General features: G+C 57.9%; 56 protein-coding genes (1 of these 56 running past the window's edge). 40 read left to right on the top strand and 16 right to left on the bottom strand.

The features are described from left to right. The first annotated feature begins 29 nt into the window (after nt 1-29). From KDX39_RS18340 to pdeM, 6 genes are all read left to right on the top strand, one after another. Entirely contained in the window at nt 30-758 is a 729-nt protein-coding gene (locus tag KDX39_RS18340; protein ID WP_184320804.1) for an ABC transporter permease, read from the top strand. Then, on the top strand, nt 755-1,465 hold the full coding sequence (locus KDX39_RS18335; RefSeq protein ID WP_025996574.1) for an ABC transporter permease: 711 nt from the start codon (nt 755-757) through the stop codon (nt 1,463-1,465). The genes KDX39_RS18340 and KDX39_RS18335 overlap by 4 nt, the downstream gene beginning before the upstream one ends. 14 nt (nt 1,466-1,479) lie before the next feature. Beyond that, nucleotides 1,480-2,598 (top strand): succinylglutamate desuccinylase/aspartoacylase family protein, encoded by a 1,119-nt coding sequence (locus tag KDX39_RS18330; RefSeq protein WP_231661323.1) that lies wholly within the window; start codon nt 1,480-1,482, stop codon nt 2,596-2,598. Nucleotides 2,599-2,607: 9 nt separating this feature from the next. Continuing rightward, nucleotides 2,608-3,372: an ABC transporter ATP-binding protein gene (locus tag KDX39_RS18325; protein WP_073170151.1), complete on the top strand. Its 765-nt coding sequence runs from the start codon at nt 2,608-2,610 to the stop codon at nt 3,370-3,372. Between the two features lie 226 nt (nt 3,373-3,598). After that, nucleotides 3,599-6,088, top strand: a complete 2,490-nt coding sequence (locus KDX39_RS18320; RefSeq protein WP_231661322.1) for a ligase-associated DNA damage response DEXH box helicase — start codon at nt 3,599-3,601, stop codon at nt 6,086-6,088. After that, entirely contained in the window at nt 6,085-6,741 is a 657-nt protein-coding gene (pdeM, locus tag KDX39_RS18315; protein ID WP_184320813.1) for a ligase-associated DNA damage response endonuclease PdeM, read from the top strand. The genes KDX39_RS18320 and pdeM overlap by 4 nt, the downstream gene beginning before the upstream one ends. Before the next feature lie 64 nt (nt 6,742-6,805). Here pdeM and KDX39_RS18310 read toward each other — a convergent pair whose 3' ends face one another. Then, nucleotides 6,806-7,018 (bottom strand): hypothetical protein, encoded by a 213-nt coding sequence (locus tag KDX39_RS18310; protein ID WP_231661321.1) that lies wholly within the window; start codon nt 7,016-7,018, stop codon nt 6,806-6,808. Nucleotides 7,019-7,130: 112 nt separating this feature from the next. After that, nucleotides 7,131-7,697, bottom strand: coding sequence for a dCTP deaminase (dcd, locus tag KDX39_RS18305; protein ID WP_017126297.1), 567 nt, complete (start codon nt 7,695-7,697; stop codon nt 7,131-7,133). A gap of 319 nt (nt 7,698-8,016) precedes the next feature. On the opposite strand from dcd, the gene KDX39_RS18300 reads away from it, so the two are divergent. Continuing rightward, nucleotides 8,017-8,226, top strand: a complete 210-nt coding sequence (locus tag KDX39_RS18300; protein ID WP_002554837.1) for a cold-shock protein — start codon at nt 8,017-8,019, stop codon at nt 8,224-8,226. Nucleotides 8,227-8,359: 133 nt separating this feature from the next. Here KDX39_RS18300 and apbC read toward each other — a convergent pair whose 3' ends face one another. Continuing rightward, nucleotides 8,360-9,454 carry an iron-sulfur cluster carrier protein ApbC gene (gene apbC, locus KDX39_RS18295; RefSeq protein WP_231661320.1) on the bottom strand — a complete coding sequence of 365 codons (1,095 nt, stop codon included), beginning with the start codon at nt 9,452-9,454 and terminating at the stop codon, nt 8,360-8,362. A 175-nt stretch (nt 9,455-9,629) separates the two neighbouring features. Between apbC and metG the strand changes: the two genes are divergently transcribed. From metG to KDX39_RS18275, 4 genes are all read left to right on the top strand, one after another. Continuing rightward, a complete protein-coding gene (gene metG / locus KDX39_RS18290; protein WP_231661319.1) occupies nt 9,630-11,672 on the top strand; it encodes a methionine--tRNA ligase in 2,043 nt (680 codons plus the stop codon). 114 nt (nt 11,673-11,786) lie between these two features. After that, the gene (rsxB, locus tag KDX39_RS18285; RefSeq protein ID WP_231661318.1) at nt 11,787-12,827 is read left to right on the top strand and encodes an electron transport complex subunit RsxB; all 1,041 of its coding nucleotides are present in this window, start codon (nt 11,787-11,789) and stop codon (nt 12,825-12,827) included. A 105-nt stretch (nt 12,828-12,932) separates the two neighbouring features. Next, nucleotides 12,933-13,571, top strand: coding sequence for an endonuclease III (gene nth / locus KDX39_RS18280; protein ID WP_099226106.1), 639 nt, complete (start codon nt 12,933-12,935; stop codon nt 13,569-13,571). Between the two features lie 105 nt (nt 13,572-13,676). After that, nucleotides 13,677-13,859 (top strand): PA3496 family putative envelope integrity protein, encoded by a 183-nt coding sequence (locus tag KDX39_RS18275; RefSeq protein WP_231661317.1) that lies wholly within the window; start codon nt 13,677-13,679, stop codon nt 13,857-13,859. Nucleotides 13,860-14,007: 148 nt separating this feature from the next. Here KDX39_RS18275 and KDX39_RS18270 read toward each other — a convergent pair whose 3' ends face one another. Then, nucleotides 14,008-14,634 (bottom strand): response regulator transcription factor, encoded by a 627-nt coding sequence (locus KDX39_RS18270; RefSeq protein ID WP_231661316.1) that lies wholly within the window; start codon nt 14,632-14,634, stop codon nt 14,008-14,010. A 1,261-nt stretch (nt 14,635-15,895) separates the two neighbouring features. Between KDX39_RS18270 and KDX39_RS18265 the strand changes: the two genes are divergently transcribed. The 3 genes from KDX39_RS18265 to KDX39_RS18255 all read left to right on the top strand — a co-directional run bounded on the left by KDX39_RS18265 (nt 15,896) and on the right by KDX39_RS18255 (nt 17,488). Next, a complete protein-coding gene (locus KDX39_RS18265) occupies nt 15,896-16,423 on the top strand; it encodes a hypothetical protein (RefSeq protein WP_231661315.1) in 528 nt (175 codons plus the stop codon). 265 nt (nt 16,424-16,688) lie between these two features. Further along, nucleotides 16,689-17,003: a hypothetical protein gene (locus KDX39_RS18260; RefSeq protein WP_231661314.1), complete on the top strand. Its 315-nt coding sequence runs from the start codon at nt 16,689-16,691 to the stop codon at nt 17,001-17,003. 209 nt (nt 17,004-17,212) lie between these two features. Continuing rightward, a complete protein-coding gene (locus KDX39_RS18255) occupies nt 17,213-17,488 on the top strand; it encodes a hypothetical protein (RefSeq protein WP_231661313.1) in 276 nt (91 codons plus the stop codon). Between the two features lie 80 nt (nt 17,489-17,568). Here KDX39_RS18255 and KDX39_RS18250 read toward each other — a convergent pair whose 3' ends face one another. Next, nucleotides 17,569-18,786, bottom strand: coding sequence for an argininosuccinate synthase (locus tag KDX39_RS18250; protein ID WP_004881872.1), 1,218 nt, complete (start codon nt 18,784-18,786; stop codon nt 17,569-17,571). 132 nt (nt 18,787-18,918) lie between these two features. Beyond that, nucleotides 18,919-19,821: an OmpA family protein gene (locus KDX39_RS18245; RefSeq protein WP_029244610.1), complete on the bottom strand. Its 903-nt coding sequence runs from the start codon at nt 19,819-19,821 to the stop codon at nt 18,919-18,921. Between the two features lie 146 nt (nt 19,822-19,967). On the opposite strand from KDX39_RS18245, the gene pyrC reads away from it, so the two are divergent. The 4 genes from pyrC to bfr all read left to right on the top strand — a co-directional run bounded on the left by pyrC (nt 19,968) and on the right by bfr (nt 22,773). After that, nucleotides 19,968-21,011 (top strand): dihydroorotase, encoded by a 1,044-nt coding sequence (pyrC, locus tag KDX39_RS18240; RefSeq protein WP_231661312.1) that lies wholly within the window; start codon nt 19,968-19,970, stop codon nt 21,009-21,011. Continuing rightward, a complete protein-coding gene (gene rnt, locus KDX39_RS18235; protein WP_004881869.1) occupies nt 21,008-21,688 on the top strand; it encodes a ribonuclease T in 681 nt (226 codons plus the stop codon). The genes pyrC and rnt overlap by 4 nt, the downstream gene beginning before the upstream one ends. A 194-nt stretch (nt 21,689-21,882) precedes the next feature. After that, nucleotides 21,883-22,101: a bacterioferritin-associated ferredoxin gene (locus tag KDX39_RS18230; protein WP_004881868.1), complete on the top strand. Its 219-nt coding sequence runs from the start codon at nt 21,883-21,885 to the stop codon at nt 22,099-22,101. A gap of 201 nt (nt 22,102-22,302) precedes the next feature. Then, nucleotides 22,303-22,773: a bacterioferritin gene (bfr, locus tag KDX39_RS18225; protein WP_024686864.1), complete on the top strand. Its 471-nt coding sequence runs from the start codon at nt 22,303-22,305 to the stop codon at nt 22,771-22,773. 115 nt (nt 22,774-22,888) lie between these two features. Here bfr and grxD read toward each other — a convergent pair whose 3' ends face one another. From grxD to KDX39_RS18210, 3 genes are all read right to left on the bottom strand, one after another. Continuing rightward, nucleotides 22,889-23,215, bottom strand: a complete 327-nt coding sequence (gene grxD, locus KDX39_RS18220) for a Grx4 family monothiol glutaredoxin (RefSeq protein WP_004881866.1) — start codon at nt 23,213-23,215, stop codon at nt 22,889-22,891. Nucleotides 23,216-23,303: 88 nt separating this feature from the next. Continuing rightward, complete coding sequence (locus KDX39_RS18215; RefSeq protein WP_231661311.1) at nt 23,304-25,412, bottom strand: molybdopterin oxidoreductase family protein; 2,109 nt, start codon at nt 25,410-25,412, stop codon at nt 23,304-23,306. 133 nt (nt 25,413-25,545) lie between these two features. Beyond that, nucleotides 25,546-25,839, bottom strand: coding sequence for a hypothetical protein (locus KDX39_RS18210; protein ID WP_099226113.1), 294 nt, complete (start codon nt 25,837-25,839; stop codon nt 25,546-25,548). Between the two features lie 439 nt (nt 25,840-26,278). Here KDX39_RS18210 and argF point away from each other — a divergent pair, with 439 nt between their 5' ends. Both argF and KDX39_RS18200 read left to right on the top strand, forming a co-directional pair. After that, entirely contained in the window at nt 26,279-27,199 is a 921-nt protein-coding gene (gene argF, locus KDX39_RS18205) for an ornithine carbamoyltransferase (protein ID WP_231661310.1), read from the top strand. Then, nucleotides 27,196-28,272 carry an ABC transporter ATP-binding protein gene (locus tag KDX39_RS18200; RefSeq protein WP_231661309.1) on the top strand — a complete coding sequence of 359 codons (1,077 nt, stop codon included), beginning with the start codon at nt 27,196-27,198 and terminating at the stop codon, nt 28,270-28,272. The genes argF and KDX39_RS18200 overlap by 4 nt, the downstream gene beginning before the upstream one ends. 8 nt (nt 28,273-28,280) lie before the next feature. Here the strand turns inward: KDX39_RS18200 and ybaK are convergent, their stop codons facing one another. Then, nucleotides 28,281-28,751, bottom strand: coding sequence for a Cys-tRNA(Pro) deacylase (ybaK, locus tag KDX39_RS18195; RefSeq protein ID WP_231661308.1), 471 nt, complete (start codon nt 28,749-28,751; stop codon nt 28,281-28,283). Nucleotides 28,752-29,102: 351 nt separating this feature from the next. Here ybaK and KDX39_RS18190 point away from each other — a divergent pair, with 351 nt between their 5' ends. The 11 genes from KDX39_RS18190 to KDX39_RS18140 all read left to right on the top strand — a co-directional run bounded on the left by KDX39_RS18190 (nt 29,103) and on the right by KDX39_RS18140 (nt 41,706). Next, the gene (locus KDX39_RS18190) at nt 29,103-29,969 is read left to right on the top strand and encodes an MIP/aquaporin family protein (protein ID WP_231661307.1); all 867 of its coding nucleotides are present in this window, start codon (nt 29,103-29,105) and stop codon (nt 29,967-29,969) included. Between the two features lie 30 nt (nt 29,970-29,999). Next, nucleotides 30,000-31,505, top strand: a complete 1,506-nt coding sequence (glpK, locus tag KDX39_RS18185; RefSeq protein WP_231661306.1) for a glycerol kinase GlpK — start codon at nt 30,000-30,002, stop codon at nt 31,503-31,505. Between the two features lie 98 nt (nt 31,506-31,603). Continuing rightward, complete coding sequence (locus tag KDX39_RS18180; protein WP_099226117.1) at nt 31,604-32,359, top strand: DeoR/GlpR family transcriptional regulator; 756 nt, start codon at nt 31,604-31,606, stop codon at nt 32,357-32,359. Between the two features lie 415 nt (nt 32,360-32,774). Further along, nucleotides 32,775-34,316, top strand: a complete 1,542-nt coding sequence (gene glpD / locus KDX39_RS18175) for a glycerol-3-phosphate dehydrogenase (protein WP_231661305.1) — start codon at nt 32,775-32,777, stop codon at nt 34,314-34,316. 501 nt (nt 34,317-34,817) lie between these two features. Beyond that, entirely contained in the window at nt 34,818-35,750 is a 933-nt protein-coding gene (locus KDX39_RS18170; RefSeq protein WP_122421382.1) for a glutamate/aspartate ABC transporter substrate-binding protein, read from the top strand. A gap of 113 nt (nt 35,751-35,863) precedes the next feature. Next, the gene (locus KDX39_RS18165; protein ID WP_004881855.1) at nt 35,864-36,610 is read left to right on the top strand and encodes an amino acid ABC transporter permease; all 747 of its coding nucleotides are present in this window, start codon (nt 35,864-35,866) and stop codon (nt 36,608-36,610) included. Beyond that, nucleotides 36,607-37,275 (top strand): amino acid ABC transporter permease, encoded by a 669-nt coding sequence (locus KDX39_RS18160; protein WP_032632644.1) that lies wholly within the window; start codon nt 36,607-36,609, stop codon nt 37,273-37,275. The genes KDX39_RS18165 and KDX39_RS18160 overlap by 4 nt, the downstream gene beginning before the upstream one ends. Next, complete coding sequence (locus KDX39_RS18155; RefSeq protein ID WP_088234702.1) at nt 37,272-38,006, top strand: amino acid ABC transporter ATP-binding protein; 735 nt, start codon at nt 37,272-37,274, stop codon at nt 38,004-38,006. Before KDX39_RS18160 ends, KDX39_RS18155 begins: the two co-directional genes overlap by 4 nt. A gap of 59 nt (nt 38,007-38,065) precedes the next feature. After that, nucleotides 38,066-39,982, top strand: a complete 1,917-nt coding sequence (locus KDX39_RS18150; protein ID WP_231661304.1) for a sensor histidine kinase — start codon at nt 38,066-38,068, stop codon at nt 39,980-39,982. Nucleotides 39,983-39,992: 10 nt separating this feature from the next. Further along, entirely contained in the window at nt 39,993-41,321 is a 1,329-nt protein-coding gene (locus KDX39_RS18145; protein WP_099226122.1) for a sigma-54-dependent transcriptional regulator, read from the top strand. A 46-nt stretch (nt 41,322-41,367) separates the two neighbouring features. Continuing rightward, the gene (locus tag KDX39_RS18140) at nt 41,368-41,706 is read left to right on the top strand and encodes a GlpM family protein (RefSeq protein ID WP_099226475.1); all 339 of its coding nucleotides are present in this window, start codon (nt 41,368-41,370) and stop codon (nt 41,704-41,706) included. Between the two features lie 16 nt (nt 41,707-41,722). On the opposite strand, the gene KDX39_RS18135 is transcribed toward KDX39_RS18140, so the two are convergent. The 3 genes from KDX39_RS18135 to KDX39_RS18125 all read right to left on the bottom strand — a co-directional run bounded on the left by KDX39_RS18135 (nt 41,723) and on the right by KDX39_RS18125 (nt 44,266). Next, nucleotides 41,723-42,370, bottom strand: a complete 648-nt coding sequence (locus KDX39_RS18135) for a DsbA family oxidoreductase (RefSeq protein WP_231661303.1) — start codon at nt 42,368-42,370, stop codon at nt 41,723-41,725. Nucleotides 42,371-42,440: 70 nt separating this feature from the next. After that, entirely contained in the window at nt 42,441-43,433 is a 993-nt protein-coding gene (locus KDX39_RS18130; protein WP_231661302.1) for an alpha/beta fold hydrolase, read from the bottom strand. A gap of 131 nt (nt 43,434-43,564) precedes the next feature. Then, nucleotides 43,565-44,266 carry a 5-methyltetrahydropteroyltriglutamate--homocysteine methyltransferase gene (locus KDX39_RS18125; RefSeq protein WP_231661301.1) on the bottom strand — a complete coding sequence of 234 codons (702 nt, stop codon included), beginning with the start codon at nt 44,264-44,266 and terminating at the stop codon, nt 43,565-43,567. Between the two features lie 106 nt (nt 44,267-44,372). Between KDX39_RS18125 and metR the strand changes: the two genes are divergently transcribed. Continuing rightward, nucleotides 44,373-45,290 (top strand): transcriptional regulator MetR, encoded by a 918-nt coding sequence (gene metR, locus KDX39_RS18120; RefSeq protein ID WP_099226126.1) that lies wholly within the window; start codon nt 44,373-44,375, stop codon nt 45,288-45,290. 15 nt (nt 45,291-45,305) lie between these two features. Here metR and KDX39_RS18115 read toward each other — a convergent pair whose 3' ends face one another. The 3 genes from KDX39_RS18115 to KDX39_RS18105 all read right to left on the bottom strand — a co-directional run bounded on the left by KDX39_RS18115 (nt 45,306) and on the right by KDX39_RS18105 (nt 47,237). After that, entirely contained in the window at nt 45,306-45,716 is a 411-nt protein-coding gene (locus KDX39_RS18115; RefSeq protein WP_231661300.1) for an NUDIX hydrolase, read from the bottom strand. Beyond that, complete coding sequence (gene ddlA, locus KDX39_RS18110; RefSeq protein WP_231661299.1) at nt 45,713-46,804, bottom strand: D-alanine--D-alanine ligase; 1,092 nt, start codon at nt 46,802-46,804, stop codon at nt 45,713-45,715. The genes KDX39_RS18115 and ddlA overlap by 4 nt, the downstream gene beginning before the upstream one ends. Nucleotides 46,805-46,955: 151 nt before the next feature. Then, nucleotides 46,956-47,237 carry a type B 50S ribosomal protein L31 gene (locus tag KDX39_RS18105; RefSeq protein WP_099226129.1) on the bottom strand — a complete coding sequence of 94 codons (282 nt, stop codon included), beginning with the start codon at nt 47,235-47,237 and terminating at the stop codon, nt 46,956-46,958. A 208-nt stretch (nt 47,238-47,445) separates the two neighbouring features. Here KDX39_RS18105 and KDX39_RS18100 point away from each other — a divergent pair, with 208 nt between their 5' ends. From KDX39_RS18100 to KDX39_RS18065, 8 genes are all read left to right on the top strand, one after another. Then, on the top strand, nt 47,446-47,811 hold the full coding sequence (locus tag KDX39_RS18100) for a hypothetical protein (RefSeq protein WP_210074588.1): 366 nt from the start codon (nt 47,446-47,448) through the stop codon (nt 47,809-47,811). A 220-nt stretch (nt 47,812-48,031) separates the two neighbouring features. Then, nucleotides 48,032-49,648 (top strand): FMN-binding glutamate synthase family protein, encoded by a 1,617-nt coding sequence (locus tag KDX39_RS18095; protein WP_231661298.1) that lies wholly within the window; start codon nt 48,032-48,034, stop codon nt 49,646-49,648. A 152-nt stretch (nt 49,649-49,800) separates the two neighbouring features. Further along, nucleotides 49,801-50,931, top strand: coding sequence for an OpgC domain-containing protein (locus KDX39_RS18090; protein ID WP_231661297.1), 1,131 nt, complete (start codon nt 49,801-49,803; stop codon nt 50,929-50,931). Nucleotides 50,932-51,041: 110 nt separating this feature from the next. Beyond that, nucleotides 51,042-51,776 carry a hypothetical protein gene (locus KDX39_RS18085; protein WP_442964555.1) on the top strand — a complete coding sequence of 245 codons (735 nt, stop codon included), beginning with the start codon at nt 51,042-51,044 and terminating at the stop codon, nt 51,774-51,776. A 121-nt stretch (nt 51,777-51,897) separates the two neighbouring features. Continuing rightward, nucleotides 51,898-52,575, top strand: a complete 678-nt coding sequence (locus tag KDX39_RS18080; protein WP_231661296.1) for a hypothetical protein — start codon at nt 51,898-51,900, stop codon at nt 52,573-52,575. Nucleotides 52,576-53,154: 579 nt separating this feature from the next. Continuing rightward, entirely contained in the window at nt 53,155-56,274 is a 3,120-nt protein-coding gene (locus KDX39_RS18075; protein ID WP_231661295.1) for a transglycosylase domain-containing protein, read from the top strand. Nucleotides 56,275-56,352: 78 nt separating this feature from the next. Continuing rightward, complete coding sequence (locus tag KDX39_RS18070) at nt 56,353-56,943, top strand: PadR family transcriptional regulator (protein ID WP_231661294.1); 591 nt, start codon at nt 56,353-56,355, stop codon at nt 56,941-56,943. After that, nucleotides 56,940-57,091: the start of a siderophore-interacting protein gene (locus tag KDX39_RS18065; RefSeq protein ID WP_231661293.1), read on the top strand. 631 nt of this gene lie beyond the right edge of the window; 152 of the gene's 783 nt are visible here — the first part of the coding sequence; it begins with the start codon at nt 56,940-56,942; its stop codon lies beyond the right edge, outside the window. The genes KDX39_RS18070 and KDX39_RS18065 overlap by 4 nt, the downstream gene beginning before the upstream one ends.

Here is a 57,091-nt window from a genome sequence, read left to right as displayed (position 1 = left end):
TCTGTTCGTGACCGCTCAAGGCTTTATCCATGCTCGACTCACTGATGCACACCCTCGGACTTTCGGCTTTCAGCCTGAAGGGCTTCGGCCCACTGTTGCTGCAAGGCACCTGGATGACCGTCAAACTTTCGGTACTGTCCCTGTTTCTGAGCATCGTGCTCGGTTTGATCGGGGCCAGCGCCAAACTGTCGAGCTCAGCGCTGCTGCGCGTGCCGGCGCAGGTCTATACCACCTTGATTCGCGGCGTACCCGATCTGGTGCTGATGCTGCTGATTTTCTACAGCCTGCAAACCTGGCTCACGGTGCTGACCGATGCCATGGAGTGGGAATACATCGAAATCGATCCGTTCGCGGCCGGCGTCATCACGCTGGGTTTCATTTATGGGGCGTACTTCACCGAGACGTTTCGCGGCGCGATTCTGTCCGTACCCCGGGGTCAGATCGAAGCAGCCACCGCCTACGGCCTCAAACGCGGCCAGCGGTTTCGCTACGTGGTGTTTCCGCAAATGATGCGTTATGCCCTGCCGGGTATCGGCAACAACTGGCAAGTGCTGCTCAAGGCGACCGCGCTGGTGTCGATCATCGGCCTGGCCGATCTGGTCAAGGCCTCGCAGGACGCGGGCAAGAGCACCTATCAACTGTTCTACTTTCTGGTGTTGGCGGCGCTGATCTATCTGGCGATCACCAGCGCATCGAATTTCGCCTTGCGTTGGGCTGAACGGCATTACGCCGCAGGCAGCCGGGAGGCGCAACGATGATCGAGTTGCTTCAGGAATACTGGAAGCCCTTCCTTTATACAGACGGCGTGAACGTGACTGGTCTGGCCATGACCATGTGGCTGCTCAGCGCTTCCATTGCCATCGGCTTCTGCCTGTCGATTCCGCTGTCCATCGCCCGCGTGTCGAAGAACCGCTGGGTACGCTGGCCGGTGCAGTTCTATACCTACCTGTTTCGCGGCACCCCGCTCTATATACAGCTGCTCATCTGCTACACCGGCATCTACAGCATTGCGGCGGTGCGTGAGCAGCCCCTGCTGGATGCGTTCTTTCGCGACGCGATGAACTGCACCATCCTGGCGTTCACCCTGAACACCTGCGCCTATACCACCGAGATTTTTGCCGGTGCGATCCGCAGCATGGCCCACGGCGAGGTCGAAGCGGCCAAGGCGTACGGCCTGAGCGGCTGGAAGCTTTACGCGTACGTGATCATGCCGTCGGTGCTGCGCCGCTCGCTGCCTTATTACAGCAACGAAGTGATTCTGATGCTGCACTCGACCACGGTGGCCTTTACGGCCACTGTGCCGGACATTCTGAAAGTCGCGCGGGACGCCAACTCGGCGACCTTCATGACCTTCCAGTCCTTTGGAATCGCTGCCGTCATGTACCTGACCGTCACCTTCATCCTGGTCGGGTTGTTCCGTCTTGCCGAACGTCGCTGGCTGGCCTTCCTCGGCCCCGCTCATTAATCAGGACAGAACCGATGCAACATCACACCCACCAATTGCTGTCGCCAGTGCCGGGCACAGCGCGCTGCGTTCACAGTTTTCACTATGGGCCGCAGAACGGCGCGGGAAAGGTCTACATTCAGGCCTCGCTGCATGCTGACGAACTGCCCGGGATGCTGGTGGCCTGGCATCTGAAACAGCGTCTGGCCGAACTCGACAACGCCGGTCGCCTGCTGGGTGAAGTCGTCGTGGTGCCAGTGGCCAACCCCATCGGCCTGGAACAGGTGTTGATGGATACGCCGCTGGGCCGCTATGAGCTGGAAAGTGGACAGAACTTCAATCGCGGTTTCGTCGACCTCGGGCAGCATGTGGGCGACGAGATCGAAGCGCAGCTGACTCAGGACGCGAGCCGGAACCGTGCGCTGGTGCGCGACAGCCTGCTCTCGGCCCTCAACGCTCAGACAGCGACGACCCAGTTGCACTCGTTGCGCCTGACACTTCAACGGCTGGCCTGCGATGCCGACATGGTGCTGGACCTGCATTGTGACTTCGAGTCGGTCGAGCACCTCTACACCACACCCGAAGCCTGGCCGAAGGTAGAGCCTCTGTCGCGCTACCTCGGCGCACAGGCGAGTCTGCTGGCCACCGACTCTGGTGGCCAGTCGTTCGACGAATGCTTCACGCTGGTCTGGTGGCAATTGCAGCAGCGTTTCGGTGAACGTTTTCCGATCCCGATGGGGAGCTTCTCGGTGACCCTTGAGCTGCGCGGGCAAGGGGACGTCAACCATTCACTGGCGAGTCGCGACTGTCAGGCAATCATCAATTACCTGATCGACTTCGGCCTGATCGACGGCGAACGGCAAATGCCGCCCGAACTGCTGTACCCCGCCACGCCTCTGGCCGCCGTCGAGCCGGTCGCGACGCCGGTCGGCGGTCTGCTGGTGTTCTGTGCCATGCCGGGCGAGCACGTCGATGCGGGGCAACTGATTGCCGAAATCATCGACCCGATCAGCGACGCCGTGACCAGTGTTCATACGCTCAATGCCGGCCTGCTGTATGCGCGCTCGTTGCGCCGCATGGCCACCGCTGGCATGGTCATCGCCCATGTCGCGGGCAAGCAGGCCTACCGCAGCGGCTACCTACTTTCTCCTTGAGGACCTCTCATGTACAAACTGACCATCGATGGCCTGCACAAGCGCTATGGCGACAACGAGGTGCTCAAAGGCGTATCGCTCAAGGCCAGCAGCGGTGATGTGATCTGCCTGATTGGCGCCAGCGGCTCGGGCAAGAGCACGTTTCTGCGCTGCATCAACTTTCTGGAGCAACCCAACGACGGCGCCATGAGCCTGGACGGCCAGCAAGTGCGCATGGTCAGCGACAAGGATGGCATGCGCGTTGCCGATCCGGACGAACTGCAACGGATCCGCACCCGACTGGCGATGGTGTTTCAGCACTTCAACCTGTGGGCACACATGACCGTGCTGGAAAACATCACCATGGCGCCACGCCGCGTACTGGGCGTTCCCAAGGCCGAAGCCGAGGCCCGCGCGCGCAAATATCTGGACAAGGTCGGCCTGCCCGAGCGCGTGGCCGATCAATACCCGGCGTTCCTGTCCGGCGGCCAGCAGCAGCGCGTCGCGATTGCCCGAGCACTGGCAATGGAGCCGGAGATCATGCTGTTCGATGAGCCGACATCAGCGCTGGACCCGGAACTGGTCGGTGAAGTGCTGAAGGTGATTCAGGGTCTGGCCGATGAAGGCCGCACCATGATCCTTGTGACCCACGAAATGGGCTTCGCCCGCAAGGTCGCAAGCCAGGTGGTGTTTCTGCATCAGGGCCAGATCGAAGAGTCCGGTCACCCGGACGACGTGCTGAACAACCCGAAGAGCGAGCGGCTACAGCAGTTCCTGAGCGGGAACCTGAAGTAACCGCTGGAGATGACGTAGCGCGTGGGCACGATCCAGCCCCCTGTGGCAAGCGGCTTGACGGCGATAAACGACAAGACGCGGTCTGTTTGACGCATCGCGCCGCCTGCATCGCTGGCAAGCCGCTTCCCACGTATCAAACATGAGGGTGTCCCTCGATAACCGTTTAAAACTATTACCCTTTTCCCGCTGTCTCTGAACTATCGCCCTTCAGAGCATTTTCAACCGCATGAGCAGACCCAACGATTTCGCTCAGCGATGGTTTCGGGCCCGAGGCTGGAAGGCGTTCGCGTTTCAAAAAGAAGTCTGGGCAGCCGTGAAACAGGGCGAGTCCGGCCTGCTTCACGCCAGCACCGGTTCGGGCAAAACCTACGCGGTGTGGTTTGCAGCGCTCAATCGCTTCGCCACCACCAAAGCCCCGCCCGAAGACAAACCCCGCAAGAAAAAACCGCCCGCCGCGCCATTGAGCGTCATGTGGATCACGCCCATGCGCGCCCTTGCTGCAGACACTGCACGGGCACTCGAGGCGCCGCTGGCCGAACTGGACATCAACTGGTCTGTAGGCTTGCGTACCGGCGACACCAGCAGCAGCGAGCGTGCCCGGCAAGGACGTCGTCTGCCTTCCGCACTGATCACTACGCCGGAAAGCCTGACGCTGCTACTGACCCGGGCCGACGCACAGCCGACGCTTTCCACGTTGCGCATGGTCGTCGTGGACGAGTGGCACGAACTCATCGGCAACAAGCGCGGCGTTCAATTGCAACTGGCATTGGCCCGCTTGCGCCAATGGAATCCGCAACTGATTGTGTGGGGCATTTCGGCCACGCTGGGTAATCAGCAGCACGCGCAGGAAGTGCTGTTGGGCGAAGGCGGCGTCACGGTTCAAGGCAAGGTCGCCAAAGAGTTGCAGGTCGATACACTCCTGCCCCCCTCCATCGAGCGTTTTCCGTGGGCCGGACACATGGGCCTGCGCATGCTGCCGCAGGTGGTTGCAGAGGTAGAGAAAAGCGCCAGTTGCCTGCTTTTCACCAATACCCGCGCGCAGTCGGAAATCTGGTATCAGGCGCTGCTGGAAGCCCGTCCGGACTGGGCAGGACTGATCGCCCTGCATCACGGTTCACTGGCCCGCGAAGTACGCGACTGGGTAGAGCGGGCATTGAAAGAGGGCTCGCTCAAGGCGGTGGTCTGCACCTCCAGCCTGGACTTGGGCGTGGATTTCCTGCCCGTGGAGCGCGTGCTGCAGATAGGCTCACCCAAAGGCGTCGCACGCCTGATGCAACGTGCCGGCCGTTCTGGCCACGCACCCGGCCGCCCGTCACGCGTCACGCTGGTGCCGACCCACAGCCTTGAGCTGGTAGAGGCCGCCGCCGCCCATGACGCCGTGGCTGCCCGGATGATCGAACCCAGAGAATCACCTCACCAGCCATTGGATGTACTGGTGCAGCATTTGGTCAGCGTCGCGCTGGGCGGGGGATTTTTGCCCGATGAGCTGTTGGCGGAAGTGCGCACCGCCTGGGCATACCGGGACCTGAGCGACGAACAGTGGCAATGGGCACTGGCCTTTGTGCGCAACGGCGGTCACTCGCTCACGGCCTACCCCGATTACCGCCGCGCCGAGCCGGACGAACACGGTATCTGGCGCGTGCCCGATGCGCGACTGGCGCGTCGGCACAGGATGAGCGTTGGCACCATCGTCAGCGACGCCACGATCAACCTTAAATACTGGAAAAAGGGAGGCGGCGGCGGATCGCTTGGCAGCGTCGAGGAAGGCTTTATCGCCCGCCTCAAGCCTGGCGACGGCTTTCTGTTCGCCGGGCGGTTGCTGGAACTGGTCAGAGTCGAGAACATGACCGCCTACGTCAAACGCGCCACCGGCAAGAAAGCCGCCGTGCCGCGCTGGAACGGCGGGCGCATGCCGCTTTCCAGCGAACTGGCGGACGCCGTGGTGGAGAAATTCGACGCTGCCGCGCACGGCCACTTCGAAAGTCCCGAGATGCGGGCGGTCAAACCCTTGCTGGAAGTACAGCGCCAGTGGTCCGGGTTGCCGCAACGTGACACTCTGCTGGCCGAGACTCTCAAATCCCGCGAGGGCTGGCATCTGTTTCTCTATCCGTTCGCCGGTCGGCATGTTCACCTGGGGCTGGCGAGTCTGCTGGCCTGGCGCCTGAGCCGACACCAACCGCTGACGTTTTCGATAGCCGTCAATGATTACGGTCTGGAGTTGCTGAGCGCCAGCGAACTCGACTGGGCACACCTGCTCGATAATGATCTGTTTTCAGCGTCTGATCTGATGGCTGACATCATCGCCAGCCTCAACGCAGGTGAGCTGGCGCTGAGGCGCTTTCGCGAAATCGCTCGCATCTCCGGGCTGGTGTTTTCAGGCTATCCCGGCGCGGCGAAGAGCAACCGTCAATTGCAGGCATCCAGCGGGTTGTTTTTCGAGGTGTTCAAGCAGTACGACGCCGACAACATGCTGTTGACTCAGGCGGAGCAGGAAGTGCTGCGCCAGGAGCTGGATCTGGTCCGGCTGGAGCAGACCCTGCGCCAGATCAACAGCCGCAGGCTTGACCTGCACACGATCAAGCGCGCCACCCCACTTGCGTTTCCTCTTTTGGTAGAACGCTTTCGCGAGAGCCTGAGTTCTGAAAAACTGGCCGACCGCATCGCTCGCATGGTGCGCGATCTGGAAAAAGCCGCCGGGCCGGAGACTGAACGATGAAACCCTGCATGGCCATCACACTGGCAGACGAAGCGTTGTGGTTGCTGGCAGACAAGGCCATTTACTACCCGGCCGAACACGCCCTGCTGATCGCCGACGCTCACTTTGGAAAGGCGGCAGCCTATCGCAAGCTGGGTCAACCGGTGCCGCATGGCACGACTCAGGAGAACCTGCGACGTCTGGATCAATTACTGGATGACTATGGCTGTGAGCATCTGATCTTTCTCGGCGACTTTCTGCACGCTCCCGAATCCCACGCGAAGGGCACACTCGATGCGCTGCACGAGTGGAGAGAACGCAGGTCAGGACTGAAGATCACATTGATCCGGGGCAACCACGATAAACGCGCGGGGGATCCGCCATCCAGTCTGAACATCGAGGTCGTACCGGAACCGCTGCTGCTCGGCCCGTTCGCCTTGCAGCATGAACCAGACCCACACGCGACTCACCACGTTCTTGCCGGACATGTTCACCCGGTCTACAGGCTGTTCGGACGTGGTCGCCAGCGTCTGCGACTGGCCTGTTTTTACCTGGGCGAGCGCATCAGTCTGTTACCAGCGTTCGGGGAATTCACGGGGGGCTTCAATATTCAGCCAGCTGCCGGAACAACGATCTACGTCACTGGAGACGGGGCGATCTGGCGGGTGGCGTAATCCGTCGAGGGCCTTCAAAACGAAAATGCCCGCTGCCTTGTCAGAGGCAGCGGGCATTCTGGAATCAGGCTACCGGCGCAGGAGGCGGCTCATCCGGGAGCGTAGGTTCACCGGGCTCCGTAGGCTGCTGAAATGGGGTGTCAGGACCCGGCTGACCCGGAACACCGCCCCCCACCATGTTCAATTCGGTATGGGCCATCAGAGACCAGGCCAGCATTCCGATCTCGTTGAGTGGAGGAGATGTTTCCTGTTCAGAGGTTTTGAACGTTGTCTTCATAGGTCACTCCTGGTCAAAGGCCTTCGCCTACAACTGTAAACGAATGCATGTGAGGCAATAGAGTGCGAAAACGAACATTAATTCCATTCAAGAACAGGAAACAACGGCAAAATCAGGTGCGTGGCAGTGTGACGCCACGCTGCCCTTGATACTTGCCACCTCGATCCTTGTAGGACACCTCGCACTCTTCGTCTGATTCCAGAAACAACATCTGTGCCACGCCTTCATTGGCGTAGATCTTCGCCGGCAAGGTCGTGGTGTTAGAAAATTCCAGCGTCACGTGGCCTTCCCACTCCGGTTCCAGGGGCGTCACGTTGACGATAATTCCGCAGCGCGCGTAGGTGCTTTTTCCCAGACAGATGGTCAGGACATTACGGGGAATCCGGAAATATTCGACGGTGCGGGCCAGCGCGAAGGAGTTCGGCGGGATGATGCAGACGTCGCTCTTGATGTCGACAAAACTTTTTTCATCGAAGTTTTTCGGATCGACAGTGGCCGAATTGATGTTGGTGAAGACCTTGAATTCGTCGGCGCAACGCACATCGTAGCCGTAGCTGGACACACCAAAGGAGATCAGCCGGTCGGCACCTTCGCCACGCATCTGACGCTCGACGAAGGGCTCGATCATGCCGTGTTCCTGCGCCATGCGGCGAATCCACTTGTCCGATTTGATGCTCATGGCGATGTCCTGATTTGCGAGGTGAAAAAGATGTTGGGCATCTTACCGGGCCTGCGCCACGTGTTCAAAGGCAACATATGTACAGCTGGCGAGACCTGAGCCGCAGTTTTGAAGCGAATGGAAATAATCCTCGATAGACCATTGGCACGTCCGACAAAAAGGGTTAAGGTGGCGTCACTGTGTTGCTTGTGTCACTGAGAATCTCTACACGATGTTGAATTTCGATCCAACCATCTCCATGAATTTTCCAGCTCTTTGCACTCAGTCTCGGCCAGGGCTCTTCCTACGCCGCAGTTAACTTTGTCCAAGGAGATATACTATGTCCAATCGCCAAACTGGTACCGTTAAGTGGTTCAACGATGAAAAAGGCTTCGGCTTCATCACTCCACAATCCGGTGACGACCTGTTCGTGCACTTCAAAGCTATCCAATCCGACGGCTTCAAAAGCCTGAAAGAAGGCCAACAGGTTTCTTTCATCGCTACCCGCGGTCAGAAAGGCATGCAAGCTGAAGAAGTTCAAGTTATCTAACTTGTACTGATTCGCTTAAAAACCCCGCCCTCAAAAGCGGGGTTTTTTATTGTCTGCGATTCAGGCTCAGGCTTCGATATCGACTCGAACGGGGCCGAACAGGCCGACCCACACTCGATAGCTTTCTTATCGGTCAGTCATCACTGACAGAGATCGACGGCATGGCCGGACTGGCCGCCTCCTGCAGAACAATCCGCGCGCCGACATGGCGAGCCAATTCCTGATACACCATTGCAATCTGAGTTTCCGGCTCGGCAATCGCCGTCGGCTTGCCACCATCGGCCTGCTCGCGAATCAGCATCGACAGCGGCAATGAGGCCAGCAACTCGACGTCATACTGCGACGCCAGCTTCTCCCCTCCCCCTTCACCGAACAGATGCTCGGCGTGTCCGCAATTCGAACAGATGTGCACTGCCATATTTTCCACGACACCCAGCACCGGAATATTCACTTTGCGGAACATTTCGACGCCCTTGCGCGCATCCAGCAAGGCGAGATCCTGCGGTGTGGTGACGATGACAGCACCGGCCACCGGCACTTTCTGCGCCAGCGTGAGCTGGATGTCACCCGTACCTGGCGGCATATCGATAATCAGATAATCCAGGTCATTCCAGGCAGTCTGGGTGACCAGTTGCAGCAAGGCACCCGAAACCATCGGACCGCGCCAGACCATCGGCGTATTGTCATCTGTCAGAAACGCCATCGACATCACTTCGATACCGTGCGCCTCGATTGGCACGAACCATTTCTGATCCTTGATCTTCGGCCGCGTACCTTCGGGGATGCCAAACATCACGCCCTGACTCGGCCCATAGATATCTGCGTCGAGAATGCCCACGCGTGCGCCTTCGCGAGACAGCGCCAGTGCCAGGTTGGCTGCCGTGGTGGATTTACCGACGCCGCCCTTGCCTGAGGCAACAGCCACAATATTTTTCACATTGGCCAGACCCGGAATCTGGCTCTGCGCCTTGTGAGCGCTGATCACGGTACTGATCTCCACCTTGGCCAAGGACACGCCGTCGACATTTTCGATAGCCGTCTTCAGCACGTGCGCCCAACCGTTCTTGAACAGGTCGGCGGCGTAGCCCAGTTCAAGCCGCAGAGTGACTTGCGATCCGTCGATGTCGATGGCCCGCACGCAACCGGCGCTGAGCGGGTCCTGATTCAGATAAGGGTCGGTGTACTGGCGAAGAATCGTCTCCACCGCCGCGCGATTGACAGCGCTCATGGGCTCGCTCCGAAAAAAGACTGACTAAAACAGGCGGCTATCCTACCTGTTCTGTCGTGTGCCGACATGGTTTCACTGCACAAGCAGGCGCATTCCCACAACGGCACGAGGTGAAAAAAATTGCTCAGACCTTTATAGTGGCCGACCTCCGTTCCAGTTCAAGTAGCCGAGCCCCATGTCCGAGCCACGCAAGATACTCGTTACCAGCGCCCTGCCCTATGCCAATGGTTCCATCCATCTTGGCCACATGCTCGAGTACATCCAGACCGACATGTGGGTGCGGTTCCAGAAGCACCGCGGCAATCAGTGCATCTATGTCTGCGCAGACGACGCCCACGGCTCGGCAATCATGCTGCGTGCCGAAAAGGAAGGCATCACGCCGGAACAGCTGATTGCCGACGTCAAGGCCGAGCACAGCGGCGACTTCGCCGATTTTCTGGTGAATTTCGACAACTTCCACTCGACGCACTCGGATGAAAATCGCGAGCTGTCGAGCATGATCTACACCCGTCTGCGTGATGCCGGGCATATTGCGACGCGCTCCATCACCCAGTACTTCGACCCTGAAAAGAAGATGTTCCTGGCCGACCGCTTCATCAAGGGCACCTGTCCGAAATGTGGCACGGAAGATCAATACGGCGACAATTGCGAAAAGTGCGGTGCCACCTATGCACCCACCGACCTGAAAGATCCGAAATCGGCGATTTCCGGCGCGACTCCCGTACTCAAGGATTCCAAACACTTCTTCTTCGACCTGCCCGCCTTCGACGCCATGCTCAAGAGCTGGACCCGCAGCGGAACGCTGCAGGACGCCGTCGCCAACAAGATCGCCGAATGGCTGGACAGCGGTCTGCAACAGTGGGACATCTCCCGGGACGCGCCGTACTTCGGTTTCGAGATTCCTGACGAGCCGGGCAAATACTTCTATGTCTGGCTGGATGCGCCGATCGGCTACATGGCCAGTTTCAAGAACCTGTGTGCGCGCCGTCCGGAACTGGACTTCGATGCCTACTGGGCGAAGGATGCAACCACCGAGCTGTATCATTTCATCGGCAAGGACATTGTCAATTTCCACGCGCTGTTCTGGCCGGCCATGCTGGAAGGCGCAGGTCTGCGCAAGCCGACCGCCATCAATGTCCATGGCTACCTGACCGTCAATGGTCAGAAGATGTCCAAATCCCGTGGCACTTTCATCAAGGCACGCACCTACCTTGATCACCTGTCACCTGAATACCTGCGCTACTACTACGCCTCGAAACTGGGCCGTGGCGTGGATGATCTGGACCTCAACCTGGAAGACTTCATCCAGAAGGTCAATTCGGACCTGATCGGCAAAGTCGTGAACATCGCCAGCCGTTGCGCCGGCTTCATTCACAAGGGCAATGCCGGCGTCATGGTGTCTGCCAATGCCGCGCCCGAACTGACCGACGCCTTCCTGGCTGCCGCGCCGAGCATCGCCGACGCTTATGAAGCCCGCGATTTCGCCCGTGCCATGCGCGAAACGATGGCCCTGGCCGATCGCGCCAATGCCTACATCGCCGAAAAGGCCCCCTGGGCCCTGGCCAAGCAGGAAGGTAAGCAGGACGAAGTTCAGGCTGTATGTGCATTGGGCATCAACCTGTTCCGCCAGTTGGTCATCTTCCTCAAACCCGTCCTGCCGAAGCTGGCTGCCGACGCCGAGGCGTTCCTCAACGTCGAACCGTTGACCTGGGATGATCACAAGACGCTACTGGTCAACCATCAGCTCAACCCGTTCTCGGCCCTGATGACGCGCATCGATCCGGTCAAGGTTGACGCCATGACAGCTGCATCGAAAGAAGACCTGGCTGCCAGCACTACTGACACAGCACCGCAGGGCAACGGTGAACTGGTAAAGGATCCTCTTTCGGCGGAAATCGACTTTGATACATTCGCGGCAGTGGACCTTCGCGTTGCGTTGATCCTCAAGGCCGAACACGTGGAGGGCGCAGACAAACTGCTGCGCCTGACTCTCGATATCGGTGACGAGCAGCGCAACGTGTTCTCCGGCATCAAGAGCGCTTACCCGAACCCGAGCGAGCTGGAAGGTCGCCTGACCATGATGATCGCCAACCTCAAGCCCCGCAAAATGCGTTTCGGCATTTCGGAAGGCATGGTGATGGCGGCAGGCCCTGGCGGCGAAGAAATCTACCTGCTCAGCCCGGACAGCGGCGCCAAGCCCGGCCAGCGCATCAAGTAACGCACGAGGAAGCCCGGTATCCGTTGATCGTTTACGGATGCCGGGCTTTTGCATATCCGCAAGAATGATCCCCCTGACGCCTACCGGCCACAGCCTGTTCCTATTGGCAAGCGCATGAACCTGATCCAGCACATTGACTCCCTCCTTCCACAGACGCAGTGCGGCAAGTGCGGGCACCCCGGTTGCAAGCCTTATGCGCAAGGCATCGCCAATGGTGAGGCCATCAACAAATGCCCACCCGGTGGCGACGAGACCATCGCTCAATTGGCCAATCTGCTGGCAGTGCCCGTCTTGCCGCTGGACACCGAGCGTGGATCGGCACCCGCTCAGGTCGCCTTCATTCGCGAAGCCGAGTGCATTGGCTGCACCAAATGTATTCAGGCCTGCCCGGTCGACGCCATCGTCGGTGCCGCCAAACTGATGCACACCGTGATCATCGACGAATGCACCGGGTGCGATTTGTGTGTGGCGCCCTGCCCTGTGGACTGCATTGAAATGCATCCATTGCCTGTAGCGCAGGTAAAACCGTTGGCTGTCATTCCGATCGTGGGCGACGTGGAGCTTGATGCGCGGCAGCAACAGGCTCGTCTGCTCAAGCGTGATCACGCTCGCCAGCGATTCGAGTCGCGCAATGCCCGGTTGCAGCGCGAGCAGGAGCGAAGGCATGCAGAGCGGCTGGCGAGGTCACAGAAGTCTTCGTCAGGATCAGCGGCATCCGTCGCTGCATTGCAAAGGGTGCAGACCAACAAAACAGGCACAGGCGATGAAGCACTCAAAAAGGCACGAGCCGCCGTTGCCATGAGTCGTGCGCAATTGAACAAATCCCTCAAGGCTTTCGGTCATCCGCCTGTCGCCGAACAAGCAGCACGCCTCGTGGTGCTGCAGCAGGAATACGAAGCCGCAGAGCGGGCGCTGCAAAAGCTTTTGTCGACATCGAACGTCACACCCGCCCGGCCGATAGCGAAGCCCGATGCAGGCGCGGTCAAACGTGCCAAAATCCAGCAGGCGATGGCCCATGCCAACCTCAAGAAAGCGCAGGCAGCCAACGCTCAGCCAGAGCAACTGGCAAGCCTGGAAGAAGCGGTCACGCTTGCCGCTCAAACCCTCGAGGCCGCAGAGCAGGCGCTCGCCAACGCTCAGGATTCATCGGCCTGAAACAGAAGGTATGTGCTTGTTTGGCAACTGGAGCACTACAGTGGCACATTACCGTCCCGACATCCGTGCTGACCTTATGACCTGCCCCAAGGAAACGCTTCGCCCATGAATGCCGCAAAACGCCTGGAAATTTTCCGCAGGCTCCACGAGGACAACCCGGACCCCAAAACCGAGCTGGCCTACACCACGCCATTCGAATTGCTGATATCGGTGATTCTTTCTGCACAGGCAACCGACGTGAGCGTCAACAAGGCGACTGCACGGCTGTACCCAGTGGCAAACACACCGCAGGCGATTCACGCGCTGGGCGTCGAAGGGCTGTCCGAATACATCAAGACGATTGGCCTGTATAACAGCAAGGCCAAAAACGTCATTGAAACCTGCCGTCTGCTCATGGAACGGCACAACGGTGAAGTCCCCGAAACCCGCGAAGCGCTTGAAGCGTTACCCGGTGTAGGGCGCAAGACCGCCAACGTTGTACTCAACACCGCATTCCGCCAAATGGCCATGGCCGTCGATACGCATATTTTTCGGGTCAGCAACCGAACCGGCATCGCGCCCGGCAAGAACGTTGTCGAGGTCGAAAAGCAACTGATGAAGTTTGTGCCCAGGCATTACCTGCTGGATGCGCATCATTGGTTGATACTGCATGGCCGCTACGTGTGTCAGGCGCGCAAGCCCCGCTGCGGGAGCTGCCGCATTGAAGACCTTTGCGACTACAAATTCAAAACCTCTGACGATTGACTCAAATAGACTCAGGCAGGTTGATCGATTGAAAAAATCTTTTTTACCCGCCACAGCTTTGTCGATATAAGGTGCGCCAGTGCAGTCGAATCCTGGAGCCACTTCATGAGTTCTGGCAAAGAGCAATTAGATGTCGATGATGATTTTGTCGCGGTCGACCCGGATGAGGTCGAGCAGGTTGCCGCTGAACCGGCGAAGACCAATTTGAGCAAGCGGCGCACTATCGATAATCTTCTGGAAGAACGTCGCTTGCAAAAACAGCTGGCGGATTACGATTTCGATCTGTAGCGCCCGTATCAGGCAGAAGAACCTGCCGGACTCAACCCAATGGCGCGAAAGCCCCTCGCCAGGAGAGGCTTTATTCCGCGAATTCCCGATCGCAGTCAACGCTCTGTTTCTGCTGGCACTATCCTCCAGATTTCCATTCTGCTCCCGCTCATACCAGTCCATTCCGTTGCGCCAGTTCGATCAGATCGACAAGTGAATGCGCATTGAGCTTGAGCAGCAGCCGGGTCTTGTAGGTACTCACGGTCTTGTTGCTCAGAAACATGCCATCGACAATTTCCTTGTTGGTCTTGCCTCTCGCCAACTGCTGCAACACCATCATTTCACGCCCGGAGAGGCGATCAACCATTTCCGACTCACTGGCGTTGCCCATGCTGGATCGAACCGTGTGCAGTGCCTGGTTGGGGAAATAGCTGTAGCCCGATAACACTGCCTTGATGGCACTCAACAACTCGGTAAGGTCCTGCTGCTTGCACACATAGCCAGCGGCACCTGCCTGCATGCAACGCATGGAAAAGTGGCCGGGAGCCTGTGACGTCAGGATCAGGACTTTGAACGGCAGGGTCATGGCCGACAGACGAGCGATGACTTCAAGGCCATCGAGCTTGGGGATGCCTATGTCGAGGATGACAATATCAGGCAAATGCTCACGGGCCAGTTGCAGTGCGTCCACTCCATTGTCTGTCTCCGCAATGACCTCATAGCCATGACGCTCCATCAGCATGCGTACAGCAAGGCGAATGACAGGATGATCATCCACGATCAGCACTTTATTCATGGGCAGTCCAATTTTCGCTATTCGAATTTTCAGAGTCAGCACAATAGCTTAGTCGTTTAGTGCTTTGCATGACGCTCCCCCCCGAGGACCAACACCCAAAGACCGTTCATACATTTACTGAGGAATATTCCTACAAAACTCGAGACGAACGAGCTCTTTCTTGTCTTTTTCACAGAGCCTTCCTTATCGGAATTCGATAACAGTATGACTACCCGGGGCAGTGGATTAGAGCAACTGCATACCGGACAGAATTTGTAGCGAACCCGATCATTAATCGATTCATCACTGACCTGACAGCCACTTCAATTAAAACCAATCCATCCATGCGGATCGCTGTAGAGTGAACGCCCTTGAGCGAGCGCAGTGCCATCACCGATGGTGGCAGACGTACTTCTCCTTAGATTTTTGCCTTCTAAAAAGGTAACGCTTGCAACGTGCAGAGCCTTTAACGGCCGCGGATATCATGCATGACGATAGCAGCTGTTTCCGATACCCGAACCAAAGTGACCTGCGAATGGAAGCAAGGAGGCCGGATGTAACAAGAATATTCAGTCTTTGAGTTCTGATCCGCGACGCTTTCCCTTACCGTCAAACCAACGTCTGGCTTCAATTAAAAATTACACAAAAAAAATAATCCTTTTGTATATATATTTGTTTAAAGAGCAAACCTCCAAAAAAATCAGAAATTTCCTACAAATTTGTATACCCTCTTCCACATTCGTTCTGATCCTGAAACTCACGTATTTTCCTGACGCATGACAGTAAATCACATAACCAGACACTATCGCTATTTCTTACAAAAACTTTAGTGCCTTTTTCGCCTGCCACACCAAAAAACAGCTCATCCGACAGAAAGCTAATACTATATCTGCGCACAAAGCCATAGCAAAATCGTCGAAGAGGAAAAATACTACAAAACTAACAGACGGCATCGAAATACATGTAAGACACCGACCAGACACCTAAGTTGTTTCATGTAAGTCACCGCTTTTTCACTTGCAAATCCTATTACCAGTCGTTACTTTTTTAAGAGCAAACTCATTAACAGGACTGCCGAGCGACTGCACTACTCATGCGCACTTCGAACACCCCATTAATGAGACCAGACTAAATATATGAATTCTGTTTATTAAAAGCTGAAAACAATTGGGCAACATGGACAGGGCCCTTCCACCCCATCGGCTGTTTGACGACATCACCATGAGCCTGACAACTCGCTGGGGCCGCCCTGTGGATAGCCCTGTTCAAAAAAGGATCTACCATGAACAAAAATTTTTCACGCTCCACGTCCAAAGACCCTACCTATATTGATTTGATTTCGGCAGTGGAAGCATTTGTCGCCAACGGCGGCGTGATTGCGGTGATACCTGACGATGAAACAGCAGACGCTGCAGGCGTCGTGAACGCTAACATTGATACCCTCAGGGAGACTGAAGCAGAGGTCATTTCCAAAGTGGAACTGTTGAAAAGTCTGGTCGCCAAAGGCGCTGGATTTTCTGCGCTCCAGTATTCCCTCAGGATGAACAGGAAAGACATACGCAAGTTGGCCATTGATCATGGCGTGAGAATACATTGCAGCCGTCCCGTCGAACACATGGAACGTGAAAGGCGACATGGAGCAATCGATATCGATGACAGGGTCGCCGGTCATGTCATGCACTATTCAAGCCTGGGCTATACCGCGTCCGAGATTGCGCAGGTTCTTGATTTGAGTCTGCGTCAGGTCTGGAACATCGGTAAAGCCTATCGACTCGAATTAAGGCAGGTACGCAACACGGACATACCCTAGATGGCCCCAGCCACGGCACAGGCCCTGCCCGCGCGGCCTTGAAGATGTGTCGTTGTAGAAATACACCCGTCAGTGCGCTGACAAGGGTAATGGCAGACTGAACAATGGCATACACCTCTCACGCACACGGCGAGACGTTTTGAACACACGAAATGTGAAGTGCATTAATTCGAATGGCAAAGACCCAGGCTCGCCCCTGAAAAGAAAATGACGGTCATCCAGCCATTACCCATCTGCATGCACGCCTGTTAAAGGAAAATTACTCATGCCCCTTTTGGTCCGACTCATGAACCCTATCGGCATCATTGCATTATTTGCCGGACTCTCGGAAGCCTCGGCTACCGCTGTACTGCCTTATCTGGATAATGAGGATCGGCAGCGGTATGTCTGGTTTTTGATTATCTTTCCTTCATCACTGGTTGCCCTGTTCTTTTTGACCCTTAACTTTAACCGCGAGGCGCTTTATCCTCCGTTCCGTTCCGCTAATACTAACAAGCGCCCAGATGAATGCATGTTCTGTACGCGCTGTGATAAACCTGCCAGCACACCGCACTACAAGCCCACTGATGATGACGTATGACAGACCGCATAACCCCTTGACGCCGAACAGACACATTGCTTCAAACACGCCTCATTCAGTGGGCGCGATTGTTTACGAATGGGCGACGTCGCGTGCGTCTGAAAACAGGACTACGGTTATTTGACGGCCTGCACAGGGAGATGCGAAACAGACATGTACCACCTGCAGGCACTCGAACGGATTCACACTCAACTGAAATGGAATAGACCATGTCGACATTAAAAGAGTACCGAGCAATCGAAAAGAAACTCAACGAGCAACTGCAAAAATTTGAACTGCTCAGAAATGACCATCGACTGAGAGACGAATTAGAGTTGGAACGTAAGCTTTCCACACTGCTTAATCGTTACAGCCTAAAGAAAAGGGAGCTGATCAATTTTTTGAATTCGCCTCATGTGCTTTCAGAAAGCCACAAGGTCAGACAAAAAACATCCTGTGAAACCAGCAAAGGGAATGCACGACAAACGCAAGAGACAAGGCACTGAGTGCCTGCACGGCCTGATCATTTGAAAAAATATGTGAATGCAGCCCTTGGCAGGGCTGCATTTTCAAGCGAGGAACCGAATCAGAACAGTTTACGGCCCTTGTTTGCAGCGATGCGCATCCGCAGAGCGTTGAGCTTGATGAAGCCTGCAGCGTCAGCCTGATCATACGCGCCAGCGTCATCTTCAAACGTCGCGATGTTCGCGTCGAACAGCGAGTCATCGGACTTGCGGCCGGTGACAATCACGTTGCCCTTGTAAAGCTTCAGGCGCACGACGCCATTCACATGAGCCTGAGACGCGTCGATCATCTGTTGCAGCATCAGACGCTCCGGGCTCCACCAGTAACCGGTGTAGATCAGGCTTGCGTACTTGGCCATCAGCTCATCCTTGAGGTGAGCGACTTCGCGGTCCAGCGTGATCGATTCAATCGCGCGGTGAGCGCGCAGCATGATGGTGCCGCCAGGGGTTTCGTAGCAGCCACGGGACTTCATGCCCACGTAACGGTTTTCCACGATATCCAGACGACCGATACCGTTTTCGCCACCAATGCGGTTCAGCGTCGCGAGTACGGTTGCCGGCGTCATCTCAACGCCGTCCAGCGCGACGATGTCGCCGTTGCGGTAGGTCAGTTCCAGATAGGTCGCGACGTTTGGCGCGTCCTCCGGGGACTTGGTCCAACGCCACATGTCTTCTTCGTGCTCGGTCCAGGTGTCTTCCAGCACACCACCCTCATAGGAGATGTGCAGCAGGTTGGCGTCCATGGAGTACGGGGACTTTTTCTTGCCGTGACGTTCGATCGGAATGCCATGCTTCTCGGCGTAGTCCATCAGCTTCTCGCGCGACAGCAGGTCCCATTCGCGCCATGGGGCGATCACTTTCACGCCTGGCTTCAGTGCGTAGGCACCCAGCTCGAAACGCACCTGATCGTTGCCTTTACCGGTTGCGCCGTGGGAAATGGCGTCGGCGCCGGTTTCGTTGGCAATTTCGATCAGACGCTTGGCGATCAGCGGACGGGCGATGGAAGTACCCAGCAGGTACTCACCTTCATAAACGGTGTTGGCACGGAACATCGGGAATACGAAATCGCGAACGAACTCTTCGCGCAGGTCGTCGATGTAGATTTCCTTGACGCCCATGGCCTGTGCCTTGGCGCGTGCCGGCTCGACTTCCTCGCCCTGACCCAGATCAGCCGTGAAAGTCACCACTTCGCAGTTGTACGTGTCCTGCAGCCACTTGAGGATTACCGAAGTATCCAGACCACCGGAATACGCGAGAACTACCTTGTTTACGTCCGCCATGCCATCACTCCACCGCGTTGTACGGAAAACCGACGATTCTACCGTTCAAAGCAGGAAATTTACAGGGGCGCGACAGCTTGTGACGACGAGGCGACAGGTTTTGTCAGCCTCGCGACAGTCAGCAGCGGTGTATCAGGACGTGTGTGCAGCGCTTGCCGAGGCCACGGGAACCGGCCGCTCTTCAGGTGCAACACGCTCAAGGTGCACGTTCACACGACGGTTGCGGGCGCGGTTGGCATTATTGGTGTTAGGTGCAAGCGGATAACGCTCGCCGTGAAAACGCAGGGTTATCTGTTGCTCCGGAATACCCTGGGCTTTCAGGTAGTCCATGACTGCCAGTGCGCGTCGACGTGACAGGTCACGGTTGGTCAGACGATTGCCGCTGTTGTCCGAATGACCATCCAACTCGACGTGATTGACCGTCGGGTCTGCCTTCAAATAGGCGACCATGTTGTCCAGCCTCGCTTTCGCGGCAGCATCCAGTTCAATGCCGCCGCCAGGAAAGCCGACTTCGGCCTGTTTGACCTGATCGAAATTCATGGGCAACAGCTTGGCAGTACAGGCCTGATATTCAGTGAATGCCTTGCTGAACTTGACCGGCAGCAGACGCACCTCCATCTGCCCGCCGTCACGGGAATAATGACGGATCAGCGGCGTGCGCCCTTCCATCAGGCCGTTGATCAGACGTCCGGCCTGAGCGTGAGAGGTGTTGAACGGTATTTCGCCATTGCTGACTCGCACAGAGCCCAGATTGATATCGCCACGGCCCGGCTGCCAGGGTGCTGCAGCAGCCAGCAGCGTGGCGGAACCGTTACCGAGCATGTTGTAGGAAGCCTTGAGCCGGAACGTCGCCTGCTCACCCGCGCGACGCACGAACTCACCCACGCCGAAATCGGTAATGGGCTGAGTCAGACGGCACTCGAACTGATCGCCCTCGACTTTCCATTCGATGCTTTCCAGACGTGTCTGGAAATTGATCGCCATCGCTGGAAGACTGGCGAACACACTGAGCAGGGCTAGATATCGCTGGCGCACGGGAGGCTCCACTTGAAATGATCGCGAAACGAAACACGGTTTCTATGTCGGGCTATCGGTAACTTCCTACAAAACTTGATAGCGAGTGCCTGAGAGAGTCTTTTCCGGTAGCATTCCCTGCGAGTTTGACCCGCCTGGAATCCCCAATGTCTGACCGCCTGACCCTTCTGCGTCCCGACGACTGGCACATCCATCTCCGTGACGGAGCTGTTTTGCCCCATACCGTCGCTGACGTAGCGCGCACCTTTGGCCGCGCAATCATCATGCCCAACCTCGTGCCGCCTGTTCGCAATGCGCAGCAGGCCGATGCCTATCGCCAGCGCATTCTCGCTGCACGCCCGGCCGGCAGCCGCTTCGAGCCGTTGATGGTGCTTTATCTCACCGACCAGACAACGCCCGAGGACATTCGTACGGCCAAGGCCAGCGGTTTTGTCCATGCCGCCAAGCTGTATCCGGCTGGCGCCACGACAAACTCCGATTCGGGTGTGACCAGCATCGACAGGATCTTGCCTGCCCTTGAAGCCATGGCCGAAGTCGGCATGCTGCTGCTGGTGCACGGTGAGGTCACGCGTGGCGAGATCGACGTGTTTGATCGCGAAAAAGTCTTCATCGACGAGCACCTGCGTCGCGTCGTCGAGCGTTTCCCGACACTGAAAGTGGTCTTCGAACACATCACCACCGGCGACGCCGTGCAGTTCGTTAATGAAGCATCGGCCAACGTCGCGGCGACCATCACTGCGCATCACCTGCTTTATAACCGCAATCACATGCTGGTCGGCGGTATTCGCCCGCACTTCTATTGCCTGCCGATCCTCAAGCGCAACACCCACCAGACATCCCTGCTGGATGCCGCCACCAGTGGCAACGGCAAGTTCTTCCTGGGCACCGATTCCGCGCCGCATACGCAACACGCCAAGGAAGCCGCATGCGGCTGCGCCGGTTGCTACACGGCTTACGCAGCTATCGAGATGTACGCAGAAGCCTTCGAGCAACGTAATGCGCTGGACAAACTGGAGGGCTTCGCCAGCCTTCACGGTCCGGCGTTCTACGGCCTGCCAGCCAACCAGGACACCATCACGCTGGTGCGTGAGGAGTGGACCGCCCCTGCCAGCCTGCCGTTTGGCGAGTTGTCCGTAATTCCGCTGCGTGCAGGTGAAAAACTGCACTGGCGCCTGGAGGAAAACGCGTGAGTGAAGATCATTTCGACGACGAACCGGAAGGCCACGGTGGCGGCGGTGTTGGATCGCGCCATCCGATGGCGGCGCGCTTTCGCGGCTACCTGCCGGTCGTCATCGACGTAGAAACCGGTGGCTTCAATTCGGCTACCGATGCGCTGCTGGAAATTGCGGCAGTCACCATTGGCATGGATGAGAGAGGCTTCGTGTTCCCGGAGCACACCCATTTCTTCCGTGTCGAGCCCTTCGAGGGCGCGAACATCGAAGCGGCTGCGCTGGAGTTCACCGGCATCAAGCTCGATCACCCGCTACGCATGGCGGTCAGCGAAGAAACCGCGCTGAACGATATCTTTCGTGGCGTGCGCAAGGCCCTCAAGGCCAACGGCTGCAAGCGCGCGGTGCTGGTCGGCCATAACGCCAGCTTCGACCTGGGTTTCCTCAACGCAGCCGTCGCTCGCCTGGACATGAAACGCAACCCGTTTCACCCGTTCTCAAGCTTCGACACAGCAACACTTGCAGGCCTTGCCTACGGTCAGACCGTGCTGGCAAAAGCCTGCCAGGCTGCCGGTATCGACTTCGATGGCCGCGAGGCCCACTCGGCCCGCTACGACACGGAAAAGACGGCTGAACTGTTCTGCGGCATCGTCAACCGCTGGAAGGAAATGGGCGGCTGGGAAGACTTCGACGACTGAGTCCACCCTGCTCATGAACAGACCGGCCCAGTGCCGGTTTTTTCATGACCGCCATGCGGAAAACACGGGATTTTCATTGAGGTTTTACCACTCATCGCCCCACCTGAATCGAACCCAAAACAGTTTTGACAAGCATTCTCATTACCATTAAGCTCCGGATCACCCAGCCATAAACCAGCGATGGTCCATAGCTTATGTATGTTTGTCTCTGCCAAGGTGTTACTGACGGTCAAATCCGGGAAGCAATTCTGGAGGGCTGCTGCAGTTATCGCGAAGTTCGCGAGACGCTGGGTGTTGCAAGTAAATGTGGAAAATGTGCCTGCCTGGCAAAGGAAGTGGTGCGTGACACCCTGACCGAGCTTCAAAGCAGCCATGCTGCACTGGCCTATACGACAGAATTTACTGCGGCCTGAATTACCCCATTTCGAAGAACCGGACTTGATGTCCGGTTTTTTTATGCCTGTAATTCAAGCGCTTAGCGTCAAGATGCGGAACTCAAACATTCTTATTCCTATTTAAATTCACTTATTATTCAATAACTTAGGTTTGACAGACATTCGCGTGCAGCTCACACTCGCGGCTTATATATACAAGCCACAGGCAGGACCACGAACATGAAAGGCGACATTACAGTCATCCAGCATCTCAACAAGATCCTCGGAAACGAGCTGGTCGCCATCAACCAGTATTTTCTGCATGCACGCATGTACGAAGACTGGGGTCTGAAAAAGCTCGGCGCGCACGAGTACCATGAGTCCATCGACGAGATGAAGCATGCGGACAAGATCATCAAGCGCATCCTGTTTCTCGAAGGCCTGCCTAACCTGCAGGACCTTGGCAAGATCCTGATCGGTGAACACACCAAGGAAATGCTCGAGTGCGACCTGAAGATTGAGCAGAAAGGTCTGGCTGACCTGAAAGCGGCCATCGCCCATTTCGAGACCGTCGGTGACTTCGGCAGCCGTGAGCTGCTGGAAGATATCCTCGAGTCCGAGGAAGAACACATCGACTGGCTGGAAACGCAGCTGGGTCTGATCGACAAGGTGGGTATCGAAAATTACCTGCAGTCGCAGATGGGCGACTGACACGTCGATCCGCTGATACGAAAAAAGCCCGCCTCCATTGGAGAGCGGGCTTTTTCCTGTCTGCAGAACGGCTTGATGAACCGGCGTCCTGCTACCGATCCATCACATCACCGTCTTACTCGGCCTTGGCGGCCGATGCAGTCTTGACCAGCTCTTGAAGCGAGCCGTCAGCCATCATCTCGGTGATGATGTCGCTGCCGCCAACCAGTTCACCGGCAACCCACAGCTGTGGAAAGGTCGGCCAGTTGGCGTACTTGGGCAGGTTGGCGCGTATTTCGGGGTTCTGCAGGATGTCGACGTAGGCAAACTTTTCGCCGCACGCCATCAATGCCTGGGAAGCCTTGGCCGAAAAGCCGCACTGTGGCGCGTTTGGAGCGCCTTTCATGTAAAGCAGAATGGTATTGTTGGCAATCTGCTCTTTGATCGTTTCGATGATATCCATGAAGCACCTCGGCTGAATTTTCCGACTCAGTTGTCGGCACGGTGGCGCATTGTAACGGAATCCCGACTGAGACGCTCTGTCTTGAACCTCAACACGCAGCGACCTGTACCGGCACGCCGTTCAGCGCCGCGTTACCGGAAAGCGCATCGAGCTGACGTTCGTCAGTCAGGTCATTGGCGCTGACACCGGGCTGGCTCTGCGCAATCTCCATGCGCACGCCGGCACGTGCATGACCCCAGCCGTGAGGCAGGCTGACCACACCGCGCATCATGTCCAGGCTGCCCACGACCTCAACCTCGATCATGCCAACCCGTGAACTGACACGCACCTGCTGCCCGTCGCTCAGACCACGACTGCTCAGATCATCGGGATGCATCAATAACTGATGACGCGGCTTGCCCTTCACCAGCCGATGGTAATTGTGCATCCAGGAGTTGTTGCTGCGTACGTGGCGACGCCCGATAAGCAGCAATTGGTCCGACTGCGGCTCGAGGGCGGCTCTGAAGCGGGCCAGGTCGGCCATGATGACGTCGGGCGCTGCCTGAACATGGCCGTTGACCGTCTTCAGGCGCTCGCTGAGGCTCGGTTGCAGCGCCCCCAGGTCAAGGCCGTGCGGATGATTGTCCAGGGTCGCCAGCGAGAGCTTGTGCGCGGACGCATCGCCGTAACGCCCGTTGCGCAGGCCATGATCGATCATCTGTGCGGGTGACAGGGTCGGTTTCAGGTCTTTCTGCGTTTTGGCGGCAAATGCCTTGGCCAGGCCGACGAAGATTTCCCAGTCATGCAGCGCGCCTTCGGGTTTGTCGAAGATCGCTCGATTGAAGCGGGTGACGTTACGCACTGCCAGGGTATTGAACGTGGTGTCGTAGTGATCGTTTTCCAGCGCCGACGTGGACGGCAGGATCAGGTTGGCATAGCGCGTGGTTTCATTGATGTACAGGTCGATGCTGACCATGAACTCCAGCCCTTCAAGGGCTTTTTCAAGCTGACGTCCATTCGGCGTCGACAGCACAGGGTTACCTGCAACCGTCACCAGCGCACGCACGCGCCCTTCCCCTTCATGAAGCATTTCTTCAGCAAGCGCCGAAACCGGCAATTCACCGGAGTATTCGGGCAAGCCCGACACGCGACTCTGCCAGCGATTGAAATGACCACCAGACGTAGAGCCTACGATATCCACCGCCGGCTGGGTGCAGAGCACGCCGCCGACACGATCAAGGTTGCCGGTTACCAGGTTGATAAGCTGCACCAGCCAGTGACACAACGTACCAAATGCCTGGGTGGAAATTCCCATGCGGCCATAACAGACAGCCTTGTCGGCTGCCGCGAAATCCCTGGCCAACTGGCGGATTTCCTGCGCGGTGATGCCACAACGCGGACTCATGGCTTCAGCGCTGAAATCGGCAATGCCCGCACGCACCTGATCGAGTCCATCGACAGGCAAATGGCTGCCGCGGGCCAGCCCTTCGTCAAACAGCGTATGAAGCAGCCCGAACAGCAGAGCGGCGTCTCCACCGGGGCGTACGAACAGATGCTGATCGGCAATGGCGGCGGTCTCGCTGCGTCGCGGGTCGACAACCACGACCTTTCCGCCACGCTTCTGTATGGCCTTCAGACGTTTTTCAACGTCGGGGACAGTCATGATGCTGCCGTTTGAAGCCAACGGGTTGCCGCCCAGAATCAGCATGAAATCGGTGTGATCGATGTCCGGAATCGGCAGCAACATGCCGTGGCCGTACATCAGAAAGCTGGTCAGGTGATGAGGCAACTGGTCCACAGACGTTGCGGAAAAGCGATTGCGCGTCTTGAGAAGGCCGAGAAAGTAATTGCTGTGGGTCATCAACCCATAATTGTGAACGCTGGGGTTGCCCTGATAGACCGCCTCGGCGTTCTGACCCTCGCGCTGCTGGAGGGCCGCCAATCGCTCGGCCACCAGGTCGAACGCGTCCTGCCAGGCAATCGGCTGCCATTGATCACCTGAACGCAGCATGGGCTGGCGCAGACGATCAGGGTCGGTCTGGATATCTTGCAGCGCCACGGCTTTGGGGCAAATGTGGCCGCGGCTGAAATTGTCGAGCGGATCCCCCTTTATCGAAGTGATTCTGCGCGTCGCGTCAGGTTCAAGCGTGGTTTCGATGGTCAGGCCGCAAATGGCCTCACACAGATGACAGGCACGGTGGTGTTCAGTCCGAGTCATCGCAGCCTCATAGTGGTGTCGTGGCAATCCGATCGATTGCGGAACAATCACTATGGTGCGTGACGAAGACCTTCGCCACCCGGCTTCGCATCATGAATCAAGGCCCATCAGGCCGACGGATGTACGCTGTCAGTCAGCTGCCGATGGGTGTGACCACCTTGCGCTGCAACTGGATTTCGGTCACGGTTTCGATCTGCTCCTGAGCCATGTGCACGCCGGTCAGGTCGCCGATCAGACGCCAGTGCTCATCGAGCCCCGAGCTGATGGTGGCCATGCGATCAATCATGCGTCGTCCGGCAGTGCGCGTGACTTCGTCTTCGCTGCGCAGCAGTTCAAAGGACATGGAGGTCATGGATGCGGTGAGGTGGGTCAAGGTGCGGGCGGTCAGCCCGAGCAATTCCGTTAGTTGACGCTCTTTAGAGTCCATTCCCGATCTCCCGATCAATGATGATATCAACGAGGCTTTATAACCTAAGGCCGTTGTTTAGGAAACGGTCATTGTTTCAAGCGCGTGAAGCACGTCGCATTCGCGACCGGACTGTTGCAGGATTGGTACTAATTGCCAAGCCCGCTTTGGGCAGTGTACAAATGCTGCCTTTGAATAGCACAGTAATGGCTAAAGGCCTGCTTCAGAGTAGTCACTTTTTAGCGCGATGCGAGAATTACTATACGGCCTGAAGACCGGTCACCGGATTCAGACCGCCATTCGAAATCAAGCAAGCTATTGGTAAGACGCGACATTTTTTTATACTATCGCGCCTCCCTTATTCGTCGCCTCGTGCGGCTTTCTCCGCAATGTTCGCCCGTTTTCTCGATAAAACCCGGCTTTGAAACACTGCGGTCTGTTGCAAAAAAGGTAGTTAATCATGAACGCCAGGCACTTTCTCTCGATGATGGATTACACCCCAGACGAACTGCTGGGCTTGATCCGTCGTGGCGTAGAGCTCAAAGACCTGCGAAATCGCGGCGTGCTTTTTGAACCCCTGAAGAACAGGGTGCTGGGGATGATTTTTGAAAAATCCTCGACTCGTACCCGTCTTTCTTTCGAAGCCGGCATGATTCAGCTGGGCGGCCAGGCCATCTTTTTGTCCCATCGCGACACGCAACTGGGGCGTGGTGAGCCGATTGCCGACAGCGCCAAGGTCATGTCGCGCATGCTCGACGCGGTCATGATCCGTACCTATGCCCATAGCAATCTGATCGAATTCGCTGCCAATTCCCGTGTGCCGGTAATCAATGGTTTGTCCGATGACCTGCATCCGTGCCAGTTGCTGGCCGACATGCAGACCTTCCTCGAGCATCGTGGCTCGATCAAGGGCAAGACCGTGGCGTGGATCGGTGACGGCAACAACATGTGCAACAGTTATATAGAAGCGGCGATCCGGTTCGACTTCAATTTGCGCATCGCCTGCCCGCTGGGTTACGAGCCGAATCCCGAGTTCATGGCGCTGGCCGGGGATCGCGTGACGATAGTTCGTGACCCAAAGGCAGCAGTCGAAGGCGCGCACCTGGTGAGTACCGATGTCTGGACCTCCATGGGTCAGGAAGAGGAAACGGCCAAGCGCATTGCCCTGTTCGCACCATTCCAGGTGACGCGCGCGCTGCTCGACCTTGCGGATAAGGACGTGCTGTTCATGCACTGCCTGCCCGCACACCGGGGTGAAGAAATCAGCGTCGATCTGCTGGACGATCCACGCTCGGTCGCGTGGGATCAGGCGGAAAACCGTTTGCACGCACAGAAAGCGCTGCTGGAATTCCTCGTCGCGCCGTCCTGTCAGCCGGCATGAGTCAGGCCCTGCTGCTGAACCTGCGCAATCTGGCGTGCGGCTATGACAACCAGCGTGTGGTGCAGGACCTGAATCTGCACCTCAACGCAGGCGACATCGGCTGCCTGCTGGGCTCCTCAGGCTGCGGCAAGACGACGACACTGCGTGCAATTGCCGGTTTCGAACCGATCCATGCCGGCGAGATCACGCTGGCGGGCGAAGTGATCTCGCGTCCAGGCTGGACGCTGGCACCGGAAAAGCGCCGGATCGGCATGGTGTTTCAGGACTATGCCCTGTTTCCGCACCTGAGCGTCGCTGACAATATCGCGTTCGGCATCCGCAAGCATCCGCGCCGTGAGCAGGTAACGGCTGAGCTGCTGGAGCGGGTCAACCTCGCCGGGCTGGGCAAACGCTATCCGCACGCGTTGTCAGGCGGACAACAGCAGCGGGTTGCGCTCGCCCGGGCACTGGCACCGGAGCCGCAGTTGTTGCTGCTCGATGAGCCGTTTTCCAATCTGGATGGCGAGTTGCGCAGGCGCTTGAGTCACGAGGTGCGCGACATCCTGAAGGCGCGCGGCACCAGTGCAATTCTGGTGACTCACGATCAGGAGGAAGCGTTCGCGGTCAGCGATCAGGTCGGCGTTTTCAAGGAAGGCCGGCTGGAGCAGTGGGACACTCCCTACAACCTGTACCACGAGCCGCAGACGCCATTTGTCGCCAGCTTCATCGGCCAGGGGTATTTCATTCGCGGTCAGATGATCGACCATGAATCGGTACAGACCGAACTGGGTGTGCTGCGCGGCAATCGGGCCTATCCGGGCGTCAGAGGCAGCGCGGTAGACGTGCTGTTGCGCCCCGACGACATTGTTCATGCACCGCAAAGCGCGCTGAAAGCACGGGTCATCGGTCGAATCTTTCAGGGCGCTTCAACCCTGTATCGCCTGCAGTTGCCGACCGGCAGCCAGCTCGAGGCGATCTTTCCCAGCCACGCCGATCACATGACCGGCGAGCAGGTCGGCATTCAGGTCGCCGCCGATCATCTGGTTCTGTTTGCTGCCCCAGGCAGCGTCGCTGCACACGCGGTCAGCGGCTGATTGGCGACTCATTCACGGCCGATAGCGGCGAAGGTCGCGCTGGTGTGAGCCGCCAGCACCTGCGCTGACAACTCCACTTCCAGCCCTCTCCTTCCGGCGCTGACAAAAATGGTCTCGAAGGGCACGGCCGTTTCGTCGATGAACGTACGCAAGCGCTTTTTCTGACCCAAGGGACTGATGCCTCCCAACAGATAACCGGTCGAGCGCTGCGCCGCGGCCGGGTCGGCCATTTCGGTCTTCTTGACGCCGGCAGCCTGAGCCAGAGCTTTCAGATCCAGTGTTCCGACGACCGGCACGACGGCGACCAGCAATTCGCCCTTTTCAGTACTGGCCAGCAGCGTCTTGAACACACGCGCAGGTTCCAGACCGAGCTTTTCTGCCGCCTCCAGACCATACGATGCCGCCTTGGGATCGTGTTCATAACTGTGGATGCGGTGTTCGGCACGAACTTTTTTCAATAAATCCAAGGCGGGGGTCATTCATCACTCCAGACAGATCAGGGTGAGCGCTACTTTAAGCCAAATAATCGGGAAGCGCCTTGATCCATAAAGGCTGCGGCCTTGATGGCTATTTAAAACCATCAAGACTTTTCCTACAAAACATGCAGAAACAAACTAAGACCTGACCGTGATATTTTTCAGTGACCGTTCAGTTCCGACCTTTGACAGGGTTCTTTCTTGTCTATATTTTTTCGTTTGCGAATATTAACGAACGCTGTTTTTCGGTATAACTCGCACCAGTGACCGTATTCCGAAGAATCCTGACACGCCGCAATAACGAGCATCCGTGTCTGTATACGGTGCCGCGACAAAAACAAAAAAGAGGTATTCATGACCATTGCAACCCGACAACCAACGCTTTCCGCACAATGTACTGCTGAATTCCTGGGCACAGCCCTGATGATTTTTTTCGGGACCGGATGCGTTGCAGCGCTCAAGGTCGCGGGTGCTTCTTTCGGACTTTGGGAAATCTGCATCATCTGGGGCATGGCCGTCAGCATGGGCATCTACCTGAGTGCAGGTATTTCCGGCGCACACCTCAACCCGGCTGTCAGCATCGCGCTGAGCATGTTTGCCGGCTTCGAAAAACGAAAACTGCCTTTTTATATCGCTTCCCAGATCGCCGGTGCGTTCTGCGGCGCGGGGCTTGTGTACCTTCTGTACGTGAGCCTCTTTTTCGACTTCGAACATGCGCACCACATCATTCGTGGCACCGAACAGAGCCTTGAACTGGCATCGGTGTTCTCCACCTATCCGAACCCTGCCATTTCGGTTGGCCAGGCCTTTCTGGTCGAGATGGTGATCACCACCATTCTGATGGGCGTGATCATGGCGCTGGGCGACGACAACAACGGCTTGCCGCGCGGCGCGCTGGCTCCTCTGCTGATCGGTCTGCTGGTCGCGGTGATCGGCAGCGCCATGGGTCCGTTGACCGGCTTTGCCATGAATCCTGCACGTGACTTCGGCCCGAAAATGATGACGTTCATTGCCGGCTGGGGTGAGATAGCATTCACCGGCGGTCGTGACATACCTTATTTCCTGGTTCCGATTTTTGCGCCCATTCTGGGTGCCTGCCTCGGCGCCGCCGGCTACCGCATGCTGATTGGGCGCCATCTGCCCGGCGCCGATCCCGTTGTAGACGAAGAAGAAAAGAAAGACACCAGCGCGGTTCGCGGCAAGGCTCAAGCGTCATCTTGAATTCCACCCCAATAACGCAAGGCAATCGACATGACTGACACACAGAACAAGAACTACATCATTGCCCTTGATCAGGGCACCACCAGCTCGCGGGCCATCATCTTCGATCGCGATGCCAATGTAGTGAGCACTGCCCAAAGCGAATTCGTCCAGCATTATCCGCAGGCTGGCTGGGTCGAGCATGACCCCATGGAAATCTTCGCCACCCAGACCGCGTGCATGACCAAGGCGCTTGCCCAGGCCGACCTGCACCACAACCAGATTGCTGCCATCGGCATCACCAACCAGCGCGAAACCACCGTGATCTGGGAGCGTGACACCGGCCGCCCAATCTATAATGCAATTGTCTGGCAATGCCGCCGCAGCACTGAAATCTGCCAGCAGCTCAAGCGAGACGGCCTCGAAGAATACATCAAGGACACCACCGGTCTGGTCATCGACCCGTACTTCTCCGGCTCCAAGGTCAAGTGGATTCTGGACAACGTTGAAGGCAGCCGCGAACGCGCCCGCAAGGGTGAGCTGATGTTCGGCACCATCGATACCTGGCTGATCTGGAAATTCACCGGCGGCAAGGTTCACGTCACCGACTACACCAACGCCTCGCGCACCATGCTGTTCAATATCCATACCCTGGAATGGGATCAGCGCATGCTCGACGTGCTGAACATCCCGCGCGAGATCCTGCCGGAGGTCAAAGCCTCGTCCGAGGTCTACGGTCACAGCAAGAGCGGCATCCCGATTGCGGGTATCGCGGGCGACCAGCAAGCGGCACTGTTCGGTCAGATGTGCGTCGAGCCGGGTCAGGCGAAAAACACCTACGGCACCGGTTGCTTCCTGCTGATGAACACCGGCAAGAAAGCGGTGAAATCGGCTCACGGCATGCTCACCACCATCGGCTGCGGCCCGCGTGGCGAAGTCGCTTATGCCCTGGAAGGTGCCGTGTTCAACGGCGGCTCGACCGTACAGTGGCTGCGTGACGAACTGAAGATCATCAACGACGCGCTGGACACCGAATACTTCGCCAGCAAGGTCAAGGACAGCAACGGCGTGTATCTGGTCCCGGCCTTTACCGGTCTGGGCGCCCCCTACTGGGACCCATACGCCCGTGGCGCGCTGTTCGGCCTGACCCGCGGCGTGAAAGTCGATCACATCATCCGGGCGGCGCTGGAGTCCATCGCCTATCAGACCCGTGACGTACTGGACGCCATGCAGCAGGATTCCGGCGAACGCTTGAAATCCCTGCGCGTGGATGGCGGAGCAGTGGCCAACAACTTCCTCATGCAGTTCCAGGCAGACATCCTTGGCACGCATGTAGAACGTCCGCAGATGCGCGAAACCACGGCACTGGGCGCGGCGTTTCTGGCCGGTCTGGCCATCGGTTTCTGGAGCAGCCTGGACGAGTTGCGCAACAAGGCTGTGATCGAGCGCGTTTTCGAGCCGCTGTGTGAGGAAGCGCATAAAGAGAAACTGTATGCAGGCTGGCAAAAAGCCGTGGCCCGCACCCGTGACTGGGAACCGCACGAAAACGAGGAGTAAGCCTGCCGGTCTGGCGAGGAGCAGGATTTCCGGCTGACAGAGCCCATGTCCCTGCGGCATGATGGGCGCCATTTGCAGTGGGTGCCCAAGGAAAAACAATGAACCTGCCTCCCCGCCAACAACAGATCCTCGAACTGGTCCGTGATCGCGGCTACGTCAGCATCGATGAAATGGCGACGCTGTTCGTCGTGACTCCGCAAACCATCCGTCGAGACATCAACCAGCTTGCGGAAATGAACCTGCTGCGTCGCTACCACGGCGGCGCGGCCTATGACTCCAGCATCGAAAATACCGCCTACGCCATGCGAGCGGATCAGATGCGCGATGAAAAGCAGCGGATCGCTGAAGCCATCGCAGCGCAAATCCCCGACAACGCCTCGCTGTTCATCAATATCGGTACCACCACCGAATCCATCGCTCGCGCCTTGCTCAATCACAGCAACCTGAAAATCATCACCAACAACCTGCATGTTGCGTCAATCCTGAGCGCCAAGGATGACTTCGAGGTGCTGCTGGCGGGCGGTAATGTGCGTCGTGACGGCGGCGTGGTAGGCCAGGCCAGTGTCGACTTCATCTCGCAGTTCAAGGTCGACTTTGCGCTCGTCGGCATCAGCGGCATCGACGAGGACGGCAGCCTGCTGGATTTCGATTATCAGGAAGTCCGGGTGTCGCAGGCGATCATCGCCAATGCGCGCAAAGTGCTGCTGGCAGCTGACTCCAGCAAGTTCGGACGCAACGCGATGGTCAGGCTGGGGCCGATCACCCTGATCGATTGCCTGGTCACTGATGAGCCACCTGTGCCTGCGCTGCAGCAGTTGCTGAACCAGCACAAGATCCGGCTTGAGGTGGTTTGATCACCAAACCTGACCTGAACGTGCCGATGCCCTGTGCTCGTCGTTATCCATAAGTCTGCCTCGACGCAGGTTGTGCCCACCCTGCGTGGGCATGCATCCCGCGATGCCCTGCGCCACATAGGCCGCAGACTTCGGATTCGGTGAGCCGAGCACATGGCTCGAATCGCCTTTCCTCTCCTCGGCTGATTCGCAAGCCCTCTACCCTGCCGCTCGCAGCGACGATCATGGATTCACGCGCCCTCGCTCATCCCGTCCTACAATGTTCATTTTTGTTCTTTTCTAAGCTCATCATCAGTAATTTCAATCAATAGTCGCTGGCGAGGGGATTTTTATTGCGCTATGATTTTCGAAAATGAACATTAATGTTCAGATTCGCCTTTCGAGCACCGCTCAAGCACTCTTCAGGAGGCCAACAATGCCCCAGACCCACGCGACATCCGCCGCCCCTCTTTCAGAGGTCTATGACATCGCCGTGATCGGTGGTGGCATCAATGGTGTCGGCATTGCGGCAGACGCGTCCGGGCGCGGCTTGTCGGTGTTCCTGTGCGAGAAAGACGACCTTGCCAGCCATACCTCTTCTGCCAGCAGCAAGCTGATTCACGGTGGGCTGCGCTATCTGGAACACTACGAATTCCGTCTGGTGCGTGAGGCACTGGCTGAGCGTGAGGTGTTGCTGGCCAAGGCGCCGCATATTGTCAAGCCCATGCGCTTCGTGCTCCCGCACCGTCCGCACCTGCGTCCGGCGTGGATGATTCGTGCCGGCATGTTCCTTTACGATCACTTGGGCAAGCGTGAGAAGCTGCCTGCTTCGCGCACGATTCGTTTCGGCGCAGACAGCCCGCTGAATTCCAGCATCACCCGCGGTTTCGAATACTCCGATTGCTGGGTCGACGACGCCCGTCTGGTCGTACTCAATGCCATGTCAGCCCGTGAAAACGGTGCGCACATCCATACCCAGACACGTTGCGTCAGTGCCCGTCGCGTCAAGGGCCTGTGGCACCTGCACCTGGAACGCAGCGATGGCAGCCTGTTTTCAATTCATGCAAAGGCACTGGTCAATGCCGCCGGTCCATGGGTGGCCAAGTTCATTCGTGAAGACCTGAAGCTTGAGTCGGCCTACGGCATCCGCCTGATTCAAGGCAGCCATCTGATCGTGCCGAAGCTGTACGAAGGCGAACACGCATTCATTCTGCAGAACGAAGACAAGCGTATCGTGTTCACCATCCCGTACATGGATCACTTCACCATTGTCGGCACGACCGACCGTGAGTATCAGGGCGATCCGAACAAGGTGGAAATCACCGACGGCGAGATGGACTACGTATTGAAAGTGGCCAATGATCACTTCAAGAAGCAACTGACCCGCGCCGATGTGCTGCACACCTACTCCGGTGTGCGCCCGCTGTGCAACGACGAATCCGACAACCCGTCTGCAATTACCCGTGACTACACCCTGTCGCTCTCCGGAGGTGCCGACGAGGCACCTATCCTGTCGGTGTTCGGCGGCAAGCTGACCACTTACCGCAAGCTCGCCGAATCGGCCATGGCGCAACTGGCACCGTTCTTCAAGCAGATGAAGCCGAGCTGGACAGCCACGTCTGCGCTGCCGGGTGGCGAAGACATGACGACTCCGGAAGCGCTGGCCAGCGAACTGACTCGTCGTCACACCTGGTTGCCGACTCCGATCGCCAAGCGTTGGGCAATCACCTACGGCAGCCGCAGCTGGCGCTTGCTGGAAGGTGTGCAGAATCTTGAAGACATGGGTCAGCATCTGGGTGGCGGCTTGTATGCGCGTGAGGTTGATTACCTGTGCGATCAGGAATGGGCCACCAGCATTGATGACATCCTGTGGCGTCGTACCAAGCTGGGTCTGTTCACCACACCTGAAGAACAGACAGCCGTGAGCAGCTATCTGGAAACGGTTGCACGCAACAAGGCGGCGATTGAAGCGGCCTGATCAGTCGCGACGTCCGGTTCGCGCGATACCCGGTCAACCGGAGAACCCTGTGTAAGGCGGCTATGGCTTCAGATTAGCCGCCTCCAGGCAAACAACCTGTAACCCACTGAAGACCTGATTTTCTGTGAAAGGTATCAGCAGCTGCATACCGCATATCCGATGCCAGCAGTGCGCCTGCGATTGTACGTAACGCCTTTTCAACCCTCACACACACCTTGCCCCTCTCCCCTCCACTCATTCGGTTTTCCGAACAGCCGCCGCTGCCGGATTCGGCTTCCCGGACGAGCGCCTGCCGTTCAATACGCCGCACTCAGATAAAAACCTTTTAGTTTCAGTGATTTGAAAATCCATAAAGGTTTGGCATGACTCATGCTCTATACCTTGCATCGACTGCTTCGACATTAGCGTGTGTCTACCCAGGACGCCGTTGAAGCCATCGTCAAAGAAGTGGATGTCCCTCAAGGCGTCCTATCAATAAAAAATGAAATCGAGGATTCATCGATGCGCATCGTTCCCCATCTGCTGGGCGCAGCAATCGCTGCCGCTCTCATCAGCACTCCGGTTTTCGCCGCCGAATTGACAGGCACTCTGAAGAAAATCAAAGAGTCCGGCACCATCACGCTCGGCCACCGTGACGCATCCATCCCGTTCTCCTACATTGCTGACGCTTCGGGCGTGCCGATGGGTTACTCCCACGACATTCAGCTGAAAATCGTTGAAGGCATCAAGAAAGAACTGGACATGCCTGACCTGAAGGTCAAGTACAACCTGGTGACCTCCCAGACCCGCATTCCACTGGTCCAGAACGGCACCGTTGACGTGGAATGTGGCTCGACCACCAACAACGTCGAGCGTCAGCAGCAGGTTGATTTCTCGGTCGGCATCTTCGAAGTCGGTACCCGTCTGCTGTCCAAGAAAGATTCCAGCTACAAGGACTTCGACGATCTGAAAGGCAAGAACGTCGTGACCACCGCCGGGACAACGTCCGAGCGCATTCTGAAGGCCATGAACGCCGACAAGCAGATGGGCATGAACGTTATCTCCGCCAAGGACCACGGCGAGTCCTTCCAGATGCTGGAATCGGGCCGCGCCGTCGCGTTCATGATGGACGATGCCCTGCTGGCAGGCGAAATGGCCAAGGCCAAGAAGCCGGATGACTGGGCCGTCACCGGTACCGCACAGTCCTACGAAATCTACGGCTGCATGGTTCGTAAAGGCGATGCACCGTTCAAGAAAGCCGTGGACGACGCCATCGTTGCAACCTACAAGTCGGGCGAGATCAACACGATCTACAACAAATGGTTCCAGTCCCCGGTCCCGCCAAAAGGTCTGAACCTTGAGTTCCCGATGAGCGAAAAAATCAAAGAGCTGATCAAGAATCCGACCGACCAGGCGGCCGAACCCGCCAAAACCCTCGAAGAAAAGAAAGCCTGAGCAATCGGTTCAGCCTCGCTGAACTGACTGCACCCCGAGCGGGCTGAATCTCCCGCTCGGGAACCGACACTGCGTGCATCTCGATAGCAATAGAACAAGAGGGGGAGACCCTGATGAATTACAACTGGGACTGGGGCGTGTTCTTCAAGTCCACCGGCGTCGGCAGCGAGACCTATCTGGACTGGTTCATATCCGGTCTGGGCTGGACTATCGCCATCGCAGTCGTCGCCTGGATCATCGCCTTGATACTGGGTTCGATACTGGGTGTCATGCGCACCGTACCGAGCCGTCTGGTGTCAGGCATTGCCACGACTTACGTGGAAATCTTCCGCAATGTGCCACTGCTGGTGCAACTGTTCATCTGGTACTTCCTGGTACCTGATCTGCTGCCTGCAAACCTGCAGGAGTGGTACAAGCAAGACCTCAACCCGACGACTTCGGCGTTTCTGAGCGTCGTCGTGTGCCTAGGTCTGTTCACCGCAGCACGAGTCTGCGAACAGGTCCGCACCGGTATTCAGGCGCTGCCCAAAGGCCAGGAATCGGCCGCTCGCGCCATGGGCTTCAAGCTGCCACAGATCTACTGGAACGTGCTGCTGCCTCAAGCCTACCGCATCATCATTCCGCCGCTTACCTCCGAATTTCTGAACGTGTTCAAGAACTCTTCGGTGGCCTCGCTGATCGGCCTGATGGAACTGCTCGCGCAGACCAAGCAGACCGCCGAGTTTTCCGCGAACCTGTTCGAAGCCTTCACGCTGGCCACCCTCATCTACTTCACACTGAACATGAGCCTGATGCTGCTGATGCGTGTGATCGAGAAGAAAGTCGCCGTGCCCGGCCTGATTTCCGTGGGAGGTAAATAATGGACTTCACTGGAATCGTTCCCGCCCTCCCCGGCCTGTGGAATGGCATGGTCATGACCCTTAAGCTGATGGCGATGGGTGTGGTCGGCGGTCTGTTGCTCGGCACCGTGCTGGCGTTGATGCGACTGTCTTCGAACAAGCTGCTGGCCAACGTCGCTGGCGCTTACGTGAACTACTTTCGCTCCATCCCGCTGCTGCTGGTGATCACCTGGTTCTATCTGGCCGTGCCGTTCGTGCTGCGCTGGATCACCGGTGAAGACACACCAATCGGTGCGTTCACCTCCTGCGTCGTGGCCTTCATGATGTTCGAAGCGGCCTACTTCTGCGAAATCGTACGTGCCGGTGTGCAGTCGATTTCCAAGGGGCAGATGGGCGCGGCCCAGGCGCTGGGCATGAACTATGGCCAGATGATGCGCCTGATCATCCTGCCTCAGGCGTTTCGCAAGATGACGCCCCTGCTGCTGCAACAGAGCATCATTCTGTTTCAGGACACCTCTCTGGTTTACACCGTCGGCCTTGTGGACTTCCTCAACGCCTCGCGGGCCAGCGGCGACATCATCGGTCGCGCCAACGAGTTCCTGATCATTGCCGGTCTGGTGTATTTCACGATCAGCTTTGCCGCCTCGTTGCTGGTGAAGCGTTTGCAAAAAAGGTTCGCCGTATGATTTCCATCAAAAACGTCAACAAGTGGTATGGGGACTTCCAGGTACTGACCGATTGCAGCACCGAGGTCAGCAAGGGCGAAGTGGTCGTGGTCTGCGGTCCTTCCGGTTCCGGTAAGTCGACCCTGATCAAGTGCGTGAACGCCCTTGAGCCGTTCCAGAAAGGCGACATCGTGGTCGACGGCACGTCGATCTCCGACTCCAAGACCAACCTGCCGAAACTGCGTTCGCGCGTCGGCATGGTGTTCCAGCACTTCGAGCTGTTCCCGCACCTGACCATCGTCGAAAACCTGACCATCGCCCAGATCAAGGTGTTGGGTCGCAGCAAGGCCGAAGCCACCGAAAAAGGTTTGAAACTGCTGGACCGTGTCGGCCTGTCCGAGCATGCCCACAAGCATCCCGGTCAGCTTTCCGGCGGTCAGCAGCAGCGCGTGGCGATTGCCCGTGCGCTGGCGATGGACCCGGTGGTCATGCTGTTCGACGAACCGACCTCGGCGCTCGACCCGGAAATGGTCAACGAAGTGCTCGACGTGATGGTGCAACTGGCTCACGAAGGCATGACCATGATGTGCGTGACCCACGAAATGGGCTTCGCTCGCAAGGTCGCCAACCGTGTGATCTTCATGGACAAGGGACAGATCGTCGAAGACTGCGCCAAGGAAGAGTTCTTCGGTGACGTGTCTGCACGTTCCGAACGCGCCCAGCAATTCCTCGCCAAGATCCTCCAGCACTAGGCATTACGCTGACAGCTGCCCGTTACACACGGGTAGCTGTTCGGCTCAGGACGACTGTGATGAAATGCGACCCCACTCTTTATCGCGCCGCGCCGCCATCACTTGCCGTGAAACCCCGCCTGATTCGCCAACTGTTCCTCCCGCCCCTGATCTTCGTGCTGATGATCGGGCTCGGCTACGCTGCGTATCTGGTCAGCGAAAACAACGGCATCAAGAGCCTGAGCGAAAGCGGCGAACGTCAGTTGGAACTGCATGCTCGCACGGTCGAAAGCGAGATCAGCAAATACACCTACCTGCCCAGCGTTCTGGAGCTGGAATCCAGCGTTTCGCAGTTGCTCAACGAGCCGACTCCCGAACTGCAGCAGGAGGTCAATCGCTACCTTGAAGGTCTGAATCGCCGCAGTCGCAGCCGCGCTATCTATGTGCTCGACACCACCGGCCGCGTTCTGGCCACCAGTAACTGGCGTGACAGCGACAGCTATCAGGGCGAAGACCTGTCTTTCCGTGCCTATTTCCAGGATGCCGTGCGCGGCCTGCCCGGGCGCTTCTACGGAATCGGTACCACCACCGGCGAATCCGGCTATTACCTGGCCCACGGCCTGGAAGAGAAAGGCCGAATCATCGGTGTTGCGGTGATCAAGGTTCGACTCGAAGCCCTTGAAGAACGCTGGCAGCGGGCACGTCTGGAAGCCTTTGTCAGTGACGAGAACGGCATCATCATCCTGTCCAGCGACCCGGCCCGACGACTGAAATCGGTGCGTCCGCTGACGCCGGACATCAAGGAGCGACTGGCGCGCAGCCTGCAATATTACTGGTGGCCGCTGAACGAACTGGTACCGCTGGAACGCGAGTCGCTGTCCGAAAGCGTCGAAAAACTCACCTTCCCCGCCAACGCTACTGTTGACCGCGAGCACACCCAGGTCAGCTATCTGGCGCAGACACGCCCCTTGAGCGACAGCCCCTGGCACCTGACCCTGCTCACCCCGCTGGAAGACTTGCGCCGGGAAGCCGCCAGCCAAGGCATGCTGGTGGCCGTGGCCTGTGCGCTGGTGACGTTTTTGCTGATTGCCTGGAACGAACGTCGCAAGGTAATCGCCACCCGGCTTGCCGCGCGCGAGGCGCTGGAAGCCGCCAACAATGAGCTGGAGCGCAAGATTGCCGAGCGCACCGAGCACCTGCGCGCCAGTAACGAACGCTTGAAGGCGCAGATTCGTGAACGTCGACAGGCCGAGGACACGTTGCGCAAAGCCCAGGATGAACTGGTGCAGGCCGGCAAACTCGCCGCCATCGGCCAGATGTCCACCAGCATCGCCCACGAGTTGAACCAGCCGCTGGCGGCCTTGCGTACACTGTCCGGCAATACGGTGCGTTTCCTGGAGCGCGGCGCTCTGGAAACCGCCAGTACCAACCTGCGCACCATCAATGATCTGGTGGACCGCATGGGTCGCATCACGGCCAGCCTGCGCGCCTTCGCCCGACGCGGCGACGACAAGGGCCAGGCTCAGTTGTGCAAGGCTCTGGACGCGGCGCTGCAGTTGCTTGCCGTACGGATCGAACAGTCCGAGCTGAAGGTGCACCAGGATTTTGCCGATGCCACGCTGGCCATCGACCAGACGCGTCTGGAACAGATCCTCGTCAACCTGATCGGCAACGCGCTCGACGCCATGCACGCACAGCCCAGACCCGAGCTGTGGATCGAAGGAGCGATTGCCGACGGTCGTTACCGTCTGCTGGTGCGCGACAACGGTCACGGAATCGACATGGAAGCGCGCAAACATCTCTTTGAACCTTTCTTTACAACCAAACCCGGCGAACAAGGCCTCGGGCTCGGCCTGACCCTGTCAGCAAGCCTGGCGGCTGCGGCGGGCGGCAGCCTGAGTGCCGAGCATCCGGGAGATGGCGGCACCAGCTTTATCCTCTGCCTGCCATTCATCGAAAACGCTCCAACCGAACCTCGCCAGGGCGAGCCGACATGAGGCAACACCCATGAACATCAACAACGACCTGACCGTCCTGATCGTTGAAGACGATCCGCACGTGCTGCTGGGTTGTCAGCAGGCACTGGCGCTGGAAGATATTGTCAGCGAAGGTGTTTCGAGCGCCGAAGAAGCCTTGCTGCGCATTGGCGACAACTTTGCAGGCATCGTCATCAGCGATATCCGTTTGCCAGGCATCGACGGGCTGGAGTTGCTGACCCGCCTCAAGGCCCGTGACAGCAGCTTGCCCGTGGTGCTGATTACCGGGCATGGCGATATTTCGATGGCCGTCAACGCCATGCGCGACGGTGCTTATGACTTCATGGAGAAGCCCTTCTCGCCCGAGCGTCTGGTGGACGTCACGCGTCGCGCGCTGGAGCAGCGCGGACTGGCGCGGGAAGTCTGGTCGCTGCGCAGGCAACTGGCCGAGCGCGACTCGCTGGAGGGCAAGATCATCGGCCGCTCACCGGCCATGCAGAACCTGCGCGCCCTTATTGCCAATGTCGCTGACACCTCGGCCAACGTGCTGATCGAAGGTGAAACCGGTACCGGCAAGGAACTGGTCGCCCGTTGCCTGCACGATTTCAGCCGGCGCAAGGGCAGCCAGTTCGTGGCCCTCAATTGCGGAGGTCTGGCGGAAAGCCTGTTCGAGTCGGAAATCTTCGGCCATGAGGCCAACGCGTTTACCGGTGCGGGCAAGCGCCGGATTGGCAAGATCGAACACGCTGACAACGGCACGCTGTTTCTCGATGAAGTGGAAAGCATGCCGGTCAACCTGCAGATCAAACTATTGCGAGTACTGCAGGAGCGCACGCTGGAGCGTCTCGGTTCAAACCAGAGCGTGGCGGTGGATTGCCGGGTCATTGCCGCCACCAAGTCCGATCTGAACGCACTGGGCCGGACCAACCAGTTTCGCAGCGATCTGTATTACCGGCTGAACGTCGTGACGCTTGAGCTTCCGCCACTGCGCGAGCGTCGTGAAGACATTCTGCAATTGTTCGAGCACTTCCTGCAGTTGTCCTCGCTGCGCTTCGACCGCGAGCCGCCTGAACTGGACCGCCAGACTGTGTCGAACCTGATGAGCCATGACTGGCCGGGTAATGTGCGGGAGTTGCGCAACGTTGCCGAACGCTTTTCGCTGGGTTTACCCGCCTTCAAACAGACCGGCACGGTGATCGAGAATCAGAGCCTGGGTTTTGCCGAAGCGGTTGAGGCCTTTGAGCGCAACCTGCTCAGCGAGGCCTTGCAACGCAGTGGTGGCAATCTCAGCCAGGCCAGTCAGGAACTGGGCATGGCCAAGACCACGCTGTTCGACAAGGTCAAGAAATACGGGCTCTGAGCCGTCAAGTCACGGCGCGATGACGCCTTTCAAGCAGGAGAATCCATTGGATCTGGTACTCAAGGCCCTGTTGGGCGGCGCGGTGGTGGTGATACTTGCGGCACTGGCCAAGACCCGCAATTACTACATCGCAGGCCTGGTGCCGCTGTTTCCGACCTTCGCGCTGATCGCCCATTACATCGTCGGCAAGGGCCGCTCGCTGGACGATCTGAAAACCACGATCCTGTTCGGCATGTGGTCGATCATCCCCTACTTCGTTTACCTCGCGGCGCTTTACCTGCTGGTCGACCGCCTGCGCCTGGAAGCCTCACTGGCACTGGCAGCCGTCGCCTGGCTGATCGCTGCGACGCTGCTGGTGACGGTGTGGGTCAGGATTCACGGATAACGGCGTCAGTGATTTCTTATTTCGCTTCGCTGACAATCTGCCGAATCGCGCTGACGAACACATCCACCGGCTGACCGCCCGAAACGGCGTACTGGTCGTTGAACACGATGGTCGGCACCGAGCTGACGCCGCGTGAGGTCCAGAGCTGTTCGGCCTCGCGTACTTCGCTCGCGTATTCGTTATTATCCAGAACGGCTTGAGCGCGCACGCGGTCCAGACCCACTTTCTGCGCCACATCTGCCAGTGTCTGGTGATTGGACGGATCTTTAAGATCGCTGAAATACGCTTCGAACAGTGCGTCTTTCAAAGCATGCTGCTTGCCTTCAAGCTCGGCCCAGTGCAGCAGACGATGGGCGTCGAACGTGTTGTAAATACGCCGCTCGCCCTGGGCGAAGATAAAGCCCTGCTCCGCACCGCGCTCGCGGATGGTGTCGTGGATGCCTTCGATCTGTTCGGGTGTCGAACCATACTTTTCGGCGATGTGTTCCTTGATGTCCTGCCCTTCGGCCGGCATGTTCGGGTTCAGCTCGAACGGCTGGAAATGGATCTGTGCCTGTACTTCATCGCCCAGTTCAGCCAGCGCCTTGTCCAGCGCCCGCAGGCCGATGACACACCAGGGGCAGGAAACGTCGGAAACGAAATCGATTTTCAGTGCAGTGCTCATGCAGGCCCTCGCTCAATCGGCAAAAACCACACGATACACTTCTGCCCATCCCTTTCAACCGTGCCGGGTTTTACAACTGCGCCAGGCTGCGACCGTCTTCGTGCTGCGCCTTCAGGTAAGGCAGCACGGCGCCGAGCAGAGGCGCCTTGAACGCCTCTTGAAAACGGTGCGCAAGCCCCGGGATCAATCGCAACTGACTGCCCTGAATATGCGCCGCGACATGCACGCCATGCATTACCGGCAGCAGCGGGTCAGCCGTGCCGTGCACCACAAGCACCGGCAAGCGCAGGCGGTTGAGCAGTTCGACACGACTAGGCTCTGCCAGAATCGCCATGATCTGACGCTTGACGCCCTCAGGGTTGAACGCCCGGTCATAGGACACGGCAGCCTGATGCAGCAGTTGCGCCCGATCATCATTGACCTCCGGACTGCCCAGTGCCGCCAGCAGGTCGGCCTGTTGTTCGATGGCCATCTCGCGGTTCGGCGCACCACGGCGGGCCAGCAACTGCATCAACGCAGCGCTGGGCATCGGCAGACCCTGCGCGCCGGAACTGGTCATGATCAGCGTCATGCTTTCTACCCGCGAAGGCGCAAGATCAGCCAGATGCTGAGCAATCATCCCGCCCATGCTGGCACCGAGCACGTGGAACTGCCGAATCTGCAACGCATCCATCAGGCCCAGCGCATCGTCGGCCATGTCGGTCAGCGAATAAGGCGCGGACACCGGCAGGCCCAGCTTGTAGCGCAGCACTTCATAGGTAAGGTTGGCATCGGCAGGCTGTTGCACCCAGGTCGACAGACCGACATCACGGTTGTCATAACGAATCACGCGATAGCCCTGCTGACAGAGCGCAACCACGACTTCATCAGGCCAGTGAATCAATTGCCCGCCCAGCCCCATGACCAGCAGCAAGGCAGGGTCGGACTCACTGCCGATACTCTGGTAGGCAATCCGGACGTCCTTGAGGTCGGCCATTTGCACAGGAACATCGACACTGCATCGATCGGCCGCAAAAGACGGCAAGCCGCACAAAAGTGCGGCCAGAAAAAGTAAAACCCGCATGAAAAAACACCAAAAAACAGATCCCCAGTAGGCCGCGAGTCTGATGATGTTTTACAAAGCGCGCTGCCACAGTTACGTGACAATTTGATGAAGGGTGCTCAACGGTCGTTTACGGGCCTGAGCAAACCCGATCAGGCACAGGCCAGCAGCAGGTTATCGCCAAACCGGGCACGCGCTTCCTGAACCAGCTCGACCTGATCGCTGGCACTGCCGAGGGAAAGGACTTTGTAGACCGGCAGGCGATCAAACACCGGCGCCAGTTGCTCAGGTACGCTGACGCTGTCGATGTGCAGGCCGGTAACCGGCAACAAGGCGGCTACGCCAAGGTTGTCCTTGAGGTCGCCACGGTAGGTCGCGACCAGTTTCTTCAGTGGCGAGTATTGAAGGATGTGGTACGCGCGCTCGAACGCATTGCGCCATTCCAGCGGCAGGTCCAGGGTCAGGATCGGCTCATCGATCTGCACCCACTCGACACCTCTGGCAGCCAGTCGACCGAAAATCTCGCCGTAGGCAGGCAACAGTCGTTCCAGCAGGTCGAGCTTGTCCAGGCCCTCTTCTGCCCGAGCGAACCAGAGGTACGTCAGCGGACCGATAACAGAAGTTTTGTGACCCTGCGCTTCGGCTTCCTGAGCATCCTTGAGCAGCAGTTCCCAATCCGGCTGGAAACGCTGGTCCTGAACCAGATGAGGAATCAGCGACGAAAACTGATCGGCCAGCCACTGGTCTGGCGTGTTCAAAGAGGACTCATCGCGCTGCCAGCACGCCTGCAGAGCATGTTGCAATTCACGATCAGCGCCGATGCGCAGCGAGTCAGGGGTGTGTGCCAGAGCCATGAGGCGTCCTCCATAAAAGATGTCGCTATTGTCGACAGCCGAAGCATCATGAGACAAACTCATTTTTTTCGTGTTGATCACAAATACTATTCATGGAGCACTGACCGTGCTTGAGATACGCCACCTCAAAACGCTCCACGCCCTGCGTGAAGCCGACAGCCTTGTAGAAGCGGCCGAACGCCTGCACCTGACTCAGTCAGCACTCTCACACCAGTTCAAGGAACTGGAAGAGCGCATGGGCATGCCGCTGTTCGTGCGCAAGACCAAACCGGTTCGATTCACCAGTGCCGGTCTGCGCCTGCTGCAACTGGCAGATTCGCTGCTGCCCCAGCTTCGCGGTGCCGAACGGGACATCGCACGGCTTGCGGGCGGCACCGCGGGCCGCCTGCACATGGCCATCGAATGCCACAGCTGTTTTCAGTGGCTGATGCCAACCATCGACCAGTTCCGTGATGCCTGGCCAGAGGTGGAGCTGGATCTGTCCTCAGGCTTCTCGTTCGCTCCGCTGCCTGCGCTGGCCCGTGGCGATCTGGATCTGGTCGTGACTTCGGACCCGCTGGAGCTGCCCGGCATCACCTACGTGCCGCTGTTCACCTACGAAGCAATGCTCGCGGTGGCCAATCAGCATGCGCTGGCGAGCAGACCCTACGTGGTTCCTGAAGACCTGTTGACTGAAACGCTGATCACGTATCCGGTTGAACGCGACCGGCTGGATATCTTCACGCGCTTTCTCGAACCAGCCGACATCGAGCCTGCGCAAGTGAGGACGTCGGAACTGACCGTGATGATGATGCAACTGGTCGCCAGCGGACGTGGCGTGTGCGGCATGCCCCACTGGGCGCTGCACGAGTACAGCTCGCGCGGCTATGTCAAGGGCAAGCGGCTTGGCGAGAAGGGATTGTTCGCAACGCTTTACGCCGGTATCCGCGCCGACATGCTGGACGCCCCTTACATGCGCGATTTTCTGCTGACCGCCAAGGACACTTCATTCTCGACGCTGGACGGTGTCAGCGCGGTTCGCTGACACCCTGTCTGCAACTCAGACGACCTGGGCCTGCCGCTGCCTGTAGAGCGGCAGAATGAGGTCGCGGGTCAGCGGAGCCAGGTGCAGCTCCACGTCAGTCTGCGTGCCGACCCAGATCACTTCCTCAATCTCGGCAGCGGGCACTGCCTGCGCGTCGGTCATCACCTCAAACAAATGGCAATGAACCTCAAAGCCGGGTTCATTGGCCGCAGGTGCGGTGAACTCACCGAGGAAAGCGGCCTGTTGCGGGTCAATGACCAACCCCAGCTCTTCTTTCAGTTCCCTGGCCAATGCCACGGCTGCGGCTTCACCTGGTTCTATCTTGCCGCCCGGCTGCATGAACGCCTGGGTGCCGCGTTTGCGCACCAGCAGGGTCTTGCCATCCGCAGCGATCAGCAAGGCTGCCGCAATAGTGATGAGCTTCATGCAAAGATATCCGTCTTCAGCAGTCGCGACTCGTCGGCGCGTTCCAGCGCCAGCGTGATCAGCCGATCGATCAGCCCGGCGTAGGAAAGACCGCTGGCCTGCCACAACTTGGGGTACATGCTGATGGAGGTGAAACCGGGAATGGTGTTGACCTCGTTGATGATGATGTCGCGCGCCTCCGTGACGAAGAAATCGACCCGAGACAGCCCTGCACAGCCAAGCACCTTGTAGGCGGTCAGCGCGACATTGCGCACCTCATCGCTAAGATCCGTAGCCAGCTCTGCCGGAATCGCAATGCGTGCCTGATCGCCGTTGAGGTATTTGGTGTCGTAGGCGTAGAACTCATCATTGGCGACCACCTCACCGCACACGCTGACCTGCGGATCGCGGTTACCCAGCACAGCGCATTCCACTTCACGACCCACAATGCCCTGCTCGATCAACAGTTTGTGGTCGAACTGGAAACCCAGCGCCAAAGCAGCCTCGAAACCGGCTTCGTCCATGACCTTGCTGACGCCCACCGAAGAACCCTGGCTGGCCGGTTTGACGAACATCGGCAAACCCAGCTGACTGGCCACTTCGGTAAAGTGGACGGTCTGGCCGCGGGTCAGCACGACGAACGGCGCGACAGTGATCCCGGCATCACGCAACAGACGCTTGGTCACGTCCTTGTCCATGCAGGCGGCCGAGCCGAGCACGTCAGGGCCTACAAACGGAATCGCCAGCAGGCGCAGCAGGCCTTGCAGCGAGCCGTCTTCGCCAAAGGCACCATGAATCAGCGGAAACACCACCTCGATACGCGCCAGTTGCTTACCGGATTCAACCTCGACGAACTGACCGTCAGCGCTGCCCGGCAACAATGCCAGACGCTTGCCCGCAGTGCTCAGGCTGATTCTCGCCGGGTCGTCCGGATTGAGCAGGTAATCGCCTTCGTCGAACCACAACCAGTTGCCCAGTTTGTCGATGCCGATCAGGGTCAGCTCATAGCTTCCACGATCAATCGCATTGATCACATTGCGCGCGGACTGCAACGAAACTTCGTGTTCGCTGGATTGCCCACCGAAAATGATGGCCACTGACTTTTTCAAAGCGGGTACTCCTGTTTTTCAGGCCGCGAAGATAAAAGCAATTCCCGCCAATAGTCCAGAGGAGGAGTGGTCGCAACCCTCAATCCCGGCAAAAAAATCCCGGTCATGGGCAATCCTGTACGGATGGCCCCTGACCGGGACGGGTGATGGATCATTGACCTGTAGAAGCGTCTTTTCTGGTGCCGGAACCAAAGGTGGCGAAACGCTTGTTGAAACCTGCGATCCGGCCTTCGCTGGTGGTCTTGCGTTGCTGGCCGGTGTACATCGGGTGCGATGCGCTGGACACGTCGAGCGCCACGTAGGGGTAAGTATTGCCGTCGGTGTGCTGGTGGGTGCGCTCTGTATCCACTGTCGAACCGATCAGAAAGTAGACGTCGGCTGCGGTGTCATGGAACAGCACAGTGCGGTATGCGGGATGGATATCGGGTTTCATGGATGCCTCCGGTCAAGCATGTGATTTAAGCGTTATACAGTAACATAACGGAATTTCCGGATGATAATGATTCCTGTCGATTCGCTCCATCGGCGGGCTTGATCGGGCTGGCGCTTGACGCTAAGGTTCTGCGCGCATCTGCAACATCGGTGGCATCGGATGGCCCCTCAAGCGCCGATGGGACAATAAAAAAGCCAGTAGGATTTTCATGCCTGACACCCCCCACTACGACCTGCCCTCACATGCTTATGAACGCTTGATCGAGGCCCGTGATTCACTGCGATTGCTCGATGGCTATGTCAACAAGACTGATGTCATGTGCAACCCTTCGATGCTGCTGGGTTATGTCTCGATGCTGCAGAACGCCTTGCAGGACGTGATCAAGGCCAGCACCCCCACAGCACCTCGCGACAGCTTCATGCACAAGGCAGACGAACCCGGTTTCGTCGCGCTCAACCCCAAAGAGCAGGCCCTCATCCAGCATCTACGCTGGACCAGCCTGGAAGGTCGTGAAGAAGTGTATGCAGCCACCGAACGCCTGCGACATCTCAAACCCCGGCTGCTGGAAAGCTGAACGAACGCTGCGACACAGGCAAAAGCAATCACCCGCGCTTCATTTACTGCTCACACCCATAGCGGCAACCCGCTACATTTCAGTGGTGCTCCCTGCCGACTCGTTCTGCGAGCAAGCCGGGACGTAAACTCTCCGGCAGCCCCGCAGTCCTGCAAGCCGTAACCGCAGGCAAAGACGGGGCGCCCAGCGCAGAAAATCGTCATTAGTCCAAGGATGTCGTATGAGCCTCTCGCTACTCAGTCGTTATGCCGTTTTCGTCGGATGCGTACTTTTCACGCTGTTCAGCCTGCCGTTCTGGCACCACGAGTGGCTGTGGCCATTCACGCTGCTGACCGCAATGCTGAGCGTCGTGGGCATCATCGACCTGCTGCAGTCGCCGCACTCGGTTCGTCGCAACTACCCGATCCTGGGCAACATTCGCTACGCCGTCGAAGCGATACGCCCCGAAATCCGCCAGTACCTGCTCGAGTCCGACAGCGACGCCCTGCCCTTCTCGCGGGCCCAGCGCTCGCTGGTGTATTCGCGTGCCAAAAACGAATCGGCCGACAAGCCTTTCGGCACGCTGATCGATGTCTATCAAACCGGTTTCGAATTCATCGGCCATTCCATGCGCCCAGCCCCGTTGAGCGACCCCAACAGCTTTCGTGTATTGATCGGCGGCCCGCAGTGTTCGCAGCCCTATTCGGCATCGATCTTCAACATCTCGGCCATGAGCTTCGGCTCGCTCAGCGCCAACGCCATCCGAGCACTCAACAAAGGCGCCAAACAGGGCAACTTCGCCCACGACACCGGTGAAGGCAGCATCAGCCCTTATCACCGCGAACATGGCGGCGACCTGACCTGGGAGCTGGGCAGCGGCTATTTCGGTTGTCGCACAGCGGATGGCCGCTTCGATCCAGAGAAGTTCGCGGCGCAGGCCACCAATCCGCAGGTGCGCATGATCGAGATCAAGATGAGCCAGGGAGCAAAACCCGGTCATGGCGGCATCCTGCCCAAGCACAAGGTGACTCAGGAGATCGCCGATACCCGTGGTATCCCGATGGGCGAGGATTGCATTTCGCCGTCCCGGCACAGCGCGTTCTCCACGCCTTTCGAGCTGATGCAGTTCATCGCACAGTTGCGTGAGTTGTCGGGCGGCAAACCGGTTGGTTTCAAGTTCTGTCTGGGCCATCCGTGGGAATTCATGGGCATCGCCAAGGCCATGCTCGACACCGGAATCTACCCGGACTTCATCGTCGTCGACGGTACCGAGGGCGGAACCGGTGCCGCGCCGGTCGAATTCACCGATCACATGGGCACACCGATGCGTGAAGCACTGTTGTTCGTGCATAACACGCTGGTTGGCCTGAATCTGCGCGAGCAGATTCGCCTGGGTGCCAGCGGCAAGATCGTCAGTGCTTTCGATATTGCCAGTGTGCTGGCGATTGGCGCTGACTGGGCGAACTCCGCACGCGGCTTCATGTTCGCCATCGGTTGCATCCAGTCACAAAGTTGCCACACCAACAAATGCCCGACCGGAGTTGCGACTCAGGACGCGCTGCGTCAGCGCGCGTTGGTGGTGCCGGACAAGGCCGAGCGGGTGTACAACTTCCATCGCAACACCCTCAAGGGTCTGGCCGAAATGCTTGCGGCAGCAGGCCTGGACCACCCCTCGCAACTGGAAGCCAAACACCTGGTACGACGCATGTCAGCCACGGAAATCAAACTGTTTTCGCAAACCCACGTCTTCCTGCAACCCGGGCAATTGCTCAACGGCGTGCAAGACGACAGCTTCTATTCACGGATGTGGCGCATGGCCCGCGCCGACAGCTTCGAGCCAGCCGATGAAGTGGCGTGAGGCTCGGTCTGGAGACATTCTGTAATAGCCTGATTTTGCAATTGTCATGATTTAACGCCACCCTGCCGCGCCGCCGAGACAGACAGACTGGCGGCGCGGAACCTCAGCCCTGTATGGCCCATCTTATTAGCAACTTTCAAGAGTCCACCGTTATGACTAACGGACGCGATCATCGAATCGACTTTTTTCGAGGCCTGGCGCTGATCTTCATCTTCTGGGATCACGTGCCGGACAACCCTCTGGCCCAACTGACCGTGCGCAACTTCGGCTTCAGCGACGCGGCCGAAATCTTTGTGTTTCTGGCGGGCTACGCGGCCATCCTGGCCTACGGGCGCATTGCCCGACGCGAAGGCCTGCTGGTTGCAGGCGTGCGAATCCTGCGGCGCACCTGGGTGCTTTACGTCGTGCACATCTTTCTGCTGACCCTGCTGATGGGCATCGTTTTCGTCGCCAACAACCACGTCGAAACCCGCGACATGGTGCAGCAGATGGGCCTCGAATATTTTGTCGGCAATCCACAACAGGCATTGGCCGATGAACTCCTGCTGCGCTTCAAACCCAACCTGACCGATCCGTTGCCGCTCTACATCGTACTGCTGCTTGCCTTGCCACTGATCCTGCCTTTGATGCTGCGCAAGCTGGAACTGGCAGTAGGGCTGTCCATTGCGCTGTACATGATGGTGCCGCTGTTTGGCTGGAACCTGCGCGCCTACGAAGGCGGTGGCGTCTGGTACTTCAACCCGGTCGCCTGGCAGTTGCTGTTCGTGCTCGGTGGCGCCTGTGCGCTGCGGGCTGAAACGCACGTCGCCAAGGAACGTCGCCCGCTGCATCGGCAACCGCTATTCATCGTATCTGCCGTTTATGTGCTGATCGCAGGCGCACTGACGTTCAGCGAAAAATGGCCGGGCCTGCACACAGCACTGGTGTCGACGCTGCAACTGGAAACCGTCTACCCCATCAGCAAGACTGACCTGGCACCGGTTCGCCTGCTGCACTTCCTGGCGCTGGTCTATGTGGTTGCCCGCGTGCTGCCCGCCACCAGTACCTGGCTTGAAAACTGGCCCGCCCGCCAGACCTGCCGCATGGGCCGCTACTCACTGGAAGTCTTTTGTCTGGGCGTACTGTTGGCACCACTGGCCGACATGGCCAACGCACTGGCGGGTGACACCTGGCCGATGCAAGTGGTCACCGCAATGATCGGATTGGGGTTAATGATGCTCATGGCTAACGGACTCGAGCTGAACAAACGCTTCGACAAAGCGCCCCGCCTGTTACCCACCTGAGAACAGCATCACACTCGACAACCCTCTCGGAAGTTTCCTACTGCTTTATCAGGCCAAGTTTTTCTGGACATGGCCGTTATCCGGTATGAACTCAACGGGAGGGTAATGCCTTGAACATCAACACCGTGACAAACCATGTAAGTACGCTAACGTCTGAAAGACCGTTACAGAACAGAACGGTCGACGATATCAGTGGGGATATCGTCCCCCTCTCTGTTTCCCCAAAACATCTGATGCTGCCGCCCAAGGCTGCACGTGACCCGAATGAAGAGTTTTACCATTACGAAAAAACGCCTTGGCTGACTAAAAAAGCCCAAGGCACTATGGAAAATTACCTGACGCCTATTTCCGATCAATTTTTCGAACAGGATCGACAAGAATTTCTGAAAGAAGAAATCGATAAGTTTCAAACATCCGTCTGCAGAATGTTCGACGACTTTCATGACTTCAAGCAGCAGCTTTCCTATTTGAACCCGGAGCTTGCCAAAAAACACTATGGTTTCACGCTTGGCTTCGATGAGCACATCAAGGTGACCGACCCGGACGGTGTATTGACGCCCGCCGAGCACACCTACCTCACCGAGGAGCTCAACAAGCGCCAGCCACTCAAGGATGCGCTGGTTACCAATGCCAAAAGCATCATGACGCTGCTGGACCATTACCCGGAAAAATTCGGTACAGAGCACACACTCAATCTGGAGAGCTTCAGCAAGGTCATCGATTACGGCCAGGTACTCAGCCGCAACACCATCGGTAACTTTATGGACACCATCATTTACCAGATCGAACGCAATGTCCCGAAACGCGAGGTCGTGGAGGGCGCACGGGTGGATGTTCACGTTTGATTCGAGAAAGACTTCACAACAAAACATCGTTTCGGAAATGCCCTACGGGGTTATCAGGCCAAGCTTTTACCCTGACGGCCGTTATCACAGGAAGCGTCATCCATTCAGCAAGGAGCGAGACATGAATATCAACAGTGCTATTCCATATTACATACCGTCTCAAACACCGCGACAGACGCTTGCGCCTCTGCCGACCAACCTCCCCTCCGATGCCTTAACGGATCAGGAAAAGAAAGAAGCTTTTGCGAAAGAGTTTTACACGAGGGAGGAAGAGCCTTGGAAGGGAAAGTTTTTCAGGTATAGCGATAACACTGTAAAGAACGAAATACGCGAGATGACGAAAGAGGATTATCTGATTTTTACCGAACATAAAACCAACATTGCGCTCAGCGATCAGGAAAGTTTTCTTTATTACTTTAAAAAGCAGATTCTGGAAATGCGACCTGACTTGGCAGAGAAGAACTTCAGCTTTACCCTTGACGACGACGCGGAGATCAAAATACTGGATTCTGGAAAAAGCCTGAGCGATGACGACTTTAACTGGTTGACCAGCGCCATCAATTCCGACGTCGACTTCAAAAATTCGGTAAGACAAGGTGCGAAGCTTATAATGAGCCTAGTTGACCACGACCCCAAAAACTTTTCAGGAAAAACCAACCTGAGCCTTTTGAACTTTCAGCACATTATTGATCTTGGCAAAGCACTCACAGACCCGCACAGCATGATTGAAGGGTGGATGAAGCAAGTAAAGGAACATGACGAGAAGAATGGAAACTCCCTGATCAACACCTACGCTTAGGTATCTCAAAAAAGGGCGCTCCGCAGGCAAGCGCAGGCGCCCTATCCTAGAAGTTAAGGCCTTGTATGCAAATTGGTTAGCCAGCGCTTGCACAAATGCCCTAGCTTAAATTCGTGGGCTCTGTCTTCCAACTGCCCTGTCAAAATATTGTCAACCTTATAGTGTCCCCTCTCGTAACGCGTACTCCACGTGAGCCTTGTCTTGTCGACATTTTCATAGATACTGTCTGCGAGCCATCCACCTTCGCAGCGTTTTTATTGTTATTCATCATCAACCTCAACTTAAATCCATTAATTCATGCCGGGCATCATTGCCACTGACGGCCTGGACGTAATCAGTTGAGTCGCCGAAGATCAACACCTAAAACAACTTTACGGAAACGTCCTACACATTAATAACTAGCAAATTTTAACTATATAACGCACATCAACCAGCTCTGGTTTACATCGACCGGGATTTGGCTGACCGCCTCTCAACGCCTGCGAAGCTTTCTAAATTCCTCCCGACAATTTTTCCTGCAATCCCGCCCAGCGTCTAAGCTTGTCTCAGGTGCGTTAACAGGGTGACGGGCCATCGACTATGGGCGTATTAAGGCATTCCGATAGCAGGCAAGATGTGATTTCCGCTGACCGTCAGGATGACCCACGCGCGCCGAAGGATCCCCCTCGTAAACGTTACGGATGGCGGGTGTTCTGGGTGGTCGTGGCATTGGGAGGTGTAGCGCTCGGCGCAGCGGTGGCGGTCGAAAGCCGCAGTTCCAGGCTTCAGGCCCGGGAGTTCAGCCGTTTTGCCGCCAGCCTCAGTTACTCGGTGCAGCCTGGACCGAGCACGGATGTCGTGTACCCGGGTGACGGGCCTTTCGACAAACGTCTGGGGTATTCCTCGCTGGATGAATTTCTGCCGCGTCTGCTGAAGCGCGATTACGTGATCACCCGACAGGCGCGCTTTTCCCCCGAGCTGATGCGTTACAGCCAGCGCGGTTTCTTCGTGCCCTATCAGGAAAAGATTCAGGCGGGGCTGTCGATCACCGACTGCCGGGGCGCGCCGCTGTATGAGTTCCGCTATCCACAGCAGTTTTATCCAGCCTTTGCCGACATTCCGCCGGTCGTCGTTCACAGCCTGCTGTTCATCGAGAACCGCGACCTGCTCGACCCGCAGCAGCCGCTGGCCAACCCGGCAGTAGACTGGCCACGCTTCGCCAAGGCGGCGTGGTCGCAGATCGCGAGAATGCTGTCGCTGCCCGGCCAGTCGGCAGGCGGCAGTACGCTGGCCACGCAGTTGGAAAAGTACCGTCACTCGCCGGACGGGCTGACGCAGTCGGGCTCGGAGAAGATTCGGCAGATGATCTCCGCCAGCGTCCGGGCCTATCAGCCAGGCGCGCAAACACTGGAAGCGCGCCAGCATGTAGTCCGGGATTACCTCAATAGCGTGCCGTTGTCAGCCGTACCCGGTCATGGCGAGGTACACGGCCTGGCGGAGGGGCTGCGGGTCTGGTTCGGTGCGGACTTTGCCAGAACCAACGAAATACTCGCGTCCAGTCCTGCCGACAGGAAAGGCCTGAACGAGAAAGCGCTGGCCCTGCGTGAGGTGCTGTCGCTGGTGATTGCCCAGCGTCGACCTTCCCATTACCTGGCCAAGGGAAGGCTGGAACTGGCAGAGCTTACCGACAGCCATATCCGCTTGCTGGCGCAGGCCAATGTCATCGATCAGCCCCTCGCCGATGCCGCACTGGCGACGACGGTCACCTACCGCGACTGGGTGCAGCAGCCGACGATTCAGCCTATCGAAACCAATAAGGGCATCAGCGTTGCGCGTACCCGTCTGTCGAACCTGCTGAATCGACCGCTCTATGATCTGGACCGTCTAGACCTGTCGGCCACCAGCACCCTGCACGGGCAGTTGCAGACTCAGGTCAGCCAGTACCTGCGTGATCTGGCCGACCCGGAGTTCGCCCGCAGCATGGGGCTGATGGGCGAACGGCTGTTGTCCCCGGCCAGCACTGCGCAGGTGCGTTATAGCTTTACGCTTTTCGAACGCGGCGCGGATGGCTCAAGGGTCAGGGTGCAGACCGACAGCACCGACCAGCCCTTCGACATCAACGAGGGCAGCAAGCTGGAACTGGGCTCGACCGCCAAGATGCGCGTGCTGACGACCTACCTGGAAATCATCGCCGAACTGCACGGGCGTTACGCCGACATGAGCGTTGCGCAATTGCGAAAAGTACCGATTGAAGAACCGGACCGCCTGACCCGCTGGTCGGTGGATTATCTGCTGCAGAACAAGGATCACGGTTTGTCGAAGATGCTCGCGGCGGCGCTGGATCGTACCTACTCGGCCAGTCCTGGAGAAGCGTTCTTCACTGGCGGCGGCATGCATCGTTTCAACAACTTCAGACACGAAGACGACGGACGCATCCCGACCTTGCGCGAATCGCTGCGCGAGTCGATCAACCTGCCGTTCATTCGTCTGATGCGCGATGTGGTGCGCTACAGCACCTATCAGGCACCCAGCAACAGCGCGGCGTTGCTCAAGGACGACGACAACCCGCGTCGTCAGGAATACCTGAGCCAGTTCGCCGACCGCGAAGGCACCGTGTTCCTGCTGCGTTTCTGGAAACGCTACAAGGACAAGACCACTCAGGAACGCCTGGACACTTTTCTGGATGGCATCCACCCCACTGCCATTCGCCTGGCTGCCGTGCATCGTTACCTGTTGCCGGGTGCCGACCGCACGACCTTCAATGCCTTCGTTCGTGCGCACCTGGAAGACCCGAGAGCGACGTCGAAACTGACTGAAAAGCGTCTGGCAGATCTGTATGACAGTTACGCCCCCGGCGCGTATGACCTGCCCGATCAAGGCTACATCGCGCGGGTGCATCCGCTGGACCTGTGGCTGGTGGGCTATCTGCTCAAGCATCCCGACGCGCAGTTCAAGGACGCCGTGGCCGCCAGCCGTTTCGAGCGCCAGGAAGTCTATGGCTGGTTGTTCAAAAGTCGGCACAAAGGTGCGCGCGACAGCCGCATCCGCACGATGATGGAGGTCGAAGCGTTTCTGGACATCGAGCAGCGCTGGCAGCGCGTGGGTTATCCGTTCGATCATCTGGTGCCTTCGCTGGCAACCGCCATCGGCAGCTCCGGGGATCGTCCGGCCGCGCTGGCAGAGTTGATCGGCATCATCCAGAACGATGGCATCCGTCTGCCCGCAGTACGCATCGACGGCCTGCATTTTGCTGCCGACACGCCCTACGAAACCGAACTGACCGTCAATCCTGAACTGGGTGAGCGAGTGCTGCCGTCCGAAGTGGCCGCAGCCATGCGCGAGGCGTTGTCGCAAGTGGTGGACGGCGGTACGGCAAAACGCGTGCAGGGCACTTTCAAAATGCAGGATGGCAGCGTGCTGGCGATGGGCGGCAAGACCGGCACCGGCGATAACCGTATCGAGAGCATCGGCGCAGGCGGACGCATCCTCAGTTCGCGGGCCGTCAACCGTACGGCGACATTCGTGTTTTACATCGGCGACAACCATTTCGGCACGCTGACGGCTTTCGTTCCAGGCCGTGCCGCCGAAGGCTTTCGCTTCACCTCGGCACTGCCGGTGCAGGTGCTCAAGGGCATGGCGCCAATATTGACTCCCTACCTGGAAGACCACGGCAAGGCGATGTGCAACTCGCCGTCTACCGCCCAAAACACCAGGACGTGACCTCATTACCGTTCGTCATCATCTCTTGCAGTGCGATTTAGATATATCTTAAGGTATATCTAACGAATACAGAGAGAGATGAAGACTATGCGTGATGACGCTCATCACCCCCACCCCCGTCCCCACCATGTGCGTGAAGACCGCGACGGTTTTGAGAAACGTCCCGGCCGTGAACGCGGTGGACGTGGCCCGCGTGTATTTGCTCCGGGCGATCTGAAATTACTGCTGCTGGCGCTGATCGCCGAGCAGCCTTCCCACGGCTATGACCTGATCCGCAAGATTGAAAGCCTGTTCGATGGCGCCTACTGTCCGAGCCCTGGCGTGATCTACCCGACCCTGACGTTTCTGGAAGAAAGCGAGTTGATCCTCGGCGACGCCCAGGCCGGCAAGAAGCTTTATACCGTGACCGATCCCGGCCGCGCGTCCCTGCTGGAACAGGCCGTTGCACTGGACGGTGTACGCACCCGTATCGAGGTCAGTAAGCGTTCGCTGCGCGGGCATGACCGACCGCCGGAAATCCACGAAGCAGTTCATAACCTGCGCCACGCGATGCACATGCACGATGGTCGCTGGAGCCCGGAGGAAATCATTCGGGTCCGCGACCTGTTGAACAACACCGCCAAGGCCATCGTCGATGGGCCGCAATCAGCCTCGGAGCCGTCTCAATGATTTCCGAACAAACGACTCAGGAACAATCGATCCACCGCGTCATGCATGAAATCAAACGTCGCAAGCTCACCGTGCTGCGCGTGACCCAACTGACGCCGCTGATGCGGCGCATTACCCTGCATGGCCCCGAGCTGAGCGGCTTCATCAG

This window comes from Pseudomonas sp. CDFA 610, assembly GCF_021147865.1.
Taxonomy (GTDB): domain Bacteria; phylum Pseudomonadota; class Gammaproteobacteria; order Pseudomonadales; family Pseudomonadaceae; genus Aquipseudomonas; species Aquipseudomonas alliivorans.
This window is presented reverse-complemented; position numbering and strand designations above follow the sequence as displayed.

Excerpts from the sequence above, each read along its gene's own strand:
- metG (WP_231661319.1), top strand. The coding sequence starts at position 9,630 with ATGTCCGAGCCACGCAAGATACTCGTTACCAGCGCCCTGCCCTATGCC.
- KDX39_RS18135 (WP_231661303.1), bottom strand. The coding sequence starts at position 42,370 with ATGAGCACTGCACTGAAAATCGATTTCGTTTCCGACGTTTCCTGCCCC.
- KDX39_RS18265 (WP_231661315.1), top strand. The coding sequence starts at position 15,896 with ATGAACAAAAATTTTTCACGCTCCACGTCCAAAGACCCTACCTATATT.
- KDX39_RS18080 (WP_231661296.1), top strand. The coding sequence starts at position 51,898 with ATGAATATCAACAGTGCTATTCCATATTACATACCGTCTCAAACACCG.
- KDX39_RS18325 (WP_073170151.1), top strand. The coding sequence starts at position 2,608 with ATGTACAAACTGACCATCGATGGCCTGCACAAGCGCTATGGCGACAAC.
- KDX39_RS18070 (WP_231661294.1), top strand. The coding sequence starts at position 56,353 with ATGAAGACTATGCGTGATGACGCTCATCACCCCCACCCCCGTCCCCAC.
- argF (WP_231661310.1), top strand. The coding sequence starts at position 26,279 with ATGAACGCCAGGCACTTTCTCTCGATGATGGATTACACCCCAGACGAA.
- KDX39_RS18075 (WP_231661295.1), top strand. The coding sequence starts at position 53,155 with ATGGGCGTATTAAGGCATTCCGATAGCAGGCAAGATGTGATTTCCGCT.
- KDX39_RS18200 (WP_231661309.1), top strand. The coding sequence starts at position 27,196 with ATGAGTCAGGCCCTGCTGCTGAACCTGCGCAATCTGGCGTGCGGCTAT.
- bfr (WP_024686864.1), top strand. The coding sequence starts at position 22,303 with ATGAAAGGCGACATTACAGTCATCCAGCATCTCAACAAGATCCTCGGA.
- KDX39_RS18095 (WP_231661298.1), top strand. The coding sequence starts at position 48,032 with ATGAGCCTCTCGCTACTCAGTCGTTATGCCGTTTTCGTCGGATGCGTA.
- dcd (WP_017126297.1), bottom strand. The coding sequence starts at position 7,697 with ATGAGCATCAAATCGGACAAGTGGATTCGCCGCATGGCGCAGGAACAC.
- KDX39_RS18210 (WP_099226113.1), bottom strand. The coding sequence starts at position 25,839 with ATGGACTCTAAAGAGCGTCAACTAACGGAATTGCTCGGGCTGACCGCC.
- KDX39_RS18335 (WP_025996574.1), top strand. The coding sequence starts at position 755 with ATGATCGAGTTGCTTCAGGAATACTGGAAGCCCTTCCTTTATACAGAC.
- KDX39_RS18275 (WP_231661317.1), top strand. The coding sequence starts at position 13,677 with ATGAGTTCTGGCAAAGAGCAATTAGATGTCGATGATGATTTTGTCGCG.
- KDX39_RS18170 (WP_122421382.1), top strand. The coding sequence starts at position 34,818 with ATGCGCATCGTTCCCCATCTGCTGGGCGCAGCAATCGCTGCCGCTCTC.
- rsxB (WP_231661318.1), top strand. The coding sequence starts at position 11,787 with ATGAACCTGATCCAGCACATTGACTCCCTCCTTCCACAGACGCAGTGC.
- ybaK (WP_231661308.1), bottom strand. The coding sequence starts at position 28,751 with ATGACCCCCGCCTTGGATTTATTGAAAAAAGTTCGTGCCGAACACCGC.
- KDX39_RS18260 (WP_231661314.1), top strand. The coding sequence starts at position 16,689 with ATGCCCCTTTTGGTCCGACTCATGAACCCTATCGGCATCATTGCATTA.
- KDX39_RS18150 (WP_231661304.1), top strand. The coding sequence starts at position 38,066 with ATGAAATGCGACCCCACTCTTTATCGCGCCGCGCCGCCATCACTTGCC.
- KDX39_RS18130 (WP_231661302.1), bottom strand. The coding sequence starts at position 43,433 with ATGCGGGTTTTACTTTTTCTGGCCGCACTTTTGTGCGGCTTGCCGTCT.
- KDX39_RS18090 (WP_231661297.1), top strand. The coding sequence starts at position 49,801 with ATGACTAACGGACGCGATCATCGAATCGACTTTTTTCGAGGCCTGGCG.
- KDX39_RS18215 (WP_231661311.1), bottom strand. The coding sequence starts at position 25,412 with ATGACTCGGACTGAACACCACCGTGCCTGTCATCTGTGTGAGGCCATT.
- grxD (WP_004881866.1), bottom strand. The coding sequence starts at position 23,215 with ATGGATATCATCGAAACGATCAAAGAGCAGATTGCCAACAATACCATT.
- KDX39_RS18145 (WP_099226122.1), top strand. The coding sequence starts at position 39,993 with ATGAACATCAACAACGACCTGACCGTCCTGATCGTTGAAGACGATCCG.
- KDX39_RS18100 (WP_210074588.1), top strand. The coding sequence starts at position 47,446 with ATGCCTGACACCCCCCACTACGACCTGCCCTCACATGCTTATGAACGC.
- KDX39_RS18310 (WP_231661321.1), bottom strand. The coding sequence starts at position 7,018 with ATGAAGACAACGTTCAAAACCTCTGAACAGGAAACATCTCCTCCACTC.
- pyrC (WP_231661312.1), top strand. The coding sequence starts at position 19,968 with ATGTCTGACCGCCTGACCCTTCTGCGTCCCGACGACTGGCACATCCAT.
- nth (WP_099226106.1), top strand. The coding sequence starts at position 12,933 with ATGAATGCCGCAAAACGCCTGGAAATTTTCCGCAGGCTCCACGAGGAC.
- KDX39_RS18115 (WP_231661300.1), bottom strand. The coding sequence starts at position 45,716 with ATGAAGCTCATCACTATTGCGGCAGCCTTGCTGATCGCTGCGGATGGC.
- KDX39_RS18230 (WP_004881868.1), top strand. The coding sequence starts at position 21,883 with ATGTATGTTTGTCTCTGCCAAGGTGTTACTGACGGTCAAATCCGGGAA.
- KDX39_RS18330 (WP_231661323.1), top strand. The coding sequence starts at position 1,480 with ATGCAACATCACACCCACCAATTGCTGTCGCCAGTGCCGGGCACAGCG.
- KDX39_RS18320 (WP_231661322.1), top strand. The coding sequence starts at position 3,599 with ATGAGCAGACCCAACGATTTCGCTCAGCGATGGTTTCGGGCCCGAGGC.
- KDX39_RS18190 (WP_231661307.1), top strand. The coding sequence starts at position 29,103 with ATGACCATTGCAACCCGACAACCAACGCTTTCCGCACAATGTACTGCT.
- KDX39_RS18165 (WP_004881855.1), top strand. The coding sequence starts at position 35,864 with ATGAATTACAACTGGGACTGGGGCGTGTTCTTCAAGTCCACCGGCGTC.
- KDX39_RS18340 (WP_184320804.1), top strand. The coding sequence starts at position 30 with ATGCTCGACTCACTGATGCACACCCTCGGACTTTCGGCTTTCAGCCTG.
- pdeM (WP_184320813.1), top strand. The coding sequence starts at position 6,085 with ATGAAACCCTGCATGGCCATCACACTGGCAGACGAAGCGTTGTGGTTG.
- KDX39_RS18125 (WP_231661301.1), bottom strand. The coding sequence starts at position 44,266 with ATGGCTCTGGCACACACCCCTGACTCGCTGCGCATCGGCGCTGATCGT.
- apbC (WP_231661320.1), bottom strand. The coding sequence starts at position 9,454 with ATGAGCGCTGTCAATCGCGCGGCGGTGGAGACGATTCTTCGCCAGTAC.
- KDX39_RS18105 (WP_099226129.1), bottom strand. The coding sequence starts at position 47,237 with ATGAAACCCGATATCCATCCCGCATACCGCACTGTGCTGTTCCATGAC.
- glpD (WP_231661305.1), top strand. The coding sequence starts at position 32,775 with ATGCCCCAGACCCACGCGACATCCGCCGCCCCTCTTTCAGAGGTCTAT.
- KDX39_RS18155 (WP_088234702.1), top strand. The coding sequence starts at position 37,272 with ATGATTTCCATCAAAAACGTCAACAAGTGGTATGGGGACTTCCAGGTA.
- glpK (WP_231661306.1), top strand. The coding sequence starts at position 30,000 with ATGACTGACACACAGAACAAGAACTACATCATTGCCCTTGATCAGGGC.
- KDX39_RS18270 (WP_231661316.1), bottom strand. The coding sequence starts at position 14,634 with ATGAATAAAGTGCTGATCGTGGATGATCATCCTGTCATTCGCCTTGCT.
- KDX39_RS18300 (WP_002554837.1), top strand. The coding sequence starts at position 8,017 with ATGTCCAATCGCCAAACTGGTACCGTTAAGTGGTTCAACGATGAAAAA.
- KDX39_RS18250 (WP_004881872.1), bottom strand. The coding sequence starts at position 18,786 with ATGGCGGACGTAAACAAGGTAGTTCTCGCGTATTCCGGTGGTCTGGAT.
- KDX39_RS18180 (WP_099226117.1), top strand. The coding sequence starts at position 31,604 with ATGAACCTGCCTCCCCGCCAACAACAGATCCTCGAACTGGTCCGTGAT.
- KDX39_RS18255 (WP_231661313.1), top strand. The coding sequence starts at position 17,213 with ATGTCGACATTAAAAGAGTACCGAGCAATCGAAAAGAAACTCAACGAG.